51 protein-coding genes and 1 pseudogene (2 of these 52 cut by a window edge) are annotated in these 57,671 nt (G+C 40.8%); 30 read left to right on the forward strand and 22 right to left on the reverse strand.

Annotated features, from left to right (window positions below; genetic code table 11):
- Both U2718_RS00245 and U2718_RS00250 read left to right on the forward strand, forming a co-directional pair.
- Window positions 1-540 carry the 3' portion of a ParA family protein gene (locus tag U2718_RS00245; RefSeq protein ID WP_341999161.1) on the forward strand. The gene continues 51 nt to the left of window position 1, outside the view, so only the last 540 of its 591 coding nucleotides appear in the window; its start codon lies off the left edge, out of view; it ends in the stop codon at window positions 538-540.
- Window positions 537-812, forward strand: coding sequence for a CopG family transcriptional regulator (locus U2718_RS00250; RefSeq protein ID WP_341999163.1), 276 nt, complete (start codon window positions 537-539; stop codon window positions 810-812). Before U2718_RS00245 ends, U2718_RS00250 begins: the two co-directional genes overlap by 4 nt.
- A 254-nt stretch (window positions 813-1,066) precedes the next feature.
- Here the strand turns inward: U2718_RS00250 and U2718_RS00255 are convergent, their stop codons facing one another.
- Window positions 1,067-1,735, reverse strand: a complete 669-nt coding sequence (locus U2718_RS00255; protein WP_341999165.1) for a sporulation/spore germination protein — start codon at window positions 1,733-1,735, stop codon at window positions 1,067-1,069.
- Window positions 1,736-1,925: 190 nt separating this feature from the next.
- Between U2718_RS00255 and U2718_RS00260 the strand changes: the two genes are divergently transcribed.
- A complete protein-coding gene (locus U2718_RS00260; RefSeq protein WP_341999167.1) occupies window positions 1,926-3,395 on the forward strand; it encodes an integrase in 1,470 nt (489 codons plus the stop codon).
- A 337-nt stretch (window positions 3,396-3,732) separates the two neighbouring features.
- On the opposite strand, the gene U2718_RS00265 is transcribed toward U2718_RS00260, so the two are convergent.
- Window positions 3,733-3,915, reverse strand: coding sequence for a hypothetical protein (locus U2718_RS00265; protein ID WP_341999170.1), 183 nt, complete (start codon window positions 3,913-3,915; stop codon window positions 3,733-3,735).
- Window positions 3,916-4,689: 774 nt separating this feature from the next.
- On the opposite strand from U2718_RS00265, the gene rsmA reads away from it, so the two are divergent.
- The 4 genes from rsmA (at window position 4,690) to U2718_RS00285 (ending at window position 7,226) form a co-directional block, all read left to right on the forward strand.
- Entirely contained in the window at window positions 4,690-5,508 is an 819-nt protein-coding gene (gene rsmA / locus U2718_RS00270; protein WP_341999172.1) for a 16S rRNA (adenine(1518)-N(6)/adenine(1519)-N(6))-dimethyltransferase RsmA, read from the forward strand.
- 36 nt (window positions 5,509-5,544) lie between these two features.
- On the forward strand, window positions 5,545-6,498 hold the full coding sequence (gene ispE / locus U2718_RS00275) for a 4-(cytidine 5'-diphospho)-2-C-methyl-D-erythritol kinase (RefSeq protein ID WP_341999174.1): 954 nt from the start codon (window positions 5,545-5,547) through the stop codon (window positions 6,496-6,498).
- Between the two features lie 26 nt (window positions 6,499-6,524).
- Window positions 6,525-6,845: a DUF3082 domain-containing protein gene (locus tag U2718_RS00280; RefSeq protein ID WP_341999175.1), complete on the forward strand. Its 321-nt coding sequence runs from the start codon at window positions 6,525-6,527 to the stop codon at window positions 6,843-6,845.
- A gap of 198 nt (window positions 6,846-7,043) precedes the next feature.
- Window positions 7,044-7,226 (forward strand): DUF4278 domain-containing protein, encoded by a 183-nt coding sequence (locus U2718_RS00285; RefSeq protein ID WP_341999178.1) that lies wholly within the window; start codon window positions 7,044-7,046, stop codon window positions 7,224-7,226.
- Window positions 7,227-7,483: 257 nt separating this feature from the next.
- Here the strand turns inward: U2718_RS00285 and U2718_RS00290 are convergent, their stop codons facing one another.
- Entirely contained in the window at window positions 7,484-9,562 is a 2,079-nt protein-coding gene (locus U2718_RS00290) for a potassium channel family protein (RefSeq protein ID WP_341999179.1), read from the reverse strand.
- A 206-nt stretch (window positions 9,563-9,768) separates the two neighbouring features.
- On the opposite strand from U2718_RS00290, the gene U2718_RS00295 reads away from it, so the two are divergent.
- The 3 genes from U2718_RS00295 to U2718_RS00305 all read left to right on the forward strand — a co-directional run bounded on the left by U2718_RS00295 (window position 9,769) and on the right by U2718_RS00305 (window position 12,160).
- Window positions 9,769-10,167 (forward strand): nuclear transport factor 2 family protein, encoded by a 399-nt coding sequence (locus U2718_RS00295; protein ID WP_341999180.1) that lies wholly within the window; start codon window positions 9,769-9,771, stop codon window positions 10,165-10,167.
- Window positions 10,168-10,284: 117 nt separating this feature from the next.
- Window positions 10,285-10,833 (forward strand): TRAP transporter small permease subunit, encoded by a 549-nt coding sequence (locus U2718_RS00300; RefSeq protein WP_341999183.1) that lies wholly within the window; start codon window positions 10,285-10,287, stop codon window positions 10,831-10,833.
- A complete protein-coding gene (locus U2718_RS00305) occupies window positions 10,823-12,160 on the forward strand; it encodes a TRAP transporter large permease subunit (RefSeq protein WP_341999186.1) in 1,338 nt (445 codons plus the stop codon). The genes U2718_RS00300 and U2718_RS00305 overlap by 11 nt, the downstream gene beginning before the upstream one ends.
- Here the strand turns inward: U2718_RS00305 and U2718_RS00310 are convergent.
- Window positions 12,157-12,864 carry a DJ-1/PfpI family protein gene (locus U2718_RS00310; RefSeq protein ID WP_341999187.1) on the reverse strand — a complete coding sequence of 236 codons (708 nt, stop codon included), beginning with the start codon at window positions 12,862-12,864 and terminating at the stop codon, window positions 12,157-12,159. The genes U2718_RS00305 and U2718_RS00310 overlap by 4 nt on opposite strands.
- 88 nt (window positions 12,865-12,952) lie before the next feature.
- Between U2718_RS00310 and U2718_RS00315 the strand changes: the two genes are divergently transcribed.
- The 4 genes from U2718_RS00315 to U2718_RS00330 all read left to right on the forward strand — a co-directional run bounded on the left by U2718_RS00315 (window position 12,953) and on the right by U2718_RS00330 (window position 16,888).
- Window positions 12,953-13,666 (forward strand): LuxR C-terminal-related transcriptional regulator, encoded by a 714-nt coding sequence (locus U2718_RS00315; protein ID WP_341999188.1) that lies wholly within the window; start codon window positions 12,953-12,955, stop codon window positions 13,664-13,666.
- 429 nt (window positions 13,667-14,095) lie between these two features.
- A complete protein-coding gene (locus U2718_RS00320; RefSeq protein ID WP_341999189.1) occupies window positions 14,096-14,722 on the forward strand; it encodes a hypothetical protein in 627 nt (208 codons plus the stop codon).
- A gap of 139 nt (window positions 14,723-14,861) precedes the next feature.
- Complete coding sequence (locus U2718_RS00325) at window positions 14,862-16,550, forward strand: NAD(P)H-quinone oxidoreductase subunit 4 (RefSeq protein WP_341999190.1); 1,689 nt, start codon at window positions 14,862-14,864, stop codon at window positions 16,548-16,550.
- A gap of 128 nt (window positions 16,551-16,678) precedes the next feature.
- Window positions 16,679-16,888 (forward strand): hypothetical protein, encoded by a 210-nt coding sequence (locus U2718_RS00330; RefSeq protein ID WP_341999191.1) that lies wholly within the window; start codon window positions 16,679-16,681, stop codon window positions 16,886-16,888.
- A gap of 32 nt (window positions 16,889-16,920) precedes the next feature.
- Here the strand turns inward: U2718_RS00330 and U2718_RS00335 are convergent, their stop codons facing one another.
- Complete coding sequence (locus tag U2718_RS00335; RefSeq protein ID WP_341999192.1) at window positions 16,921-18,024, reverse strand: TRAP transporter substrate-binding protein; 1,104 nt, start codon at window positions 18,022-18,024, stop codon at window positions 16,921-16,923.
- 132 nt (window positions 18,025-18,156) lie between these two features.
- Here U2718_RS00335 and U2718_RS00340 point away from each other — a divergent pair, with 132 nt between their 5' ends.
- The 4 genes from U2718_RS00340 to U2718_RS00355 all read left to right on the forward strand — a co-directional run bounded on the left by U2718_RS00340 (window position 18,157) and on the right by U2718_RS00355 (window position 24,822).
- Window positions 18,157-18,798, forward strand: coding sequence for a hypothetical protein (locus tag U2718_RS00340; protein ID WP_341999193.1), 642 nt, complete (start codon window positions 18,157-18,159; stop codon window positions 18,796-18,798).
- A gap of 10 nt (window positions 18,799-18,808) precedes the next feature.
- On the forward strand, window positions 18,809-19,600 hold the full coding sequence (locus U2718_RS00345) for a pentapeptide repeat-containing protein (protein WP_341999194.1): 792 nt from the start codon (window positions 18,809-18,811) through the stop codon (window positions 19,598-19,600).
- A 505-nt stretch (window positions 19,601-20,105) separates the two neighbouring features.
- Entirely contained in the window at window positions 20,106-23,777 is a 3,672-nt protein-coding gene (smc, locus tag U2718_RS00350; RefSeq protein ID WP_341999196.1) for a chromosome segregation protein SMC, read from the forward strand.
- 58 nt (window positions 23,778-23,835) lie between these two features.
- Window positions 23,836-24,822 carry a PRC-barrel domain-containing protein gene (locus U2718_RS00355; RefSeq protein ID WP_341999198.1) on the forward strand — a complete coding sequence of 329 codons (987 nt, stop codon included), beginning with the start codon at window positions 23,836-23,838 and terminating at the stop codon, window positions 24,820-24,822.
- Between the two features lie 158 nt (window positions 24,823-24,980).
- On the opposite strand, the gene U2718_RS00360 is transcribed toward U2718_RS00355, so the two are convergent.
- From U2718_RS00360 to U2718_RS00400, 9 genes are all read right to left on the reverse strand, one after another.
- Window positions 24,981-29,609, reverse strand: coding sequence for an ATP-binding protein (locus tag U2718_RS00360; RefSeq protein ID WP_341999200.1), 4,629 nt, complete (start codon window positions 29,607-29,609; stop codon window positions 24,981-24,983).
- Window positions 29,599-29,844, reverse strand: a complete 246-nt coding sequence (locus tag U2718_RS00365; protein ID WP_341999201.1) for a transcriptional regulator — start codon at window positions 29,842-29,844, stop codon at window positions 29,599-29,601. Before U2718_RS00365 ends, U2718_RS00360 begins: the two co-directional genes overlap by 11 nt.
- Window positions 29,845-30,346: 502 nt before the next feature.
- Entirely contained in the window at window positions 30,347-31,495 is a 1,149-nt protein-coding gene (locus U2718_RS00370) for a glycosyltransferase family 4 protein (RefSeq protein ID WP_341999203.1), read from the reverse strand.
- Between the two features lie 375 nt (window positions 31,496-31,870).
- Window positions 31,871-33,499 (reverse strand): MFS transporter, encoded by a 1,629-nt coding sequence (locus U2718_RS00375; RefSeq protein ID WP_341999821.1) that lies wholly within the window; start codon window positions 33,497-33,499, stop codon window positions 31,871-31,873.
- Window positions 33,486-34,490, reverse strand: coding sequence for a DNA repair protein RecO (gene recO / locus U2718_RS00380; RefSeq protein ID WP_341999204.1), 1,005 nt, complete (start codon window positions 34,488-34,490; stop codon window positions 33,486-33,488). The genes U2718_RS00375 and recO overlap by 14 nt, the downstream gene beginning before the upstream one ends.
- A gap of 70 nt (window positions 34,491-34,560) precedes the next feature.
- Window positions 34,561-35,241 (reverse strand): deoxyribose-phosphate aldolase, encoded by a 681-nt coding sequence (deoC, locus tag U2718_RS00385; protein ID WP_341999205.1) that lies wholly within the window; start codon window positions 35,239-35,241, stop codon window positions 34,561-34,563.
- Between the two features lie 187 nt (window positions 35,242-35,428).
- Window positions 35,429-36,583, reverse strand: coding sequence for a DNA cytosine methyltransferase (locus tag U2718_RS00390; RefSeq protein ID WP_341999207.1), 1,155 nt, complete (start codon window positions 36,581-36,583; stop codon window positions 35,429-35,431).
- A 198-nt stretch (window positions 36,584-36,781) separates the two neighbouring features.
- Window positions 36,782-37,441, reverse strand: a complete 660-nt coding sequence (locus U2718_RS00395) for an alpha-ketoglutarate-dependent dioxygenase AlkB (RefSeq protein ID WP_341999209.1) — start codon at window positions 37,439-37,441, stop codon at window positions 36,782-36,784.
- A gap of 117 nt (window positions 37,442-37,558) precedes the next feature.
- Window positions 37,559-39,019: a YcjF family protein gene (locus U2718_RS00400; RefSeq protein WP_341999210.1), complete on the reverse strand. Its 1,461-nt coding sequence runs from the start codon at window positions 39,017-39,019 to the stop codon at window positions 37,559-37,561.
- Window positions 39,020-39,504: 485 nt separating this feature from the next.
- Here U2718_RS00400 and U2718_RS00405 point away from each other — a divergent pair, with 485 nt between their 5' ends.
- The gene (locus tag U2718_RS00405) at window positions 39,505-39,828 is read left to right on the forward strand and encodes a phasin family protein (RefSeq protein WP_289787619.1); all 324 of its coding nucleotides are present in this window, start codon (window positions 39,505-39,507) and stop codon (window positions 39,826-39,828) included.
- Between the two features lie 238 nt (window positions 39,829-40,066).
- The gene (locus U2718_RS00410) at window positions 40,067-40,597 is read left to right on the forward strand and encodes an FKBP-type peptidyl-prolyl cis-trans isomerase (RefSeq protein ID WP_341999213.1); all 531 of its coding nucleotides are present in this window, start codon (window positions 40,067-40,069) and stop codon (window positions 40,595-40,597) included.
- Window positions 40,598-40,826: 229 nt separating this feature from the next.
- Here the strand turns inward: U2718_RS00410 and dnaB are convergent, their stop codons facing one another.
- From dnaB to U2718_RS00430, 4 genes are all read right to left on the reverse strand, one after another.
- A complete protein-coding gene (dnaB, locus tag U2718_RS00415; RefSeq protein WP_341999215.1) occupies window positions 40,827-42,182 on the reverse strand; it encodes a replicative DNA helicase in 1,356 nt (451 codons plus the stop codon).
- Between the two features lie 184 nt (window positions 42,183-42,366).
- Complete coding sequence (gene rplI / locus U2718_RS00420) at window positions 42,367-42,825, reverse strand: 50S ribosomal protein L9 (RefSeq protein ID WP_341999217.1); 459 nt, start codon at window positions 42,823-42,825, stop codon at window positions 42,367-42,369.
- Between the two features lie 390 nt (window positions 42,826-43,215).
- Entirely contained in the window at window positions 43,216-43,989 is a 774-nt protein-coding gene (gloB, locus tag U2718_RS00425) for a hydroxyacylglutathione hydrolase (protein ID WP_341999219.1), read from the reverse strand.
- A gap of 130 nt (window positions 43,990-44,119) precedes the next feature.
- Window positions 44,120-44,284, reverse strand: a complete 165-nt coding sequence (locus U2718_RS00430) for a hypothetical protein (protein ID WP_411813201.1) — start codon at window positions 44,282-44,284, stop codon at window positions 44,120-44,122.
- 329 nt (window positions 44,285-44,613) lie between these two features.
- Here U2718_RS00430 and U2718_RS00435 point away from each other — a divergent pair, with 329 nt between their 5' ends.
- The 10 genes from U2718_RS00435 (at window position 44,614) to U2718_RS00480 (ending at window position 55,507) form a co-directional block, all read left to right on the forward strand.
- A complete protein-coding gene (locus U2718_RS00435; protein ID WP_341999221.1) occupies window positions 44,614-44,841 on the forward strand; it encodes a hypothetical protein in 228 nt (75 codons plus the stop codon).
- The gene (locus U2718_RS00440; protein WP_341999223.1) at window positions 44,835-45,842 is read left to right on the forward strand and encodes an alpha-1,2-fucosyltransferase; all 1,008 of its coding nucleotides are present in this window, start codon (window positions 44,835-44,837) and stop codon (window positions 45,840-45,842) included. The genes U2718_RS00435 and U2718_RS00440 overlap by 7 nt, the downstream gene beginning before the upstream one ends.
- Window positions 45,843-45,863: 21 nt before the next feature.
- On the forward strand, window positions 45,864-46,712 hold the full coding sequence (locus U2718_RS00445) for a glycosyltransferase (RefSeq protein WP_341999225.1): 849 nt from the start codon (window positions 45,864-45,866) through the stop codon (window positions 46,710-46,712).
- Window positions 46,713-46,722: 10 nt separating this feature from the next.
- Entirely contained in the window at window positions 46,723-47,898 is a 1,176-nt protein-coding gene (locus U2718_RS00450; protein WP_341999227.1) for a glycosyltransferase family 4 protein, read from the forward strand.
- Between the two features lie 182 nt (window positions 47,899-48,080).
- Window positions 48,081-50,336 carry an ATP-binding cassette domain-containing protein gene (locus U2718_RS00455; RefSeq protein ID WP_341999229.1) on the forward strand — a complete coding sequence of 752 codons (2,256 nt, stop codon included), beginning with the start codon at window positions 48,081-48,083 and terminating at the stop codon, window positions 50,334-50,336.
- Window positions 50,333-51,544: a glycosyltransferase family 4 protein gene (locus tag U2718_RS00460; RefSeq protein WP_341999230.1), complete on the forward strand. Its 1,212-nt coding sequence runs from the start codon at window positions 50,333-50,335 to the stop codon at window positions 51,542-51,544. The genes U2718_RS00455 and U2718_RS00460 overlap by 4 nt, the downstream gene beginning before the upstream one ends.
- A gap of 89 nt (window positions 51,545-51,633) precedes the next feature.
- Window positions 51,634-52,596: a glycosyltransferase family 10 domain-containing protein gene (locus U2718_RS00465; protein ID WP_341999232.1), complete on the forward strand. Its 963-nt coding sequence runs from the start codon at window positions 51,634-51,636 to the stop codon at window positions 52,594-52,596.
- 3 nt (window positions 52,597-52,599) lie between these two features.
- Window positions 52,600-53,574: an Npun_R2821/Npun_R2822 family protein gene (locus U2718_RS00470; protein WP_341999234.1), complete on the forward strand. Its 975-nt coding sequence runs from the start codon at window positions 52,600-52,602 to the stop codon at window positions 53,572-53,574.
- A gap of 3 nt (window positions 53,575-53,577) precedes the next feature.
- Window positions 53,578-54,450, forward strand: a complete 873-nt coding sequence (locus tag U2718_RS00475) for an Npun_R2821/Npun_R2822 family protein (RefSeq protein ID WP_341999235.1) — start codon at window positions 53,578-53,580, stop codon at window positions 54,448-54,450.
- Between the two features lie 22 nt (window positions 54,451-54,472).
- Window positions 54,473-55,507 (forward strand): Npun_R2821/Npun_R2822 family protein, encoded by a 1,035-nt coding sequence (locus U2718_RS00480; protein ID WP_341999236.1) that lies wholly within the window; start codon window positions 54,473-54,475, stop codon window positions 55,505-55,507.
- A gap of 243 nt (window positions 55,508-55,750) precedes the next feature.
- Here the strand turns inward: U2718_RS00480 and U2718_RS00485 are convergent.
- The 4 genes and pseudogenes from U2718_RS00485 to U2718_RS00500 all read right to left on the reverse strand — a co-directional run.
- A pseudogene (locus tag U2718_RS00485) lies at window positions 55,751-56,170 on the reverse strand (hypothetical protein).
- Window positions 56,163-56,423 (reverse strand): hypothetical protein, encoded by a 261-nt coding sequence (locus U2718_RS00490; RefSeq protein ID WP_341999238.1) that lies wholly within the window; start codon window positions 56,421-56,423, stop codon window positions 56,163-56,165. The pseudogene U2718_RS00485 and the gene U2718_RS00490 overlap by 8 nt, the downstream one beginning before the upstream one ends.
- A 180-nt stretch (window positions 56,424-56,603) precedes the next feature.
- Window positions 56,604-56,978, reverse strand: coding sequence for a hypothetical protein (locus tag U2718_RS00495; protein WP_341999240.1), 375 nt, complete (start codon window positions 56,976-56,978; stop codon window positions 56,604-56,606).
- A 71-nt stretch (window positions 56,979-57,049) separates the two neighbouring features.
- Window positions 57,050-57,671, reverse strand: the 3' portion of a protein-coding gene (locus U2718_RS00500; RefSeq protein WP_411813203.1) for an ABC1 kinase family protein. 1,115 nt of this gene lie beyond the right edge of the window; 622 of the gene's 1,737 nt are visible here — the last part of the coding sequence; its start codon lies off the right edge, out of view — the gene reads right to left on this strand; it ends in the stop codon at window positions 57,050-57,052.

Below are 57,671 nucleotides of genomic sequence, written 5' to 3' on the forward strand. Positions count from 1 at the left end.
GCGCTACACCTAGCCACATATCTCCAAACTAAAGCTGACACCCTATTAGTAGACGGAGATTTGAACCGCAGTGCTTTAGACTGGTCAAATCGAGGTAGATTACCGTTTAAGGTGACAGATGAAAAGCAGGGGGTGAATTTAGCGAGATTTTACGAGCATATAGTAATTGATACCCCAGCTAGACCTGATGCAGATGAGTTAAAAACTATTTCTAAGGGGTGTGACTTACTTGTTATACCCACAACTCCTGATGCGATCGCTTTAGCTGCAACACTGCAAATGGTTGATGTGCTCCAGAAACTGAAGACAAATTATCGAATTTTGCTGACTATTATTCCTCCCAATCCCAACAAAGCAGGGGAAGATGCTAAAACAGCCTTAGAAGGGGCGCAACTGCCTGTATTCAAGTCTAAAATTCGACGACTGGCTGTATTTCAACGGGCAGCTTTAGAAGGGGTGCCAGTCAATGCAGTGAAAGATCCTTATGCGCGTATTGCGTGGCGATGTTATGCCGAGGTTGGAGAGGAGATATTACCATGACTAGCAAGAAAAAAGGTAGCCGTTTCGACGAGTTAATTGATGCTGCCCGCAGTCGTCAACAAAGGGATCAGCCTCAGCCAAGTGCTGAAAACAGTTCTCGCACGACTAAAAGTACTGATCCAGATTATACCCGTACAACTGTTTATCTGCCCAAGCAATTGCACCGTCAGCTTAAGGCAGCAGCGGCTTCTCAAGAGCGACAAATGAGCGACATCTTGATAGAGTTGCTTGAGCAGTGGCTCAATTCTCAGAGCGGCAAGCAGGAAAGTTAGTAGGTTAGGCAAAATTAAAGTTACGGGTGGAGGCAAGGGAACAGGGTTGGGGGAACAGGAACATAGAAAATGTTTAACCCTTCTGCCCCTCCGAAGTTTGGATTGCCATGCAGGTGCGGCGGGGGCAGAAAAATCTCCGATTTTTCTGCTGTCGGCAGAGCCGACGCTGTGGTTGCACAGCAACCACAGCTATCCCCGCTCGCACCATCGGAGGAAGCCTCCGCTCCAACTTCTCTCTGCCTTCTGCCTTTTTCTTAAAGCACTATTTCCTCGCCTTTTTCAGTAAAGCGAACTTCTTTAATCCCCCACTGAGAATTACTGGTGAGGGTTTTGCGGAGGCTGCCAAATAGAGCAAACTGCTCACAACTAGACAGAGAAGCTATTTGCCGTTGGGACTTAGGGGATACTCGTAAATCTACTGTGGCAACACCATTTTTAATGTTAACATCATATCCAGAAAAGCTAAAGTCTGCACTATCCCGTTGTTCTAAGATTTTACCTACTGTACCCGTAACTGGCTCTGTTGCAGAGACTTCAATTTTTTGTGGAATTAGATCTTGGCATTGAGAATCACTTGTATATAAAGTCACATCTACTCTTTTAGCAGCAGCACTCTGAGAAGAAGTTTTGTTTTGAGTGGGGCTTTCTTGAGGTAAGGGTGGCTTATTGCTCGATTGAGTGTTGAGACTAGACGTAGTTGGAGTTTCGGTTGGTGTGGGTGATATGGATGCTGTAGGGATTGGAGATGGTGTAGGTGATGTAGGAGTCTCACTATTTGGGGTTGGTAATGTTGTCGTGTTGGTAGTTTGACTGTCAACATTACTAGAGTTAGGACTAGAATTACAACTACTGAGACTGGCAAATATTGCCACTAGCATGATAGGGAAAATATTTTTTGTGCTGGTGTTGATAATTTTGTTCATAATTTTTCGCCCCCTGGTATTATGAAATTCGCTCTTGTCATTAACAAATCAGCATAAATTTACTAGAAAGCTGGCAGAATCTCTAGTATGAAAGAGCTTTACATATGCTTACAACCAATATAGGACTTACGCTTTAAAATCAGAGTCAGCTGAGGCTACACCATTCAATTAAGAAATAATTAAAATTGCTATGTCTGGCAACCAATCCAGTAGCTACGATCCTCGCAAAGCCGAATGGGATGGTGTTCCAATCGAGAAATGGGAACCATCGAAGTGGAAGCAGTGGAAATCCAAGCATACTGCCACAGATGAGTTTGTAAAGATGGAGCGTGAGTATTTGAGAATCAAGCACACTGTTGAGCAAGCTAACACTGCTTTAAGTTTAGATAGGGTAAAAATAAAACTAAAGCTTACTAGTGCTAAGTCTATTGGTTTGCAAGGTTCTTTCCCCTGTAAAGCTGGTGATGTAGGTAAAAATGGTAGCCCTCATAAACAGTACACTCTGTCATTAGGTTTTGTTGCCAATGATATTGGTGTGAAAGCAGCGATCGCTAAAGCACGAGAATTAGATTTATTGTTAATTACTAAACAATTTCAGTGGACACCAGAACTGTTGGGTAAGCAAGCACAAAAACTAGCATCACTAAATGAGGGGAAAAATGCAAAACTCATTAGTGAATTAATTCAAGAATATGAGCAGGAATTTTGGAAAACTCACGAACAAAACAGACAAGGAATTCGGACTTGGGAAAGCCATTATATTAGGCATTTAAAAAAGCTTCCACAAGATAGTCCTCTTTCCCAAGAAAGCTTAGAAGTAGCACTACAAAAAACTAAGCCAAATACACCATCTCGATTTTATTTAGCTTGGCAACTGAAGAAGTTTTGTGAGTTTTGTGGATTTGATGGTATTAAAATTATTAATTCTTACGCAACTCCCCTACCCACGCCTACAATTCGGAAAATTCCTAACGATGACGAAATTATTCAAGGTTTTGCAAAAATAGGAGTACCATTATCACCTTATGCTAGTAAGGAGAATATTACCTTACCCGAACAATGGCAATGGGCGTATGGAATGTTAGCAACTTATGGTTTAAGACCTCATGAACTATTTGCTATAGATTTAGAAGCTTTTACTAACCCAGCTAATACTTTTCATTTAGTTACTCTTAATCCTAGTTTAACGGCAGGTACTAAGACTGGTGAACGCAATTGCGGTATCCCACCTTTATATCCTCATTGGATAGATTTATTTGATTTGAAAAATATAAAACTTCCTTTTAATGGTGGAAAATTAAGTAATAAAACAGCAAAACTTTATATCAAGTTTAGAACCAGTAGTGTAGGTTTTAGACCTTATGATTTACGTCATGCTTATGCTATTCGCGGTCATCGTTTACAAGTCCCAATTAAGACAATGGCAGATTATATGGGACATACAGTACAAGAGCATACCAAATCTTATCAAAGGTGGATGAATGAAGATACTAATTTAGAAATATATAAAGAAGTTGTTATTCACAGGCAAGGTACGAGTAAAGAAGCACTGAAAGAAAGAATTAGAGAATTAGAAGCAGAGAATCTGGCTTTAAGAGCAGAGAATGAGACTTTAAAAGGGATATTAATTCAGCATCAATTGGGCGAATTGTTGAGTTGAATTTGATTTGACAATTATTTCTCCTTTGACATTACGCTCAAATTTGACATCAGGATTCTCACGACACAGTTGATAAAATTGGTCGTCTGTAAGTTTAATGATGGGGTTTAAGTTTACAGTAATAGTGTCATGATAATTAAACATAAATTCTAGGGTGCGTTAACGCTAGCCTAACGCACCCCACTGAATTTGGTAATTTATGGTACATTTGTATATCTTTGAGCGATCGCTTCTTTGCTAAAAGGCAGGAGGCAGTACTTCAACTACGCTCAGTAACCAGGTAGAAGGGAAGAAAGTTTATGACGGCTACTTAATTACTAAACCACAAGAGGCAGTTTTATTTCATGTCCAGCAACTTTTTCATTATCTCAATACCAATGTCAACAAGCGGATGACTCAATGTTGCTCTTACCGCTTCCATTCCTCCAGCTATTAGGATTGCTAACAATCTGGATTTGAGTGTTGGTACTTGTTGTGTTGTGGATTCAGTTGGGGTTAACTGATAAATAAGTTGCTTCATCTGTCTCAAGTCAGTTCCTTTGAGGTTATAAATTATGCTTGATTTTTGCTTGTACCATGCATTTACACCTCGCCTGAGTTAAGCAAGATGTTCCCTACGCCCTTATTTGTAGAATAAGGCAACGTGCAATTTGTAAGCTGCAACAAAACTATCAAAAACTAAACAATCAGACTGTTATACAAAAACCAAAGGTATTGGGCAAAAGACTAACTACTGGTATTGTTTATTAGCAATATTAGCCTGATATTCACTTAACTTTGAAATGCGAAAAGTTAGAAAAAACACGCTTAAATATAATATCTTGTATGAGTAGGTAAAATTTTTGACTAATTTTATATTGAAATGATTCTAATAAATCTATTGAAAAAGTCTTTTGGCTTTAAGTTTAACCAGGTACAAGATTTTGTAATTAAAATCGTAGTGTTTTTAAACGCAAAGGAACGCAAAGTTAGCGCTGAGGTACGCGGAGTTTTTCGAGAGAGAATTTGCTAGTAATTAATTAAATGCTGTACTAAGTAAATCTTGAAATGCAATGCCTAAATTTTTGATTAATCCCCATTTTCATAGACAATATTAAAAGTCTATTTGAGCCTGCCCTACTCTCTGGATTAGCTCTCCGAGCCAGACAACAAGCCTAATCATTACCATACAAAATTTATCATGTCAATAAGAAAATGGGCAAAATGCGCTAAAAATAGGTAGTAAAAAGTAAGAAAAAAGTAAGAAATAGATTTTTATGAAAAAGCTAAAAACAAGGCTAGAAGGTCAATATAGATGATACGACCGCGCAGGGTACTTGCTCAACATTGGCTCAAAAGTGAAAAGGCTCTGACTGAGATTTTGAGAGCCGCTGAATTGAAAGAGAATGAACGCATTCTGGAAATCGGCCCCGGTACGGGGATTCTGACTCGTCGTTTATTACCGTTGGTGCAATCTTTGGTTGCAGTAGAAATTGACCGCGATTTGTGCAAACATTTAGTCAAAGAATTTAGAAAGGCTGAAAATTTCTTGCTTTTACAAGGAGATTTTCTTGAGTTAGATTTACCATCTCTGTTAGAAGAAAATTCAGCTTTTCAAAATCCTAAGAAAGTTGTTGCTAATATTCCCTACAATATCACCGGGCCGATAATAGAAAAACTCTTGGGTACAATTGCTAAACCTCATCCAGAGCCTTATGAATTAATCGTTTTATTAATACAAAAAGAAGTAGCAGAAAGATTGGTAGCAAAACCAAGTTCAAAAGCGTTTGGTGCTTTGTCGGTGCGGGTGCAATATTTGTCAGAGTGTGAGTTGATTAGCATAGTGCCAGCAGGAGCATTTCACCCACCGCCCAAAGTAGATTCAGCAGTGGTGCGACTCACACCCCGTAAGATAGAACCAGCAGCAGACGAGCCACAAAAATTGGAGACTTTGGTAAGATTGGGGTTTGCAGCCAAGCGGAAAATGCTACGAAATAATTTGCAATCGCTAGTAGAACGCGATCGCTTGACTCAATTACTGGAACAATTAGAAATAAATCCCCAAGCTCGCGCTGAAGATCTCAGCGTCACGCAGTGGGTTGCTTTAAGTAATCAGTTAACAGCGAAAAACTGATAACTGATAACTGATAACTGATAACTGACAACTTTTATGCGTTCCTACAGTCTCATCGCTCCTGCCAAAATCAACTTATATCTAGAAATTATTGGCGATCGCCCTGATGGGTTTCACGAGTTAGCAATGATACTTCAAAGTATCGGGCTTGCCGATCGCATTGATGTGAAAGTAGGGGGAACAGAAGCCATTCGCGTTCGTTGTAACCATCCCCAAGTCCCTACAGACAAAAGTAATTTAGCATACCGCGCCGCAGAACTGATGGCAGCAGAATTTCCTGATGTCTATGCCAAGTATGGTGGTGTAGATATCGCGATCGCCAAACACATTCCTGTAGCTGCTGGGTTGGCGGGGGGTTCAACAAATGCAGCAGCAGTTTTGGTAGGGATAGATTTGCTGTGGAAGTTGGGATTAACTCAGTCGGAATTAGAAGAATTGGCAGCGGCTTTGGGTTCTGATGTTCCATTTTGCATTGCTGGTGGAACTGCTATTGCTACAGGCAGAGGCGAGCAACTTTCTCCCCTACCTAGCTTGGATAACATATATATAGTATTGGCGAAGTATCGCAGTCTAGAAGTTTCCACAGCTTGGGCATACAAAACTTATCGTGCCTGTTTTGGCAGTTCGTATATAAAAGATAAAGAGGATTTAGCAGCGCGCGCTTCGGCAGTGCATTCCGGAGCAATGGTGAAAGCTATTTTGCACAAGGATGGAACAGAAATTGCGTCCAAACTGCACAATGATTTGGAGAAAATAGTATTGCCAGCTTACCCACAAGTTTTGGAACTACGAGAGACATTTGCTAAACAAGAAGGCGTTTTGGGAACAATGATGTCTGGTTCTGGCCCAAGTGTGTTTGCAATATGCGAATCTAAAGAGCAGGCAGAAAAAGTTATGTTGAGTGTCGCAACAGCAATACCTGATCAAGATTTGGAATTGTTCGTGACTCAGTTGGTTACACACGGCATTAAAGTAGCATCATCCGTTTAAACGTTATTTAGTGAATCTCAAATTTTATGAGTGAACCCAATGCAACACAACAAACAGATACTCAAACGCAAGCTCAAGTAACTCCCTTACGCTGTGTCATCGGATCTGTAATGTCGGGAGGATTGGCATTTGCAGCATACTCCCTCATGATTGCGATCGCGACAACGTTTGCTAATAAACCAATTCATTCTGACAATCCAATCGTATTGAATATCGCCTCCGCTGTTCGTACCTTAGTTGTAGGGATGACTGCTTTGGCGTCTGGAGTTTTTGGCATAGTTGCTGTTGGTTTACTCGCTTTAGGTATTCAACTTCTATTTCAGCACCTTACTAAACGTCACTCATAATTCATCTCTCTATGGTTATATAACCATAGAGAAGTAAAACTTATCAACCTAATCTAAAGCTCCTTTAGGGAAGAGAAGTTCGTTATTAGGGATTTGTCACATAAGTGATCAAGACAGATTGTAAAGTTATGTAAAAAGGTTGCGAAAACTTCGGGTAATTAAACAACTTCAAAAATTAACTACCAGGAGTTTGAAATCATGAAACTGAATTATCGCGGTTTATCTTATGAAGCTAATTCTCAAAATATTGAAATAGCCCAAACAGAGATTAACGGCAAGTTTCGCGGGTTGAATTATCACATTTCTCGCCCGGTTAACTCAGCAGGCTCTTCAGTAGGAGTAACTTTGAAATTTCGTGGAGTTAGTTACTCGAAAATCTAAACTATCTGGCTCTTCAAAAAGTAGGAGTGGGTTTGTAAATTCGCCCCACGCAGAAAATAAAAAGCTATTAATATTAATAGAAAGCAATTCATATTGGGTATCGGTGCCATCGTTATCCTTAAGATACTCTGCAAAAGTCAGTTTTTTGGTGGTTGCAGTCATAGCGATCGCAATCCTTATCGATCACTCAATACAGTTATTCTAGGAGATTTGCTGTCCTGTTGATAGTGATAAAACCTGTAGGCGATCGCAATTAATTAACAACTTGGGTGAGTTGAATTTTCTGTCGTGCTATCTACAGGTAACAAGTGCGCGATCGCTCTTAATTTATTGAGCTTAAATACTAAGCGCTGGGCTTGCTGTCTATATAGTGGTTGCGGTAATCGCCCAGGCAAGTTTCTCATCAAATCCCTAGCAGTGCCGATACTACACCCGGAAATAATACTGATTTCATTTGCGCCATCAAAAATAGCATCGCTAGTTAAAGCTTTCTCAACCTGTACGTACCAGTTGCGAGGAGACAATTCACCTCGTTCAATTCGTTGCAGACTATTACTAGTTGCCAGAACAATCATGCGATCGCCAACAGCAAGCCGCGTTTCATAAGCGGGCATTAACTTGGCAGGTGATGGTGATGTCTTTTGGTAAAGAATTGGTACAGCGCCATAACCATAGGCGATATCATATAACATCAATCCATTCAGTGTATCGCCATCCTCAACCATGTACTCTACCACCTGAATCGTTTGATTATTCAAGTGAAATAAGCCAAGAACATTTTCTCCAAAGGCGGCAGCAGCAAAAACTTCTGCCGATAAAGCAGAAGTACACAGCACTTGTGCATAAGAAAATAACTGCGCTACCTTATCACTAAATTGGCGATTGTAGGTGCGGAGCACCAAGCCACTGTTAGCAGCCTGAGAGTGAGCCATCAAACCAATTTCCAGATTCTCCATCTCATCTTCAGTAATGACAACAACGCTTTTAGCATCAGTAATATTTGCAGTAGCCAAAGCGTTGGTAAAGTTATCAACAATTACTGGCAATTGAAGTGAGAAATTTGGTTCAACAGCTGTACTGGTAATTCCAACGATGGGTTGCTTGAGTTCCTGCAACAGCGTCGCAACTTGCCGCCCGACTCGATTTAATCCAATCAGCACAACATGATCTTGTTGAGGTATCAACAGACGTGGGCTAGTAAAGAAAAACTGAAATCTTGAACTAAGAAGTTTATCAGTTAACAGTGCATACAACACTCCAACAAAAGCCGTGCCTGCCAATGTTAGCCCCAGACTAAACAACCGCAACCACCCTGGCATTTGTTGCTCAAATTCAACACCTCCGAAGACATCACCGTATCCTCCCAACAGCAAGACAGCTGTAGCATAAAAAGCCTCTGCGATATTGATGCCGGGATAATGCCAGCGATAGAGAATTGTTCCCCAAAAAGACAGAAAGATGACTGTAATGCCACAGATGATTGCAACTCGTACAGTGCGATCGCGATCGCCTGATTGCCAAACTTGCATCAGCTTTTGTTTGAGATTATTCCATGACATACCCAAGAAAATTTTCTGCCACAACCGTCGTGCTTCTGGCTTGGTTCTAGTTGCCGATCCCTGTGCTAAGGGAAACAGATCTGCAATTTCGATATAAACGATAGTATCACCTGAGCGCAATACTGTCTCTGCCTCCCACTCATAAAAATGACTGGGCAGTTCAGATGAATGACTAGCGTGATTTAATATCCGCCGAAAAGAAGTATTTAGTTGGTGTACCTGCCACTTATTACACCAAAGATCATGAGGTTGAATTTGATACTTTGCGACTCTCAGCTTGCGCCCTGCAAGGTTAAAGTATCCAAGATTCTCGTCACCAAGAGCTGCAAAAGCAAAAGCAGAAGCTGTCAGTTGATTCGGCTCAAAAGCAATAAAATTACCAAGATTTTCACTTAAAAGTTGATTCAAATTTTGTTTTTCAGAGCGTACAACCAGGCGAGCTTGAGGATTTAAAAGTCGTGCTGCAAATGCAGCTTCTATATTGACTCGCTCATCACTTGTCACTAAAAGCACAGTTCGACATTGACGAATATGCGCCTGTTCTAAAATACTTGCCTGACGGCAGTCTCCGATCAATAAATCTTCTAATAAATTCTCTAAGTTTGATACATCCCAATTCTTTGGTTGTACTAGATCTATTGCGCTAACATTAGCACCATACTCTTTCAGGACTACAACACAATGCTGACCTAAACTTCCCAATCCACAAACTAAAAACCTATCTAGCTTTGTTTGAGTACTGTTAATAGATTGATGGATATTTTCTGAGAATGACACATCTTATACCACGCATAATATATATTTTTTGCATACATTACGATTATACTTTTTGGTATAGTTTTTAGAACATAATCAGCTTAGGTAAATCATACTTGTAGATCATCTCAGGGAAATTGTGTAGAGTGCGGTCGCTTTGGGAAAGCAAATTTGAAAATCAAACAGAATAGGTAAAAATATTTAAGTTCGCTTTAGGATGGGTGGCAATGGTACAAAATTCAGAACATACTTTAAAAGTTGCCCAGCAAGCCTTTGAATATTTCAGGCATGGTATGGAAACAGGTGAATGGAAGCAATTTTTAGATATACTCACTGAAGACTTCAGCTTTTGGTTTCCAATGGGAAAATTTCACGGATTAAATGTAGGCAAACAACGAGCACAAGAATTTTTTCAATACGTTACCCAAACTTTTAGTCCAGGTTTACAGTTAACATCCTTAGACCGTATTACTAGTAGTGAGACAACGGTTGTATTTGAATTTCGAGACGAAGGACTTTTATTCGGACAACCTTACAAAAATCGGGTTGCGGTTTCCTTTGATGTGCGTGGAGACAAAATATGTGCATATAGGGAGTATTTTGGCAGCGACGGTAAATCTAATTGATCACATAATCAGAAAATCTTTGTCCCTTCTGCCCACAGCATAGCTGCCTTATTTCCAACAAACTCTACTCTTCTGCCGTACACTACATTTACGACAGTTCAAGAGGTAATAAGTGCATTGGAAAAACTATTAAAACTATCAAGAATTATTGATGCCTGCAATGAACGCATCGGTCGATATACCAGTTGGTTGGTGCTAGTAATGGTAACACTCGGCGTGTGGAATGTGATTGGGCGATGGTTGGGACGTTTTAGCGGCAGCAACCTGACTTCTAATGCTTACATAGAAGCACAATGGTATATTTTTGATTTAGTGTTCTTGTTGGGAGCAGCTTACGCACTCAAACATAACGAACATGTCCGAGTTGATGTTTTTTATAGTAATTGGCAACCCAAGCGTAAAGCATTAGCAGACTTTGTCGGCACAGTATTTTTTCTGATACCTTTTTGCATCATGGTAATTATTTTTTCTTGGGATGCTATCGTTGCCTCATGGCGAATTTGGGAGACATCACCCGATCCTGGTGGTTTGCCACGCTATCCAATTAAAGCAATGATTATTGTCGGTTTTGTATTGCTAATTTTTCAAGGAATTTCTGAGGCTATCAAAAACTTAGCAATTCTCACAGGCGAACTCGAATCCCAGGAGGAACGCCATGACATTTGATTATGAGTGGCTTGGCCCTACAATGTTTGCGGGTGCTTTAGTGTTCCTGTCATTAGGTTATCCAGTTGCCTTTTCGCTGGGTGGAGTGGCGATGTTATTTGCAGCGATCGGTATTGCACTAGATGTATTCGATCCACTATTTCTCACTGCCATGCCCCAACGAATTTTTGGCATCATGGCAAACTACACTCTACTAGCTATCCCTTACTTTATCTTTATGGGCGCAATGCTGGAAAAGTCTGGGATTGCAGAACGGTTATTAGAAACGATGGGGATTTTGTTAGGGCGCTTACGTGGTGGGCTGGCGCTCGCTGTGGTATTGGTGGGAGCGCTTTTGGCAGCGACTACAGGTGTCGTGGCGGCAACAGTGGTAGCGATGGGTTTGATTTCTCTGCCAATTATGTTGCGCTATGGTTACAACAAAGAATTAGCTACTGGTGTCATTGCCGCATCAGGAACGTTAGGACAAATTATTCCACCAAGCGTGGTATTGGTAGTACTGGGGGATCAGTTGGGTGTATCGGTGGGTGATTTGTTCATCGGTTCGGTGATTCCTGGTTTAATGATGGCAAGTGCCTATGCGATTCATGTCTTAGTCGTAGCGTTTTTGAAGCCAGAGGTAGCACCTGCTTTACCTGCTCAAGTGCGAGATATTGGTGGTAAAGCCTTAGGAGGGCGAATCATTCAGGTAATGCTGCCGCCTTTAGTATTGATTTTACTAGTGTTGGGTAGTATCTTTTTTGGTTTCGCTACGCCCACAGAAGCAGGCGCTGTAGGTTGTGCAGGAGCGATCGCACTAGCTGCTGTTTACCGTCAACTAACTTTGGAATCGTTGCGTCAAGTCTGCGATTCTACTGTGCGCATCACCAGCATGGTGGTTTTTATCTTGCTCGGCTCCACAGCCTTCAGTTTAGTCTTTCGGGGATTAAATGGCGATCAATTTATGTTCGATGTGCTTACCAATCTTCCCGGCGGCAAAATCGGCTTTTTGATTGTGAGCATGGCAGTAGTATTTATTCTTGGCTTTTTCATCGACTTTTTTGAGATTGCCTTCATTGTTGTGCCTTTATTTGTACCAGTTGCTCAAAAATTAGGCATCGACTTGGTTTGGTTTGGTGTAGTTTTGGGAGCAAATCTGCAAACTTCTTTCCTCACACCTCCCTTTGGTTTTGCCCTGTTCTATTTGCGGGGTGTCGCACCCAAAGAAGTTACTACAACTGATATTTATCGCGGTGCCGTACCGTTTGTTCTGCTGCAGTTATTGGTGCTAGTGCTAATTATTGCTTTTCCAGGAATTGTTGGTTTGTTGCCTTCTTTGGCACGCTAAGAGTTCACTAAAGATAACCTAGAAGCTACTCGTTTACTAGCTGCATCGGATGCATTTATCAATGAAGCTCCAACTTGTTTTACAGCTTGTATCAATTCAACACCCGCTTTTTCTGGTGAGCCTACCCCGAATGGAGGTGAAGGATTATACTCAAGCATCAATTCGATGAATTTACCAGTCTCCTCACCACAAAGTATTCCTGCGATTGTCAGGGCAAAATCAATTCCTGCCGTTACACCTCCACCAGTAATTCGGTTGCCATCTACAACTACTCTTTGTGTACTGACTTGTACTCCCATTAACTCCAGTTGCTCTCGAAATGCCCAATGAGAAGCTGCTCGATACCCTTGTAACAAACCAGCTGCTGCCAAAATTAAGGAGCCTGTACAAACGGCAGTAACATACTTAGCTGTCTTCCCATGTGCCTGCAAAAATGCCAATACTTCTTCATCTTCCATGATTTGGACGGTACCAAAAACTCCACCCGGTACACATAAAACATCAAGTTGAGGACATTCAGCAAAAGTAGTAGTGGGTAAAATTGTTAAATCGCCATTGCTCACCACAGGTTCAAGGGACTTCCATAATAATAAAACACGAGTATTAGGGATTGAAGAAAAAACTTGGTGCGGCCCTGTAATATCTAATTGGGTCATATCTGGGTAAATAACTAAACCAATAGTGTGTTGGTGCTGATTATTCATACAGGTAATTGCAAATGCTGTGGTTAACACAGTTATCCTAAAGCTAATTAGCTGAACCGCAAATTACCCAGTTGAGTACTTTTTCGCCATGTCTGAAAGCTTTCGTACATTAATTCACAAAATAGCGATCGCTCACGATGAACTGCAACTACGCCTGCATTATATGGATGCAGCAGGAGAGTTGTTTGCTTGCCAGCACTGGAGTATTTATTTGCATGACAGCCAAGGACAACACACTACCATTGATATCAAAGGCTTACCAGATAGCTTTATCGATTACTACCAAAGTGTTGGTGCAGCTATCGATCCAATCATGCAATATGTGAGCGAAAATCATGCACCTGCTCACGAGCAAATTATTTTTACCGAAGTAGATTGGAAGCAGAGCCAACTATATCAAAGTGGTTGTGGTAAAAAATATGACCACGAACATATTATGACAGGGCCGATTGTTGGGCGAGGACAACTAATTGGTACAGTACATTTTGCCCGAACTAGTGGAACACCAGCCTTCAATACAGTGGATTTAATGCATTTGAGTGCGCTTTGTGCTCATATTTCCGCCCAACTAGCATTTTTGAGAACAGAACAAGAATTCAGGCGATCGCAAAAAGCAACTTGCTTAACTCCACGAGAGTTGCAGATTGCCTCCTTAGTGGCAAATGGCTTAACTAATGCAGAAATTGCTGCTGAACTTTGGATTAGTCAAAACACAGTTAAGCAGACATTGAAAAAAATATTTCGGAAGCTCAATGTCACTGCCAGAGCAGAGATGGTGGCAAAATTGCAATTGATTTGCTGATTTCACAAGAATTTCAATGTTCCCGGATCATTTGCCAATGAGGAGCGACTCGATACTCTTGTCGTAACAATTTTGGATTTTGGATTAAAACCATTGATTAATAGGCTAGTCCAGAATGTTGAAACAAGACTCCCGCTCGCCAATTTGGTGTCACAGTTCTTAGGAACCTATACAAACGAACTTTACTTCGTAATAACCCGGTAATAGCTTGATTAACAAGTATATAAATAGACATTCGATATAGTTGTTTTTTACCTAAGTAATTGCTACGATTCTGAATAATAAGCCTCTAATTTGAACTTAGCTAGGAAATAAAAACCTTTTTCCTCAGAAGATTAATATTTATCTGCTTTTATCGCTGTTTTCTGTAGTCTATTTCGACTCCTGATACTGAGAGATAGTAGTAACTTATACGCTGATGCAGGCTGAGTGCAATCCGTTTGGATAGACTGGGCTTTACTGAAAAAGTGGGGTAAAAGTTTTATCCATGATGTGGAGTGGCTGAGTAAGGAACAACACAAAAACAAAGGATATAAAAGAATGCGTCTGAGAAAGCTAGTCAGCTACGGGATTCTTGTAATAGTATTCATCATCGGTTTCAGTTTCACAGCGATTGCCCGTGGCTCTAACAATCCACCCGCAAGTGAAAAGATTGAGTTTGCTCAACAAACGAGCGATTTAATGCTCAACACCTTGTTTGCAGCACTGACGCAGGAGTTCGACGAAACTACGCCGGATAATGTGGAGCAGGGTAAGCAGTCTATCTCGCTGATATTTAACGATAAGAACAGGGATATGCGATTAGTTGGTACCATTAACCCACTCCAGGAAAGCGATCGCCCCCGCGACAGCTTCGAGCGTCAGGCAAACGCACTGGCAATGGCGGGGGAGGCATACACATCCATCCAGCGCGTGGACGATCAATGGTACTATCGACGCTCGATCCCCCTCAGCAATTTTAGAGCGGAGTGTGCGCTCTGCCATACTAATTTCCCAACTGGCCCTACATCAGATTGGGTAGGTGCGCTCATGCTCAGGGTGCCAATCAAGGAGTAAGAAAATTCCAAAAAGTAGCGATCGCCCATCGTAAGTAGAAATTTATCTATACCTAACGAAGTAAATATTTATTCACAACTCTTTACAAACTCTAGTAGAATGATTCTATTAACAAAAGTAAGTATTTTTTCTCATTGACATGATAGCGGAGCGATTTCCCTGGCTTACCGCGATTGTCCTACTTCCACTAGTTGCTTCACTGCTCATCCCTGTGCTGCCTGATAAAAATGGTAAGCGCGTGCGGTGGTATGCCTTGGGTGTAGGTATCGCAGACTTTGTCTTGATGTGCTATGCCTTTTGGAAGCATTACGATACGAGCAGTGCTAGTTTTCAACTCGTGGAAAATTATGCCTGGCTGCCTCAGTTAGGTCTAAACTGGGCATTATCAGTCGATGGGCTGTCAGTTCCGCTTGTGCTACTAGCAGGATTTGTGACGACACTCTCGATGTTTTCAGCATGGCAAGTTGATCGTAGACCTCGCCTATTTTACTTTCTAATGCTCGTGCTTTATGCCGCACAGATCGGAGTATTCGTTGCCAAAGACTTGCTGCTGTTTTTCATCATGTGGGAAGTCGAACTGATTCCTGTCTACCTACTCGTTTGTATTTGGGGTGGGCAGAAGCGTCGCTATGCGGCAACAAAATTTTTACTATACACAGCAGCGGCTTCTATATTTATTTTAGTAGCGGCACTGGCAATGGCGCTCTACGGTGGCGGCACCATGACCTTTGATATAGTAAGTCTTGGCATGAAGGAGTACCCACTTGCTCTAGAACTGCTGCTTTACGCGGGATTACTGATTGCATTTGGCGTCAAGCTTGCTGTGTTCCCCATGCATACCTGGTTGCCTGATGCCCACGGTGAAGCATCGGCTCCCGTATCAATGATTTTGGCAGGCGTACTTCTGAAAATGGGTGGTTACGGACTAATACGCCTAAATCTTGAACTTCTTAGCGATGCACACATTTACTTCGCACCTGTTCTGGCAATTCTGGGTGTTGTTAACATTATCTATGGCGCGTTGAACTCCTTTGCCCAATCAAACATGAAGCGCCGCCTAGCATATTCGTCGATTTCCCACATGGGGTTCGTATTGCTGGGTATAGCGTCCTTTACCGATTTGGGAATCAACGGTGCGATGTTACAAATGATTTCCCATGGCTTAATTGCATCGGTGCTATTCTTCTTAGCAGGGGTGACTTATGACCGCACCCACACGATGGCAATGGAAAATATGGGTGGTATCGGACAAGCCATGCCCAAAGTCTTTGCCCTGTTTACCATTGGTTCAATGGCTTCCTTGGCTCTCCCTGGGATGAGCGGCTTTGCTGGTGAACTCTCGGTTTTCCTTGGTGTGACAACCAGCGATATCTACAGTTCAACCTTCTGCACTGTAACAGTTTTCCTTGCTGCCGTAGGAGTTATCCTCACGCCGATTTACCTGTTGTCCATGCTGCGACAAGTATTTTATGGCACTGGTGCAGAACTGAAATGTAACCTTACAGATGGTGGCTTGCAGAATCAGGAAGCTGAAGAAGCAGTTTGTTTTGGCACAGATTGCGTTTTGCCTAACGAGGCAATATACAGAGATGCTAGCCCACGTGAAGTGTTTATCGCTGCCTGCTTCTTGGTGATAATTATCGGTATTGGACTATATCCTAAGATGGCAATGCAGATGTACGATGTCAAGACAGTTGCGGTGAACGCTCAAGTCCGTCAATCATACACCGTGATTTCGCAAGAAAATCCTGGTGTCTATGCTCATGGAGTGTTGATTCCTGAAATTGCAAAGGCTGAAGTAACGCCTGTTTTGGCAAATTTGAAGTAAGATTTTTGATATCTTGCACCCCGATCGCAAGAGCCAGAGGCATTAGTTCTCGTTACTAGGTTAAACCTGGTAACGAGTATTTAACAAGAGTAAGTCACAAAATGATCAAAGAATAAGGAGTAGAACTTGTGCATAGCGGCAGAATGCAGATGTTGATGGATAGGACAGCGATCGCACTTTCTACCGTTTTCATTGTTATGCTTCCCACACTGACAACAACTTCTGCTCGAAATTACTCACTCTGCGTTCCCCCGCGCTTACCTTTGCGTTCCTCTGCGTTAAAAAAAATATTATTCCGATGCCAGCAGATTTACCGTGAAACCCATTCACAAGATTGAAACCAGAACAAAAAGCAATGACTAGTTTTTCTCTAACTTTGACTAGATGTCACAAAATTAGCAAAGCTCAGTTCATTCACCCGATTCCAGTTGTAAATCTGCTCTCTAAAGCCTTTCCACTGTTCGTAAACTTGTTTAAAATTCGTATCTTTACTAGCATTTTCTGCAAATATCTCAAAGGATATTTTCTCAGCCGCTTGCAGAATATCTTGGCTGTAGGGAACCAACTTTGTACCACTAGCCACTAACTTTGAAAGTACTTGCCCATTCAAAGCATCATACTGAGTGAGCATATTGACATTAGCTTCATAAGTTGCCGCTTTCAATACTTCTTGATATTCTTTGGGCAGACGATTCCAGGCATTCAAATTAACCAATACATCTAAAGTGGGGCCGGGTTCCCACCAACCGGGATAATAGTAGAACTGGGCAGCTTTATTCAAACCCAGCTTTTCATCATCATAAGGGCCAACCCACTCAGCCGCATCAATAGCACCCCGATCCAATGCCAAGAAAATTTCGCCTCCTGGTAAAACTTGCACATTCACTCCCAAGCGAGACATAACTTGTCCCCCCAATCCAGGAATTCGCATTTTTAGTCCCTTGAGATCCCCAACAGACTTGATTTCTCTTTTGAACCATCCCCCCATCTGCGCCCCTGTACTACCCGCAGGAAAGTTAATGACATTAAAACTGGTATAAATTTTCTGTATAGCTTCTAAGCCACTACCATGATAAAGCCATGCATTCTGCTGTTGGGCATTTAAACCGAAGGGTACGGAAGTAGCAAAAGCCAATGCCGGACTTTTACCAATGTAATAATAGCTGGATGTGTGTCCACATTCCACTGTTCCTGCTTGCACAGCATCTAATACTTGCAATCCTGGCACTAACTCGCCGGCAGCAAAGGGCGTAATTCGGAAACGTCCGTTAGTCATTTCCTTAACTCGTTGAGCAACAGTTTCCGCACCAATAAAAGTACCTAAAGATTTCGGCCAACTTGTCGCCATCCTCCAACGAACATTTGGCAACCCGGTTGTTACACCAGGGGATGTACCAGTTCTACCACAAGATGCTAAGGTGACAGTAGTAACTGTAGCGATCGCGGTATTTTGAATAACTTGTCTACGCTTCATAAAGTTTTGTAAATTAAAATATAGTCAATTCTCAGGCTAGTGGAATTGAACAATAGTAATGTCTAGCAGTAAAAAGTTAGACTCATATATTGCAATTGTTAACTTTTAACCTCATGAGTGGAGAGCAAAACCTTGGGAATAGAACTACGTAGTTTCGTATTTCTCGACAGCTTGCAACCTCAACACGCAGCATATATAGGAACAGTAGCTCAAGGTTTCTTGCCATTGCCAGGGGATACATCGCTGTGGATTGAAATCTCTCCTGGTATCGAAATTAACAAAATTACGGATGTAGCACTCAAAGCTGCCTCTGTGCGTCCTGGAGTACAGGTAGTAGAAAGACTATACGGCTTACTAGAAGTCCATTCTAGCTCCCAAGGTGAAACGCGAGCTGCTGGTCAAGCTATTTTGGCAATGCTAGGAGTTAAAAAAGACGAATGTATTAAACCGCGTGTCGTTTCTAGCCAAATTATCCGCAACATTGATGCTTACCAAGCACAATTAATCAATCGCACGCGACGGGGACAGCTACTACTGGCAGGACAAACACTGTATGTGTTAGAAGTTGAGCCAGCTGCTTATGCTGCACTAGCTGCAAACGAAGCAGAAAAAGCAGCGGCGATTAACATCCTTGAGGTGCAAGCTGTGGGCAGTTTTGGAAGACTATACTTAGGTGGGCAAGAACGGGATATTCTTGCAGGTGCAGCGGGAGCACGAACAGCAATTGAAAGTGTAGCAGGTAGAACAAATCCCCAGGCTGGGCGTCAGGAATAAAGGAGAGAAGATGACAAATTTTGAGCATCTGGCTTTACTCAAAGCAGGTGCAGTCACCTGGATTGATTGGAGAAAGCAAAATCCCCTAATTAAACCAGACTTAAGTGCTGCTAACCTCTCTGGAGATAACCTTAGGGGTGCAAACCTCGAAGGGGCAAACTTGAGCAAAGTAGATTTAGATCATGCTTTACTGGTGCGAGCTAACCTCAGTGGTGCCGATCTCAGTAGTGCTAATCTCCACGGAGCAATTTTGATTGAAGCTGACTTGAGTGCAGCTAACTTGAGTGTTGCTAAATTGAGTGGTGCTACACTTACACAAGCAAATCTGACTCATGCCAATCTAATTGGTTCTGATTTGAGTGAGGCGAATCTCAAAGACGCTTGGCTCGCCGATGCTAACTTAATCGGAACTGAGTTGAAAGGCGCTAACTTCAAAGAAGCCGATTTGGGTGCAGCAAAGCTCATCCGGGCTAATCTCTGTTTTGCCAACTTGATTAGGGCTAACTTAATTGCAGCAGATCTGGGCGAGGCAAATCTGTATGAGACGGAATTAATAGAGGCGTACCTTTACAAAACTAACTTATACAAAGCCAATCTCAACAAGGCTCACCTGAGTGGAGCATACCTGGTGCGAGCTAACCTAAGTGAAGCTGATTTGAGCAAAGCTGATTTGAGATGGAGTAACCTCAAAGGAGCAAACTTGGCGGGAGCTAATCTCACAGAAGCTAACCTCACGGGAGCTAACCTCACAGGCGCTAACCTGAGCGGCGTGACTTTTAATGAAACTATTATGCCTGAGTGAGGAGCGATTTAATAGCAGGCGATCGCTCCACAACAAGTGCATGAAAAATCCTCTTTCCCCATCTGCGTTTAATATGAATTAGCCGAACTCACCTTGAGTCACACCAAATCATAGATTGATTGCAAAAACCAATTTTTAGGTGATAACGAACACTGTCTTGGAAAGCTTTGAAGTTCCCTCCGGGACGCTGCGCGTAGCCGCAAAGCGTCTACAAACTTTCCGCAGATAAACACAGATGCACACGGATAAATTATCTGTGTTTATCTGTGTCCATCTGTGGTCGATTTCTAAAACATGATTTTTGCTTGCCGTTTTAATTCACATCAGACATTATTTACAACTCTTAAAATCTTGGCGATTCTCGATTATGTCCATTACGCTGTAGAAGCACAAAGCCTTGTACTTATTGTTTAACCAAATCTAAAACCGCTATAATCTTGATTTTCTTATCGCTTGATATCTTTATTGGTACACTTGAACTCATTAGCCCAGAAAAACAGCGCCTATGGTGCATATAAAGCGCGTTGAACTCACCAATTTCAAATCCTTCGGCGGTACAACCTCTGTTCCACTACTGCCGGGGTTTACTGTCGTCTCTGGGCCAAATGGTTCGGGCAAATCGAATATTCTAGACTCGTTACTATTTTGTTTGGGGCTTGCTAGTTCTAAGGGAATGCGAGCCGATCGCTTACCTGATCTAGTTAACACTACTCAAACCAGCAAATCTCGCGCCACTGTTGAAGCGAGTGTAACGGTGACGTTTGATTTATCAGATCATGAGCCTGATGAACTTCTAGAAAGTGAGCCGATTGTCTCAACTGTAGAGATTGATACTCCTGAAGCAGAAACAAAGTCAGAACAGCAACAGACAGAAGACGAAAAAAATCGCCGCGAGAAAATTCGTGCCACACCTGGCACAGACTGGTGTGTTACTAGAAAGCTGCGAGTAACTCCCCAAGGTACTTACACATCAAATTATTATATTAACGGTGTTTCTTGTACGCTAAGTGAGTTACATGAAGAACTAGAACGCCTGCGTGTTTACCCTGAAGGATACAATGTTGTTCTCCAAGGGGACGTCACTAGCATTATTTCCATGAACCAGCGCGAGAGGCGGGAAATTATTGATGAATTGGCAGGAGTAGCAGCATTTGACCGTAAAATTAACCAAGCCAAAGAAACATTAGAAGAAGTTAAAGAAAAAGAAGATAGCTGTCGGATTATTGAGACAGAATTAACCGCCCAGTGTGATCGCCTCTCTCAAGACAAAACTAAAGCCGAAAAATACCAAAAACTCCGCACTGAATTTCTGGAAAAACAAAAGTGGGAAGCTGTTTTGTCGTGGCGTACCCTGCAAAATCAACAAGAAAATTTAGCAACTCAAATTCAAACAGGCGATCGCACTTCCACAGAACTTACAGAACAACTCACATCCCTAAATACAGAAATTACTCAAAAAACCGCAGAACTAGATCAACTTAATGCCCGTGTCAAAGCATTGGGAGAAGATGAACTTTTAGCGGTACAATCTGCTCTTGCTAACCAAGAAGCAGAACGCAAGCAACTCCAGCGCCAGCAATCGGAATTAGAAACTACTTCCCAACAAACAGTTAAGCGTCTGGCTCAAACTCAGCAAGAAATTCAACAGCACTCCTCAACAATAGAACAACTGGCGCAACAACAACAGCAGCAAACGCAAAATGTGGCGTCTTACCAACAACAACGCGATGAAGCGCAACAAGTCTTAGAAAGTTCTCGCCAAGCGGCGGCGGCAATTGCTTCGGCATCGGAGGCTTGGGTACAGCAACAAACTGCACTTAACCGCCAAATCGAAGCTCTACTACAAACCGTCGAACCCCAACGCACCGAACAAGCCCAACTACGGGAACGCGATCGCCAGCTACAGGAGCAAATTCAAGAACAAACTCAACTCATCCAAACTTTAGAACCGCAGCTAGCCCAAAAACAAGCTGAGTGTACTCGCTTGGAAACGGAATTTAATAGTGCTACCGAACCTATTCAGAATTTAGCGCAAGATTTAGCTGCCACAGAACAAGAATTGCAAATCCAACAGGATACTCAAAAACGCCTGTTGCAAGAACAGCGAGAGAAACAACGCCAGTTGGATAAATTAGAAGCACAAGCCCAAGCACAGCAAGAAGTGCAAGGAACTGGTGCCAGCAAAGTTATCCTGCAAGCGGGAATATCTGGTATTTGCGGGTTAGTTGTTCAATTGGGAAGAGTGGAACCCCGCTATCAATTGGCATTGGAAATTGCTGCTGGTGCGCGGTTGGGGCATATTGTTGTAGAAGATGATTCAATTGCTGCTGCCGGAATTGAATTACTCAAACAAAAACGGGCGGGGAGAGCGACTTTTTTACCGTTAAACAAGATTCATGCCCCGAAAATTACTCAAGATTTTACACTGCGTTATGCGAACGGGTTTGTAGACTACGCTGTTAACTTAGTTGATTGCGATCGCCGCTATAAAGACGTATTCAATTACGTTTTTGGTAACACAGTAGTATTTGCCAATCTGGAGCAAGCACGTAGCAATTTGGGCTTGTATCGGATTGTGACTTTGGATGGGGAATTGTTGGAAACTAGCGGTGCTATGACTGGTGGCAGCATTACCCAGCGTTCAGCGTTGCGGTTTGGTAGTGTGGAAGCAGCGGAATCTGAAGAAGTAGCGGCGCTGAAAAAGCGTTTGGTAGATATTGAGAGAGTTTTAGAGCGTTGCACTGAGGCGATCGCATCTTTGTCTACTAAAGCAAAACAATTATCGCAACAGGTGACAGAAGCACGTCAAACCCGACGGGAACAGCAACTGCTGCTAGAACAGTTGCAAAAAGAAGTTAAAACTTTGACATCTCAATTAGAAACAACGCGATCGCAACTTGCTCAAAACAACGAAAAATTTACCACTGCTCAATCTCGCCTCGAAATCTTAAACCGGGAATTACCGAGCCAAGAGCAGCAATTGCAACAATTACGCCAATCTTTGGCAGAATTAGAAGCCTCCCAAACTCCCCAAGAATGGCAACAAATCCAAGCAACAATTAAAATTCAAGAGCAACAATTGCAACAGCAAGAGCAAACTTTACGAGAGGCAGAGCAACACCTCACAAATCTGGAAAATCAACAACAAAGATTGCAAGAGAAAATCCAAGAAGCCGAACAGCGAATTGCAGAATACCAAACCCAGCAAACAACTTGTCGAGACGCAATCAATCGCGTCTGTGGTGAAATAAATAAAATTGACGAGCAAATGATCCAAACTCGCGCTGCCTTAGCGCAGATGGAACAGAATTTGGGAGAAGAAAAACAAAAACGCGATCACACAGAAGCAGAATTACGCTCCAACTTGCTGCGCCAGCAACAATTAGAGTGGGAACTGCAAAAACTACAAGAAACTCAACTAACAAGACGAGAAGAACTAGCAAACGTACAAGCACAACTGCAAACAGTAGCGGCAGACTTGCCATCTCCCTTGCCAGAAGTACCAGATAAAGTAGATTTAGAAGAATTACAAAAAGAATTGCGATCGCTTTCCAAACGCTTGCAAGCGATGGAACCAGTTAATATGCTAGCTTTGGAACAATACGAACGTACCCAAAAACGATTAGAAGAACTCAGTCAAAAATTACAGACACTAGAAGCAGAAAGAACAGAATTATTGCTGCGAATTGAGAATTTTACTACTTTACGACAACGTGCTTTTCAAGAAGCATTTGACGCTGTCAATGAAAACTTTAAATCAATTTTTGCGACTCTTTCTGAAGGCGACGGCTATTTACAACTTGATCATCCAGAAGATCCTTTTAATAGCGGACTTAACTTAGTTGCCCACCCTAAAGGCAAACCCGTACAGCGTCTTGCTTCCATGTCTGGAGGAGAAAAATCTTTAACAGCTTTAAGCTTTATCTTTGCCCTTCAAAGATATCGTCCATCACCATTTTATGCGTTTGACGAAGTAGATATGTTTCTAGATGGGGCAAATGTGGAACGATTAGCTAAAATGATTAAACAACAGGCGCAACAAGCACAATTTATAGTTGTGAGTTTGCGTCGCCCGATGATAGAATCAGCCGAACGCACAATTGGCGTCACTCAAGCAAGAGGAGCTTTTACTCAAGTTTTGGGTATCAAGTTACAATCCTCAAATACATCTGCTTGAATTTTTGTTAATAATAGTGTATAGATAAACCGGATTCGAGATCAGGACTCCGTATAGAATGACCTCTGAACAAGTAATTAGGCGTTCCGATATTTTAAATACTCAGGTAATCACCCGTGACAATGGCAAGCGGCTGGGAATAGTCAGTCAAGTCTGGGTTGATGTAGATCAGCGAGAGGTTGTGGCTCTTGGCTTGCGAGACAGCCTGATCTCCGTCTCTGGCATACCGCGCTATATGTACCTGAGCAACATCAACCAGATCGGGGATGTAATTCTAGTTGATAACGAGGATGTCATTGAAGATATTGAAATTGAAGCCTACAGCAACCTGATCAACTGGGAAGTTATTACCGAAACAGGTGAAGTATTAGGTAGAGTCCGAGGTTTCAAGTTCAATGGAGAAACAGGAAAGATGTACTCCATTGTCGTTGCCTCTTTGGGACTACCGCAAATTCCCGACTCTTTTTTGAGTACCTACGAATTATCAGTAGATGAAATTGTCAGTACAGGCCCCAATAGATTAATTGTATTTGAAGGAGCCGAAGAGCGCGTTATCCAATTAACAGTTGGTGTACTAGAGCGTCTTGGTATTGGCAGAGCGCCGTGGGATCGAGAAGAAGCCGAAGGATACGACTACGCTCCGCGTGCAATTGCACCACCAAATCAACTGCCAAGTGGAGTGCCAATCGAGCCAATTAAGCCGAAAGTTCGCGCACCCGAACCTGTTGCCCAAGAATGGGACGAAGATTATTACGAAGAAGAACGTCCTCCTCAACGCCGGGTAATGGAAGCGCGAGCGTATGATTCGGTTCGCTACGAAGAGGAAGAAGAAGACAATTGGAGTGAGGCAACGGGTAAAGATAGATATCAAGCACAACCCTATGAACCTCCAGCTTACAATAATAAGTCATATACCGAAGATTACGAAGACTACGACGATGATCTCAACCGTGATGCTTGGGATGATGAACCGCCAAAACCGATAAACATCCCCAAAAAAGTTAAAGAGAGACAACCAGAATACGAAGAAGAAGGCGGTTATTAAAGTTCCCCTGTAGCTTAATCTCTGCTTTTAAAATGCCCACGAGCTATAAGCCTGAGGCTATAAATACGAAGCCTGCCTACCCTTTGAGTAAGGCAGGCTTTATTCATGGATATTGATTAAAAATGCCATATCCCTCCAAGCAATGGCGCTGGCAGATTTCATATCTTGCTACGTTGTTTTTGTTCATCCATCCTTTCAATTAATGCCACGATCGCCTGGGCTAATTCCTCTGGTTCGATGGGTTTTGCTAGATGTTGTTGAAATCCTGCTTGCAGAGCTTGCTTTTGATCGTATTCTGCGGCGTAGGCAGTCAGAGCTATCGCCCCCATTAATCCTCCTTGTTTAGGCGATCGATTCCTAATTTGTTGCATCAGCATATAGCCGTCGATATCGGGCATTCCAATGTCGCTAATCAATATATCGGGCTGAAAGTGATCTAGCAGTGCCAATGCTTCAGTTGCTGATGCTGCAACACTCACTTGCGCTCCATACTGTTCCAAAATGGTGAGTACCAAGTCTCGCATATCAGCTTCATCATCAACTATGAGAATTTGCAGTTGACTAAAATCAAAGGTGCTAATAGAGGATAGATTGTCCTGATTTTTCTCTTCAACAACCTTCATTAACGGTAATTTCACCCTAAATATCGCACCCATTCCCTCACCACGACTCTCTACATTAACCGTTCCTCCATGCAATTCTGTCAGGTGGCGGACGATCGCTAATCCTAGCCCCAAACCACCAAATTTTCGAGTAGTTTTACCGTCTTCCTGGCGAAAATATTCAAAGACGTAAGGCAAAAATTCTGAACTAATGCCCTTGCCCGTATCCTTAATCGTAATTTGAGCAAATGAATCAATGTACTCTAGCCCAATCTCCACTCTTCCCCCCGAAGGAGTAAATTTAATGGCATTTGAGAGTAAATTCCAGACAACTTGTTGGAGACGAGCAGAGTCTCCAGATACAATTGCTGCATTAGCGTCAATGTTTTTGTGAATGTGAATGCCTTTAGCTTGAGCAGCCAAGCGCACTGTTTCTGAGGCAGCGTCAATGGTAGTTGCTAAATTTATCTGAGATATATTCAATACTATCTTGCCGCGGAGAATGCGGGAAACATCGAGTAAATCTTCAATCAGTTGGGTTTGTAATTTAGCGTTACGTTCGATTGTCTCTAAGGCACGACGGGTTGCCACCTCATCCAGCTTGCCAGCTTGAAGTAGTTTTGCCCAGCCCAAAATCGGATTTAAGGGCGATCGCAACTCATGGGATAATACTGCCAAAAATTCATCCTTGATTCGATTCGCGACTTCGGCTTCCTCCCGTGCGGCTTGTTCTTGTTGCAGGAGGTGGCTGCGCTGCTGTTCCAATTGTTTTTGTTCTTCAATATCAGTTGCTGTGCCGAACCATTTGATAATTTGTCCTTGTTCATCTTTTAGCGGCATAGCTTGGTGTAAATGCCATCGGTATACGCCATCTGCCCGCCGCATCCGTCCTTCAGCTAGATAGCTTGTACCTGTTTGTTGCGCCGCCGCCCAATTCTGGCTGAGAGTTGGTATATCGTCAGGATGGATGATTGTTTGCCAACCTGCGGTTTTTGCTTGAGCAAGCGTTAAGCCAGTAAAATTTAACCAGCGTTGATTGACATCTAGCAACACTCCTTCTGAATTGGCTGTCCACACTAATTGCGGAATTAATTCAGCTAAATACCGATAGCGTTCTTCGCTTTGCTGTAGGGCTGCCTCTGCTTGTTTGCGATCATCTATATCTGTTAATGTGCCATACCACTGCACAACTTGTCCTTGCCGATCGCGAATTGGCACTGCCCGACATAAAAACCAACGATAAGCACTGTCTAATGCGCGTTTTAAGCGAAATTCTGTTTGATAAAGCGCTCCTGTCGTTAAACAAGCATTCCAAACTTTATAGGTTGGCTCAAAATCGTCTGGATGAACCACCCGTTTAATAAAGTCTCGCTTGCGTGTTTGCTCTAGCGTTAACCCTGTATACTCGACCCAGCGTTGACTAACATATTCTGCTTCGCCATTTGCTCTGGTAATCCAGACAATTTGTGGCATGGCATCAGCCAACTGACGAAATTGGGCTTCGCTTTCTCGCAATACCTCCTCTATTTGCTTGCGCTCAGAAATATCACGAAAATAGACTGCAACTCCATCCACAGACGGGTAAGCGTTGACTTCCAACCAGCGCCCGATCGGTTCACCAAACTCCTCCCACCAAACAGGAGTTTGTTCTGCCACAGCGCGGTGGAGTTCCCGGTATGCCAGCCCCCCAACTTCTGTCGGAAATACCTCCTGCCAAACTTGTTTGCCAATCAATTCTTGTGGCGATCGCCCTAACAGTTGAGCAGCAGCCTGATTCACATAGGTATAACGCCACTGGTAATCAAATGCTACAAACGCATCAGTAATACTTTCTAAAATATTGTGAACTTGATCGCGAGCCGTCTCAGCTTCAGTGCGTAACACCTGCTCTCGCTGTGCCGTTTCCTGACGTAGTTGAGCCATTTCTAGATGAGCACGAACACGAGCCAACAATTCTTTAGCACTAAAAGGCTTAATCAAATAATCGTCCGCACCTGCTTCTAATCCTTCAATTTGTGCTTCTTCCCCAGCTCGCGCTGAAAGTAGGATGATAGGTAACTCGCGAGTGCGATCATCACTTCGCAGTGCCTTCAGTAAGCCAAAGCCATCCAAGCGGGGCATCATCACATCGCTAAGGACTAAATCTGGCAGGTGATCGCTTATTGCCTGCAAGGCTGCCATGCCATCACCTACTGCCTCAACCTGATAACTACTACTCAATAACCGCTTGACATAATCCCGCATATCAGCATTATCGTCAACGAGGAGAATACGGGCAGAACTGGGCAGAGGGGAAACCTCTGTGTGAGTTATCTCCCCTGCTCCCCCTTTCCCGTGCTCCCCTTCCTCTTCTTCTGGCAACCATCTTAAGGCTTCCTCTACGTAGGGAGCCGCACCAAGTGTAGATGAGACAGGAGTTAAGTTAGTTTGGACACGATTGGATGTAGAATCGGGCGGTAAATGAGCATTACCAGTGGGAATTATGACCGTGAAAGTAGATCCTTCACCTGCAATGCTTTCAACCTGTACACTACCACCGTGTAAGCGGACTAGCTCTTGCACTAAGGCTAGTCCAATTCCTGAACCTTCGTGTGTCCTCGCTCTTGCTCCTTGGACGCGATGAAAACGCTCGAATAGATGCGGCAACTCGGCAGCAGGAATTCCCGTACCCGTATCTCGCACAACTAATTCAACACTGTTTTCTACACTACGTAGACTCACCGTAATTTCACCCTCAAAGGTGAACTTGAAGGCGTTCGAGAGCAAGTTGAGTACAATTTTCTCCCACATATCGCGATCGACATAAACAGGCTCATGGAGGGGTTCACACTCCACAGTTAGACGCAAACCTGCCCGCTCGATCGCAGAACGAAACACACTCGATAGCTCCGTAGTCAATGTAGCCAAATCAGTAGGTTCATAGCTCGCTTGAATTCTACCTGCTTCAATCCGCGAAAAATCTAACAGGGTATTAACAAGCTTGAGCAAGCGGAGGCTATTACGATGTACCAGTTCTAGCTGTTGCTGGTGTTCGTTCGACAATTCCCCAGGCGCAGCTAAAATGTCCTCTAAAGGGCCTAGCATTAAAGTTAACGGGGTACGAAATTCATGAGAAACATTGCTAAAAAAGACAGTTTTCGCCTGGTCAATTTCTGCTAGTGCTTCTGCCCGCTTACGTTCTTCCTCATAGGCTTGAGCATTAGCTATGCTAACCGCGATTTGAGCCGAAATCAGATCGATGAATCTTTGATAATTATCGTCAAAGAGCCTGAATGGGTTTAGCCCGACAACTAATATTCCCATGCGTCCTGTTTGACCTGATGGTGCTATTGGTACAGCTATTGCTTGATGAGGCGGCCGCTTCCAAGCACCTGTCGGCAGATTGGTAAAAGACGATCCTAAATCAAAAACTAAACATGATTTATTCTTCTTGAGAACTTTTGCAAAGGGCCAAACTGCATCAGCATCGAGAGTAACAGTTTCAGAAACTGCTGGATGTTCCCGTCCGATCCCGCAGGTAGCAGCTAGATTGACGCGCTGCTGATCTGGATCTGCTAAATAAATCATCGCGAAGGGGAGATCATAGGGGTTAGTTTCCAGACAACTCGCACTCAGGGTACAAGCTTGCTCAAATGTACGCGCATCTGCCGCCCTAGCTGCCAATTCCCGCAGCAGAACCAACTGGCGCTCGCCAATGATACGTTGTGTGTCATCTGTATTGGCGCAAATGATACCACCTGTGCCACCGTCGTCGTTAGGAATCGGACTATAGGAGAATGTGTAATAAGTTTCCTCCGGATAGCCATTACGCTCCATGATCAGTAGCAGCGATTCATCGTAAGTGCCTTCATTAGTGAGCATCGCCGATTCGGCACGAGGAGCAACCTGATCCCAAATTTCACGCCACACATAGGAAGCCGGTTGCCCCAGCACTTGCGGATGTTTGCCGCCAAGAATCGCTTTGTAGGCGTCGTTGTAAAGGTTAATTAGTTCCTCGCCCCACCAAACAAACATGGCTTGGCGAGAGGTTAACATAATGCGTACAGCAGTTTTCAAGCTTTGCGGCCAGTTTTCAACACAACCAAGGGACGTTTGCGACCAATTGTGCGATCGCATCAACGCTCCCATCTCTCCACCACCTACAAATAAATCTTCAGGAACAGTTGCCTTTACATCAGGGTTCACAGTCTTTAACTCCTTGTCCCTGAAAGTATTTTTCTAGCAGATCTTTGCCGCGATCGTCTATTGGATGCACTAGCACTTCAATTTGTTTTACAGCCAGCGCTAAAGGCTTTATCCACCCGTTCTCCCCTGGGTTAAAGCTCTGAAACGAAGATACAAATTCAAATTGCGAGAGATAAACACGCGCTCTTGTCTGTCGAACCAACTCTGCAAACTTTAGCTGTTGAATGGCAGGCATGAGTGCGGATACCTTTTATTTCTACTGGCGGTTGGACTACACCGCATGAGATCCTAATTTTTGGAATATACCATGTGGCATAGTCCTTACCACCTCTACCCCAAGATGCAGAATCTAAAAGTAGGGGCGCTTGAAGAGGAAAGGGAGAGTAGTAGGGTGTATTACGGCTATGTAAAGATGTGAAAGTTTGAGAGAGTGAGAACTTGCCGTAACGCAACAAAATCATAGGGTACGTTAAAGCACGTGTAACGCATTATAGTTTATGTAGTTTTATTCTCTTAGTAAAAAATAGTGGTTTTGAAATATTAATAAATAAAGCCTACAATACTCATCTTGTTAAAGGCTTATTTTTCACAGCCCAGTTTCAGAAAAGTAAAATTTGACTAGCAAAAAATCTAATCACACTAACCAGAATAATTCTAGATAGTGTCATGCGATCACTCGTCTCAAATTTTTTAAAGAGACTGCCATACTAGAAATGACACTACTGATGCCGTCTCATTCACGCGCCCCAAGTGAACTGTACACTTTGCTGCCGGATCACTTCCTTATAAAGTATTTCTAATTCAGTAACATTATTACTGAGGGTATAGCGTTCTAGCACTCGTTTTCTTGCTTTTTGTCCGAGCAGGGTTGTTAACTCTGGATGATCTTGGAAAAGTGGCAGGAGAGTTCTAAGTTGAGGTCGCACTGTTTTAGGATTTAGAATTACGCCTGCTCCCTTTTCTAATACTTCTCCATCTGCACCCACATCTGTAGCTATACACGCTATTCCACAAGCCATTGCTTCTAAAAGGGAGAGGGATAAGCCTTCTACCAATGAAGGTAAAATAAATACATCTGCACCCCTTAAGATATCAATGCGTCGGTTTTCATCGGCAACAAATCCTAACCAAATAATCCCGTATTCGGCGCCATAAAATGGTTCTAAAGAAGATTTTAAGGGGCCGTCGCCCACAATGAGTAACTTGCTTTCTGGAGCCATTTCCGCTTGTTTCCAGGCACGCAGAAGAGCTTCAACGTTTTTTTCTGGAGCTAATCGTCCTTGATAAACAAATAAGCGATCGGCGTCAAAGTCGGCTTTAATTTTAGATGAGCCGGGCGAATATTTAATCACATCTACGCCGTTGGGTATAACGGCAATATTGTCTGACGGCACACCCATTCGCGCTAATAATTCGCGTTGAATTTGGGAAAATACAATTACGCGATCATAATTACCCAAAAAAGGCGCATAGAGCTGATAAGCCAAAAGTTGAGTTCCCGATACCAGTTTTGCTCCTTTACCTGCAAAAGGTGTGTGAAAAGTTGCGATTAGGGGCAAATTCAATTCTTCGCAAATTTCTGGTAAAACAAAGTCCAAAGGAGATAAGGTGAGGGAAGCATGGACTATGTCTGGTTTAATGCTCTTTAAAGACTGGGTTAAGACTTTAGTGGCTTTAAAAGTGGGAATGGTATAAACCTGGGACTTGTAAATGAAAGGCAGAGACACTTCTTGAAATTTCGGCCAGTTGTCTGGTTCAGATTCTTCTTGAGCAAAATGCAAAAAGCTAACTTGGTGTCCCAGTTCTAGTAAGGCATTTGTTATTTCTCGACTGTAGGTTACATTACCGCAAAAGGGTGATTTTTTTCCAATCCAAGCTATGTGCATTCTTTAGATTAACTATTTACAAAAGCGGGTTTAGTGTATCAGTTTCTATTCTCTGTACTGTTTTGCTTTTTGTACTTCGTGGCTTATTACTAATCATAAAATACAGCCAGTACCCACTTCAAACAAATTTTTTATGTTGTGTTCACCAAGGGGATTATTAGGTTTATTTGTTTTATTTATTAAGTTGTGATTGAACTATGTCAATATTAAAAAACAATAACTGAGCCAGAAGATATTTCTAGCTAAACTTAGGATTGATCCCTAACATAAATAAAATGGGATTTTGTTATTTTTTTAAGTTTACCATGAAAGCAAATACTTGTGATAATGATTAGTTGTGCAAAGGGAATGCGTAAAATCCCTTTGAACAGATGTTTACTCTTGAGAAGTATACAAAGTCAAGAGTCCACCCAAAAAGACGATCGCTCCTAATCCCAAAAAGACTACCTGCAATCCCATAAAGGTTTCTGCTACACCTGCTAATGCTAAAGGTAAGGTGAGGGCAATATTAATCACATTGTTTTGCAAACCAAAAACTTTACCACGCATTTCCGGGGGTGTTTCTGTTTGGATTGCTGTCTGCATGGGTATACCAATTAATGCACCAAAGATACCTAACAGCATCACCAACAACAGGATAATAAATAGCTGATGTGTGAATATAGATAAACCAATCAGAGATGCAACCATGCCCGCACAGCCACATAAACTTAACTGTGTATAAGAAAAACGTTGTCCAAACTGTCCTAATATTGTTGCTCCAACAGCGATGCCGACACCACCAGCTGCTAGTAAAAATCCGAACTGCTCGGCTTTTAAGTTAGGAATTACTTCTGCCATGCGAACGGCAAGAACAGTTAATGCTGCAAACACAGAAAACAAGACGATGAGTTGGATCAGGGCATTACGAAGCCGAGGGTTATCTTTGAGATAACGCAACCCATCCTGTACGTCAGCAAAAATATGTGGCGATTCTGTTTGAGGTGGGTAATATTTTTCGTTAGTTCCCAGTAGCAATAAAATTATTCCGGCGATCGCATAACTGCCACCAACAATAATTTCTTTACCTAACCCCTCACTACCACCAACTAACAGCCAAAGGCGATCAGCTGCTGCTAAAAGTGGTTCACCAATGGCAAACCCAATAATTACCGATGCCATCATCGTTGTAGTGTAAAGAGAGTTAGCTGAGAGCAAATGCTGTTCTTTCACCACTAAAGGAATTGCTGCCTGTTCTGCTGGTGCAAAAAACTGTGTCAAGGTGGAAACTAAAAAAGTTACACCCAAAATGATGGCAAAACCTACAGGTAAGACTCCTATTGGTTGCCAATCATGGGTGAGCCACAACAACAGGGGAATTACCAAAACCAAGATACCTCGCCAAATGTTTGTTCCTACCAATACCATCTTTTTTGACCAGCGATCTACAAATACACCAGCCAGGGAACCGAATAAGACGGCGGGAATGGTAAAAGCCATCATTAATGCTGACACCCAAGCGCTAATGGTGCGATCGCCTATTTGAAAATGAGTATTAATCAGGGCTATCATCAACACCAAATACACTTTATCTGCCAACTGACAGAAAACTTGTCCTCCCCAAAGTGCTAAAAAATTGGAATTTCTCAGAACTGGCAAAAATCCATGTTCTTTAGCATGATCCGCTCCAGCTTTTCCATCAGAGTCGGACTTGTCTTGGTTTGATTTTCCAGATACAGCATCATTGACTAATGGCACAATTTGACCGTTAGTTTCATGTTTAGTATTTACTTCTGTGTTAATTGATTGATTGTTAGAGTTTTTTTCAGGTAGTGATTTTGATGTCCATTGCTCATTTTGAGAAACGTTTTTTGCAGGTTTTTCTTGAGCATGGGCTGAATCGGGTGTAGTTTTTGGAACCGCACTGAGGTGGTTAGGTACTTTAGCCACTGATGCCCTATTCTGCTTTTTTATATGACTTGGTGACAGTGGCAGGATTTTGTGATCCAGATCAGAGTGATGCATCATGGTTTGCAGCAAAATAAGAATCAATCAAGGCAGCGGAGCGAATAGGGCGACCGAAGTGATACTGGGCATACTGACGCAAAACTTGCTCCACAGATAACCAGCTACAATCTTGGGTCGTATCTTGCATTATCTCTGATTGCGACAGATGTTGGAGTATAGTCAATTCCCTTGCGTTTAAACGTTTGGAAAGGGCTGGCATTTCTTGCCTGTGGAAGATAGTTTCGTAATCGAGGCTATGAGTAGATGTTGAGGAAGACGCGGTTTGAGAAGACGCAAAGACGTGGGAAGTAGGAGACGCGGAGAATCTATCAAAAATATTTCCCACCTCCCCGCGTCTGGTTGTCCCCATGTCCTCTTTACTCCCCACATCTGGTTGTCCCCACCTCCCCGTGTTCTCTTTCCTCAGGCGTTCCCACGCTGTTAAGCAAACCGTGCCACCAGCGTTAATACTAAATCCTACTTGCCAATTAGGGTCTGTAAAATCTGGTATGAGAGGACGCTGAGTCAAACAACACATATGTACTTCTGGCGTAAATCCTGCCAAAGCTAATAGTTGAAACAATCCATGAGCTAAAAGAGCCATAACATTGGGTGTTTCTTGGCTGGATAATTCTTCTATTCGCTTGAGATGTTCGTTAATTAACTCATATAGTTCTTCTTGGGGTTGTTCACTTAAACCTTGGCACAACACTACCTCTGCTAAATACTGACTAGCTGCTAGCCTTCCCAAATCTTTCGCAAGGCCTGAGTAGGATTTTACAGTTTGAGCTTGCGTAATTTTATCTAGCGATCGCCCTTTAGCAATTAATAAATCATTGACCACAAACATTGCACTTCTGCCGCCCAAGCTGGAGTTATGCTTGCGTGCTCCTGGGGCAATAACTCGAATTAGTCCATATTCTTTTGTCAAAATCGTAACTATTTTATCTGACTCACCAAAAACTTGGGTTCTGAGATTAATTCCAGTTGCTTTATAAGTTTTACTCATTTAGTTATTAGTCATTGGTCATTAGTTATTGGTCGTATAGGACAAAGAACAAGTGACAGATGACAAATGACTACTCTGTTTTCTCTAGCGTATCGCGCTGTCGCAACAACTCGACACCACGAGACGTGCCTAATCTTGTAGCACCCGCCATAATTAAGTCTAAAGCTTGATCGATGCTCCGAATACCGCCTGATGCTTTAATTCCCACTACATCTTTAGCAACTTCCTTCAAAAGTCGCACGTCTGCCACTGTCGCACCCCCATTCCAACCGGTACTGGTTTTAAGAAAAGCTGCCCCCGCATCCATACATATTTCCGCAGCCAGGCGTTTTTCGGCATCCGTCAGTAGGTTGGTTTCTAAAATCACCTTTACTGTTTGCCCAGTTTCTTCACAAATTTCGGCGATTTCTCGATGCACCTGATCGGTTTTTCCTGCTTTTAACCAACCCAAATTAATTACCACGTCCAACTCAGTGGCACCATTTTCCACTGCTTGTTGAGCTTCATACAACTTCACTGCTGAAGTTGTTGCTCCAGTGGGAAAGCCAATCACCGTACAGACTTTAGGCTTCTGATTGTGGAGGTATTCTGCTGCAAAGCGCACATGAGCAGGATACACGCAAACTGCTGCAAAGTGAAATCTATCTGCTTGTTCACACCATTGTTCCACCTGCTCGATTGTAGCTGTTGGAATCAGTAAGGAGTGATCTATGTATGGCGCAATATCAATATCTGGATACTCTGCTGCCATTGCTATAGTAATTGATTATGTATCTTTTATATAAACTTAAGACTATTTTAATAAATAACTCCACCATATATTTAGAATTTTTCCTAGAAGTTGGTTGATTTGCTTAAATTTAGTCGTGATTTCAATCTATACCAATTTATTGCTGTTAAGTATTTTGCCTAGAAAATTTATGAATTCTAAGTATTAATTATGACATTTTTATCTTACTAACTGCAAGAAAATCCAAGATAGTGTGAGCTAATCCATTAGATGCTAAATAAGGCACACCATTACCGATGGTTTTAAACATATTAGTTAGTGACATATTATCTGGCAAAACGAATTTTGTAGGTAAAGATTGGATTGCCAGAGCTTCAGCTACAGAAATTCGCCGTACTTTGTAAGGATGTAAATGTACTTCGTTATTGCCATAGCAAGCTGTAGGAGAGTAGCGCCATCTGTGCAGACGCTTGTAAGATTTCCTGGAATCGTCTCCTTCATCAATGCTAGCGAATTTTTGAATACCTGCCCTTGGTTGAAAATAGTGTTTGGCATTAGGGTGATGTAGCACATCATTTTTTCTAAACCAATATTCAACTGTTAGCTCCACAGGAATATTTTGAGGACAAGGTAGGATAGAATTTTCTTGAAAAGGTGAACTTTTACTCCAAGGATAAGCAAATACTTTATCTTTGTTGAAGAATATATGTTTCTCCCAAGGGAAAATTTTTCTAGTTAATTGATGATGGTTCAAGATTGTTATACCCATGTCTTTAATTAAAGACATTCGGAATCCTAATAAGATGATTCTATCTCTATCTTGAGGTACACCATACTCAATCGCATTAATTAAACGTTCTGTTAATAAGTAACCAGCTTGAATTAATTGCCGTTTTTTTGCTTCAAAAAATAATCGGTGTTTTTTGGTCTTCCACAAACCTTTAACATTCTCAAATAAAAAGAAATCGGGTTGTTGTTGACAAATTATTTCCACATAAGCATTTGATAGTTTACCATTATCTCCTAAATATCCTCTATTTTTACCGCCTGTGGAAAAGTCAGGACAAGGAGGGCCACCAATAAATCCAATAATATTATTAGATTTACGGCAGTCTTGTACTAATTCTTGTAAATAGACTGCCTGGAAGCCTTCAGTGAGTTTATTAACATCTGCTTCCTCTCCAAAATGGTATCCGTATGCTGGTAACGGTAGATTTAAATTAGCTCGACAATAGCGGTATGCTTCCATAAATGAGGAAGAAATTTCATTCACATAAACAATATTAAAACCACTGGTTTCAAAGCCTAAATCTAGAAATCCCGAACCAGCAAAAAAGGAGAAAATATTGGGGCGATCGCTCATTGTTAATCTTGATAAGCAGAAAATAAAAACACCAGAAGAATCGTAAAATATTATTTAGTAAGCTTTTTGTACTCATTCTATTTTTAAATAAATCGACCACAGATGAACACAGATGAACACAGATTTTATCGGTGTCCATCTGTGGTCGTAATTAACCTAAATCCTGATTTTTGCAAGAAGTATAGTATTTAAATATTATTAAAGGGAATGAGCAATAACCCTGAAAGTTAAATTAATTCTTGGTTGAACTTTCTTTGATGTTTTTGGAATCTGATGCTGCCAAAAATACTGGGTAGTACCCGCCATAAGCAGAAAGCTACCATGTGTTAACTCAATTTCTGCTTTCAAGTCTTTATTGTCTTTACGCCTAAACATAAATCTTCTTGTTCCACCAAAGCGAACAGAACCAATTACAGGATTTTTACCTAACTCTGGTTCAGCATCAGTGTGCCAGGAAATTCCATCATTTCCATCTCGATAAAGATTTAGCAAGACGCTATTAAACTGAACTTTTGCTATTTCCTCTACTTTCTCTTTTACTTGTAGTAATGTAGGTGTCCAAAGCTCTGGTTGAAGATGAATACCTGAGAATTTATATGACTTGTCTTTATCTCCATACCAAGCAGTTTTTCTCGGTAAGTTTACTTCCTTACCGTAAATCTTCATTTTGTCTTGTCGCCATTTAATTTCTTTCAATAAGGTTTGAAAAAGTTCATCGCTCTCTTGCTGATTGAAAAAATTGCGATAGAAAATCACATCAGCGTCTGGCATAGATAGAACTTCTTTCTTATAACTCCTCAGTGACTCATCTATCATAGAGTCAAACCCAGAGAATAAGTTTCCCTGAATCGCATTCATAGCCTAGCTATTTTCATACAATTACACTCAGTTAAAAGATGTAGCAAATAAGTTATTTATGGAAAAATATCACCCATCTGCTACATCCATTACCAAATATCATTAACCAATTTTGCGTTATCCCGCCGCCTTCTCAACACCAATAAGTTCACCCTCAGAGGCTTCCGGCAACAAACGCTTCACGCCTTGCTTAACAAACCCTTGCAGGAAAGCCACCTGCTGGTTCTGTTGAAATACTTTTTGCAAGGTTTGCCCCAATTTCTCCACATTAAATCCAATGGTAGAATTTACGGTTACTTCCTGTTGTTGGAAATATTCTACTAAGCTAAGTCCAGCCAAGCGCGTCAGATAAGCTGCACTTACACCCTGCACTGCACCACCAGCAACAAAGGTGATAGCGTGACTCTTGAGAACAGTACCGATCGCCTTACTAGAAAGTTCGACTAAACCCAGCTTCAGCATTAAACCTCCCATTTCGCCAGCTACGGTTTTTGCCTGTTCGATGGAAAATTTTTGCTGGTAAATATTACCCAAATCCATTACCATCTGGGCGTTTATTGCCGCAGTTGCCAAAATATCTAGTGCTGGTACTGGGTTGGCGAAGGCAGCAGCAGCAGCAATCCACTGATATTGTTCAATCACTGGGTTTGCGCGATCGCGTCTGATTCCATTCAAGTAGTTTTTCGCCTCGGCTTTGAGCAGGTGTGTTTTTCTCATCACAGTTGCCCACACCAGTTGCTGCCCTTGCTGTGCTAGAGTCTCACCTAAGTGCTGTGTTAACTGCTGGATGTCTGGTGCTGGTTGTTCCATCCACTCTTGCACCGAACCATCCTCACCATGCTTGCGAACTTTGACGGGCAGGGGAGAAACAGCAGTCGCCACCACATTTCCTAGCATCCGCTGTTTTAATGACAGCAAGACATTAGCGCGTTCATCTGGTAAATATTGGTCTTGTTTATTGAAAACCAGCATTAATTGCTGATATTCTGCCCTTAGCTGCTGTATGGCTTGAAATTCTGTATCTGTCAAATCGCCGTTTGTGAGGAACAAGACAAAATCAGTTGTCTTTGCTGGTGCTAATGCAGCCGTATCTGATTTTTCCTTGGCTTGTGCAAACAAAGGCGGTGTCTCTTGCAAGCTGACTGTTTGCCGGATCTCTGGATGCCAGTTAGACTCTAAAACCTGAATCAAAGTGGTTTTACCTACTGACTTGCCGCCAGTAACAGCCACAAGAATATCTTCTCTGTCTAACTCCAAGTACAGCTGGGGTATTCTTTCTCGCAATGTTACTAAAGCTTGGTGATTTTCTGCTTCGCTTGCTAGTTGATTGATCACAACTTCGGCTTTAGCGATCGCATTTTCAACCGTTGCGCGATCTACAGGCATTTCTAGCATTTGCAAACCGTTTTTAGGACGATTTTGCTTCAATAACCATAAACCGCCACCAACTAGCAACAAACTCATCACACTAAATTCACCTAGCTGCACCATAGAATGATGCAAACTTTGTAACATCCAGAGAGTAAATGTTAGTCCCAGTCCTCCCACTAAGATCGGTCGTTGCAACTTCACAACCATGACTCACCGCGCTTTTTGGATTATTTCTACTTTAGAATAGATCAAAAGCTTGCTTTTGGTGGCTTATACAAGCGATACAGCATAACTTTCTTTATATAAATTTGCTTTGTCTTACCAGAAGTCTGAATTATGGACGGTTATTACTACAAAGTTAGTAAAAAACAGAAGACATAAAACTGAAAGTAAGATAGGTAAACATAATTAAACTTAAACTACTAACCTTAGAAATCCATTTAGGAAGAGGTTTTTCCTTCTGCCCCACCGAACTTCTGATGGCGGAAGCCGCCGCTCAGAGTTCTCTCTGCCTCCTGCCTCCTGCCTTCTACCTCCATCCTCAAGTTCGATAATCACACCTTATTATTTCCTGTATACGTCTGTCAGAATAGAGCTGTAATCTAGAGTAATTAACCTTTCAGCATTGGTGTATTGCTTTAGATTTCAAAATCAGGTTCGTCTGGTTATAGATTAAGTGACAGGAATGCAGTATGGACAGTAACAACTGGATGCAGCAGTTATTGATGCTCGGTATTGGTACAACTTCTATGGTGGCAGACAAAATACGGGAAGCAAGCGAGCAGATGGTGAAGGATGGCAAGCTTGATCCTGAGCAAGCCAAGGCAGTGATGGATGATATGGTTAAGCAGTTAAAATCAGAACAGGGCAACTGGGAAGGTAATATGCAACGGCAGATGCGAAATATGCTGCAAGATTTAGGGGTTGCACGTCAGTCAGAAGTTGATGAACTGCGGGGTAGAATTGACAGGTTGGAGCGTCAAGTGCGTGATTTAGAAAATAAGCTTTGGCGCTAACAATTTAGAATTAGTCGAAGGCAGATGGCAGAGGGCAGGCAAAGGCAGAAGGCAGAAGGGAAGAAAGTTTTTTCATGCATTCTGGTGTACGTAGTATATTAAGGCTACTTTAAAGTCTAGAATCTAAAATCTAAAATTCAAATTTTCCATCAGGGTACGCTTTCTGATTTAAACTAAGTTTTGTCCTACAGGTCATCGTATATATACATCCAGACAACCTTAGTAGGGAGGACTGATTTTGAAAGCGATTTTACTCAGCGTGGGTTTTATGCTGGTTTGTGTTGTAGTTTTGGTATTAGCGCAAGTTGGCGGTGGTAAACAAGAATCTGCGATCGCTGCCCAGATTACCAAAACGACACAAGCTCCCACTGCTACAACTGAAAATAAAACTCTCATTACAAACATTGCCATGTTCGCATCAGATGAAAATGTCGTCACTACCCCCTCTGGGTTGAAGTATATCGATCTAGTTGAGGGAGATGGGGCGACTCCTAAACCAGGACAAAAGGTTACGGTTCACTACACTGGTACTTTAGAAGATGGTACTAAGTTTGATAGTTCACGCGATCGCAATCGTCCCTTCGACTTCAAAGTTGGCGTTGGGCAAGTGATTAAAGGTTGGGATGAGGGACTCAGTACTATGAAAGTAGGTGGACGCCGTCAGTTAATCATCCCTCCAGAGTTAGGTTATGGCGCTCGTGGTGCTGGTGGTGTGATTCCCCCCAACGCGACGCTAATTTTTGATGTGGAGTTGTTGAAAGCTGGTTAGGGGTTAGTGGATAGTGGATGGTGGTTAGTAGGGGCGGGTTTATTTGTAGATATATCTTTTTTTGAGAGATTACTATTAAAACCCATCCCTACTAAAAATTAACTTCTAAATTAGCAACTACCAATTACTACCTACTACCTACTAAATACTGTACGGGCGGGTTTAAAGAGAAATTATTGGTTCTAACCCAAAGATAATCAATGGAACCCGTCCCTACTAACTACTTTTGTTAATAATTACTTGGTTTAGCTAAATTTTTAAACTTCGTAAATTGTGGATCGAATAAAAGTTTAACAGTTCCAGTTGGGCCATTACGATGTTTAGCAATGACAATTTCTGCAATACCTCTTTCAGGAGTATCAGGATTATAATATTCATCCCTGTAGAGCATAATTACTAAATCCGCATCTTGCTCAATCGAACCCGACTCTCTCAAATCAGATAACATTGGACGCTTGTTAGTACGTGCTTCTACACCTCTACTCAACTGAGATAGAGCAATCACCGGCACAGATAATTCACGCGCTAAACCTTTAATTTTGCGGGTAATTCTAGATAATTCTTGCACGCGATTGTCACCTGCTCCCTCCATTAATTGCAAGTAATCAATCACAATTAGCCCCAAGTTCGTTCCAACTTCTGCTTGCAAGCGTCGTGCTTGACTCCGCATTTCTGTAACTGTAATATTCGGTGTATCGTCAATAAAAATTGGCATTTCCGAGAGCATACCAATCGCACGGCTTAAAGGTTCCCACTGAGATTGACTGATACGTCCACTGCGCAAATAACCAGATTCAATTTCTGCTTCGCTTGCTAATAAACGCTGTACCAATTGTTCTTTGGACATTTCCAAACTAAAAATTGCAACTGGTAATTTATATAAAGCGGCAACATTATAAGCTAGATTCAGGCAGAAGGCAGTTTTCCCCATTGACGGTCTGCCAGCAACAATGATTAAATCAGAAGGCTGGAAGCCACTTGTCATCGCATCTAAATCGTAAAATCCACAAGGGATACCCGGTAAAGCTACACCTTGATGGCGTGTCTCTATTTCCTGGAAAGTATTTACCAAGGTGTCAGCAATGTGGATTAAGCCTGACTGCGGACGTTCTTGGGCGATCGCAAAAACTTTTTGTTCTGCTTGATCAAGGATTTGTGGTAACTCGTCTTCTGTTTGATAACCCAACTGAACAATTTCATTACCAGTTTTGATTAACTGACGCCGCAGGTATTTTTCCATCACCAGCGTTGCCAAAGCGTCGATGTTAACTGCTGAAACTGTTCTGTCTACAAGGGAAGCTAATTTATTTCTACCACCGACACGAGCCAGCAGATCATGGTCATTTAACCAACTTGTAATCGCAAGCAAGTCTGTAGGTTTACTTTGACTGTGAAGGCGCAGTGCTGCTTGATAGATATCTTTATGAGCGCTAATGTAAAAAGCTTCTGGTACTAAGCGATCGCTAACTCTACTGATCGCTTCTGGATCGAGCAAGATACCTCCCAGTATTGCTTCTTCTGCTTCGATATTTTGGGGAGGTAAGCGATCGCTGCCTAGCCCTTGAAAATTTAGTTCTTCAGACATATAAAAATTTTAGATTAGGGTAGTAGACTATTACCCCTATAGTGCATAACTTTCACTTCCAATATATAAAGACGTTGCACTGCAACGTCTCTACACACCAAAGATATTTTTTGCAAAAAATTAAAAACCGAAAAAACACAGACGTAAAATTTATCTGTGTTCTCAATTCCAAAAAAGTAGATTTTTAGCTAGCTACAACTTGAATGTTGACTTTAGCCGTTACTTCTGAATGCAGCTTAATCTCTGCTTCGTAAGTTCCCAAAATGCCAATATCAGGTATGGTGATGCCGCGTCGATCCACTTCAATACCAGTGATTTGTTGAATCACATCAGCTACGTCTTGGGTGGTGACAGTACCAAAGATAGCTTCTTTTTCACCAGCTTGCTTGGCAATATTGAAGGTTCCAGCTTTCTCTAAAGCTTCTTTTTGTTCTTGCGCTTGTTGTTTAAGTTCTAGTTGCCGCTGGCGTTCTAACTCCCGGCGACGTTCTACTTGCTTGAGAATACCAGGAGTAGCAAAAGTTGCCATACTCTTGGGAATTAAATAATTACGAGCATAACCGGGTGCTACTTCTACTAAGTCGCCGGATCTACCCAATTTTCTGACATCCTGAGTTAAAACTAACTGCACGCGTTTCGCCATTGTTTTTCTTTTTTCTCTGTTGCTTGTAAAATCTCAATATCTTGGGGGTTTCAGCAAGATAGTTCACAAGAGTGTAGCTTTATCCCCAGGAGGTTTGCTTATAGTCAATCAACCTAGAGATCCTAGCGAAATATAGGGTGCGATCGCAAGTCTTGAACCTCCTAATTTCATTTATGGGTTCTGACTGTGCTTGCTGCCTTCTGTCTTGAAAATGGGTGTAGGGGAAGAAATGTTTATACCAATGCCCAATGCTCACTTGCCCTGAGCGACTTGTACTAAGCGAAGTCAAAGAAGCCGAAAAGATACCCCATGCCCAATGCCTTTTTTCATACTTGGTAGTATACGAAGTTCATAGGGACTGCCTTCTGCCTCCTTCCCTCTGCCTTTTCATTAAAATCTATCTTTCATTCCTCGCAAGCGTGCAAAGGTTTGTACCGAATCTCGACTGTTCACCGCAGACTGTAATGCTGGCTGCTCCCAACGTAAAAAGGGATTTGTAAGTTTTTCAACACCTAACAATGAGGGAACAGTAGCTTCTCCTCGGCTGCGATATGCTTTTACTTCATCATATCTTTGCTGTAAGTGGGGATTACTAGCATCTACTGTGAGAGCAAACTGTAAATTTCTCAATGTATATTCGTGAGCGCACCAAACTCGTGTATTCTCAGGCAGAGAACGAAGTTTGCTTAAAGATTCTACCATTTGCGTTGGTGTGCCTTCAAATAAACGACCACAACCACCAGCAAAAAGTGTATCACCACAGAATAACTCTCCTGTCTCCCCTGGTTTTTGGGGAGGGAAGTAGTAGGCGATATGAGCGCGGGTATGCCCTGGTACAAAGATTACTTCTGCAACTCTATCTGCAAACTCGACGCGATCGCCTTCTTGTAAAAATACTTTTTGTCCGGGTATTCTCCCTCGATCCTCTGCTCCACCGTATACTTTCACATCTGGAAATAATTGTATTAATTCTTTATTCGCACCCACGTGATCTGCATGATGATGTGTGTTAAATATTGCTACTAAATTTAACTTTAATTCATGAAGTTTTTTTAAGACTGGCTGTGCTTGTGCTGGATCGACAACGGCAGCAATATTTTTTTGGCGATCGCACAACAGAAAAATGTAATTGTCTGAAAGTGCTTCTAGACGAAGAACTTGCATTTTCCATGCCTCCCATCTAAATAATTCTATAAATATTCAGTATTTCAATAGTTACTGCTGAAGTAACCACAGAAAGTGGCATGGAAGGAGCTGGAGTGTGAGCCACTTATCTATCTGTTTATTATTCCATCTACCTTCTGCCGTCTGTCTTGAAAATGGGTGTAGGGGTGTAAGGGGAGCCACTGCGGTGGACGGGTTTCCCGGCATAAAGCATGTGGCGTTGTAGGAGAAAGACATTTTCATACCTGGCTGTGAAACTTGTTTCATACGGACTGCCTTCTTGTACTGGCTGCATCAAAATACGAAAGGTTTATATTTTTGAGATTACAGCTTGCATAATTGTTAAAAAAAATTAACCATTAACTGTAATTTTACTGAAACTCTGTCCGCTTCAGTAAAAGTATCTCAATTTATCCGTAAAAATTCTGTGGGTGTAAAAGTAGATACAAAGATAAATTTAGTATTGTGAGTACCTAAAAGCTGCTCATACATTTTAGTTAAATAGCTTCAATAATTTGCTGTGGGATGTTAATGTTCATAATTTTTATTATGACAATAACTTTATCTTGCAAACAAAAGTTGGGCAAATATTAGGATGAGATTTTTACATACATTATCAAACATATGAGTAATCAAAATTTAATGTATAAAACTATTGGAAACCAAGCAGATTTAGCTGTTGAAAAAATTGTTAATCGAATTATTGCGTCCGGAAAAATGAGCCGCAAAGACCATATTTTACTAACTTCAAGCGTACTTACTAATGGTGAACTTAGTGATGAAAGTCGTCGTCAAATTAATCGTATATTTGACTATATTCAAACAAGTCGTTTAAAATTAGTTGATTGGTAAATCAGATAAAATACAATTACATAATTGCTCAGTTATTTTATCAAGTCATTACAGCCTTTTTGGAAGTTATAAGTATGTTGGTAATATCTGCGAAATCTGGGCAGTTAGGAAATAGACTCTTACTATTTGCTAATTTTATAGCATTTGCTCTAGAAAATAATTTAACAGTTCTGAATCCAGCTTTTGAGGATTACGCTGAATTCTTTCAGACTACAGCTAGAGATTTATTGTGTTGCTATCCTGCTTCGCGATTTTCTATTTTTGGCAATAAACTTCTACGTAATTTATACTATAAATTTAATCGCTATTTAGTTGATAGCAGATATTTTGAAGTTATCGATATTAAACGAAATAAACCATTTAACTGGAATAATTTTGATTTGGTAGAAAAATTGCAACCAGGAAAGCTTACTTTTTTTCAAGGATGGTTATTTCGTGATGGATGGTTTGTAGCTGAAGTAGAGAAACTCCGCAAGTATAAAGAAGCAATTCGTACGTATTTCCAGCCTTTAAGAAACTATCAAGATAATGTATCAAAACTAATATCTAGTATTCGTCAGAAAACAGATATTGTGATTGGCATTCATATCCGACATGGAGATTATCGCCAGCATCAAGATAGCAGATATTTTTTTGAAGTGGAACAGTATGTAAAAGTGATGGAATCGGCGCAAGCCCTATTTCCTAATCAAAAAGTTACATTTTTGATTTGTTCTAATGAACAACAACCACACTACCACTTTCAAAATTTATCTTACGTGTTTGGCAATAATCACATCATAGAGGATTTATATTCATTAGCTGAATGTGATTATATCATTGGCCCTCCTAGTAGTTATACTATGTGGGCATCTTTTTATGGGGAACGTCCTTTATACATGATTAGGGATGTTAACAGAAATAATATAGATATTAAAGATTTTGTTCAATTTTTTGAATGGCAGGGTATTTTTCACTATAACGAAGACTGGAGTAAGAGTTACTGGGAATGGACGCATTAACAATAAAAAAATAAAAAATATATGACATTAAAAAGTAGAGTATTTATTACTATATTGACAGGTCTTTACTCTTTTCAAGATTGTATTCATTTTTTGGCATCAGTTAGAAAATTTCATCAAGAACCAATAATTATTTTAATTGACCGTGTACCCAAGATTTTATACCCTCTTCTCACTGTTTTCAAAAATGTAACTCTCAAACCTGCTCCTGCAAATGAAAATACAGTTTTAGCATCCCGCTTGGCAAAGCTGGCTTTATATGAAGCATCTAGTGAATTTGAGAAGACTATCTACTTGGATGCCGATATTTGCTTACTTTCTAATATTAACGATGTATTTGAGGCGTTAGATGAATATGATTTTTTATTAACCGAAGATGTACAACCTGCTATTACTAAAGCTACAAATTTAGTGCGAGGTAAACAAGAAGATAACTTACCTAATGTTTTATCAATTCTACAATCAGTGGAGCTACCGCTACAAGAAGATAGCATTCAGTATAATGGCGGTTTTATGGCTTTTAAAAAAACAGAATTAACTAAAGTATTTTTTGAAAAGTTTAAGTACTACTTTGAAATTGTCAGAAGTAATCAAGATAAATTGCTGTTGAAGGATCAAGGGGCTTTTGCTTCTGCGATCGCTACCGTGAAGCCAAGCATAAAAATATTATCGCCTGCCTATAATTATCTTAGTAAATGGAAAGATTGCTATCAAAAAAATGACGAGCCTATTAAAATACTGCATTGTACTTACCCTTATCGACCTCAATATGCCAAAGATATTACTAGCTCAATTTATACTAAAGTAATTGATAAACTAGCTAAAGTGATTTTACCAAATCAGATTAAAAATCCTTGGCGTAAAAAATGATTAACTATATATGATAAAAGACAAAGAAAAATTAAAAATATCATTACTTGTCTGGAATTTATCAACCAATGATGGCTTTATTCGTGCATCTCTGTTACAAACCGCCTTACAAAAGCTGGGATATGAAACAGAAATTCTAGGATTTTTATTTGGTAAAAGATTGTATGAAGCTATTCCTCAAAATGCTGATATCTACGCTATAGAAGGTGCCAATTATCCTAAATTTTTTAAATCAATCGGAAAATTATTCAAACATATTCAAGGAGATATTATTTATGCAATTAAGCCTCAACCAGCTAGTTTTGGCGTTGCGCTTTTAAATAAATTCTATACTCAAAGACCAGTAATTGTAGACATAGATGACTGGGAAATGAGTTGGTATGGTGGTGATAATTGGTATTATCGTCCTACACTTAAACAGTTGGCTAGAGATTTAATCAAACAAGATGGTGCTTTGAGAAATCCTAATCATCCTTTGTACTTGAAATGGATGGATAATTTGGTAAAAAAAGCTGATGCAGTAACGGTAAATACAAAATTTTTACAGCAGCGTTTTGGAGGTACTTTTATCCCTAATGGTAAGGATACCTCATTATTTCATCCTGCTCAATATGACAGTGATGCTAGTAAAAACCGCTATGGTTTAACTGGATATCGAATTTTAATGTTTCCTGGTGCGCCAAGACCGTATAAAGGTTTAGAAGATGTTCTTATAGCGCTAGATAAAATTAATCAGCCTGATTTAAAACTGGTAATTGTAGGTGGCAGCCCTTATGATGACTATGATCAAGAGCTGCAACAGCGATGGAAGCGTTGGATTATCAAACTACCAAAATATCCTGTTGATGTCATGCCTGAGGTGGTAGCTGCTGCTGATGTTATTGTTGTTCCACAGCGAGACACTCCAGAAACTCGTGCTCAATTTCCTTTAAAGTTAACTGATGGAATGGCAATGGCTAAACCTATATTATCGACAAAAGTAGGAGACATTCCAGAGATTTTAGGTGAAACTGGATATTTAATTGATCCCAGTTCTCCCGAACAAATCGCCGAACAAATTCAATCAATATTTCAAAATTTAGATGCAGCAAATGAGCTTGGCAAAAAAGCTAGAGAAAGATGTGTTGAAAAATATAGCTTAGAAGCAATGGCATCTAACCTAAAGTCGGTAATTTCTCGGTTGTGAACATACATATATAGTATTGAAAATTAAAGATTAGTTAGATGTAATTCACTTAATTTTTGAAATCAAGTGAAAGCCAAAATTTAGGGAAATCGTATTAAACATAAATACAACTAGTGGAACCCTCTCAAGAAGAGGCTTTACCATTCTGCCTCCTGCCTCTTGCCTTCTAATTAATAGCTCCCATGTTGAACAAAAAGCTACTATTCAGATTTGCCAAACCCTATCCAGGCTTGATTTTTATCACAATAATTTTAGGATTTTCAGGAGCTTTATTTAACGGGGTTGGTACAGCTTTAATTGTGCCAGTGATTTTAAAAATTGTTGGACAAGAGGTTGATTTAAGCAGTGCTCCTCCTATTCTCAAAGCGATCATGTCTCCGTTTGAGCAGTTGCCAGAAAATAATCGATTATGGGTAATGGCTGGGGCAATTATACTGACGATTTTTTTTAAAAATTTAGCGATTTACTCTAGTTCATTATCATCCAGTTATTTAACACGCCGATTAACTTCTGATATGCGCGAAGCTGGTATACAGCTATTACTCAGAATTGACTTAGATTATTACACCAAAATGAAAGTTGGTGATTTAATTAATCGTCTAGGAGGAGAAATAGGGCGTGCTGCCAGTACTATTGGCAATAGTGTGAAATTAATTATTTTAGGAATTACTATTTTAGTTTTTATAGGCTTACTATTATCTATTTCCTGGCAGTTGACGATCGCCACTACAGTTTTACTGTTTTTTGTGACTTTAATTAATCAATATGCGATTGGGCGTTCTCGCAGATTTGGCAAACAACTCAGCGAAATGTCAAAAGCATATTCAATCGCTGTATTAGAGATTCTCAGTGGAATTAGGCTGGTAAAGGCAACAGCTAACGAAGACAAAGAATTCCAAAAGATTAAGCAGTTGATTCGCGATCGCGAAAAAGCAGATTTTCAATCGCATATGAATTCAGAGGCGATCGCACCAATCAGTGAGGTAATGGGAATTACTGCTTTAATGCTGATTGTCTTTTTAAGTCGCACGTTCTTTAAAGAGCAAATCGCTTCACTATCAACTGTACTTTTAACGTATTTATTACTACTACTACGCTTACTACCCTTAATTTCTCAGTTAAATACTCTTCGCAATAGCTTTGCCAACACATCTACCAGCATGGAGTTAGTTGTTGATTTTTTATCCTGGGATAATAAACCTTGGATGAATGACGGTAATATTGCTTATACTCAATTAAATCAAGGTATCCATTTCAACAACATATCTTTTGCCTATCCAACTCACGAAAAGTTAGTACTCAAGGATGTAGATTTATATTTGCCACGGGGAACTACTTTAGCTTTAGTAGGTAGTTCAGGTGCAGGTAAATCGACAATTGCAGATCTCTTACCTAGATTTTACGATCCGATTTCCGGTTCTATTACCATTGATGGCATCGATCTGCGCGAGTTTACTTTGACATCTGTACGCAAAGCAATGGGAATCGTCAGCCAAGATACTTTTCTTTTCAACGACTCTGTGCGGAATAACATTGCCTACGGAAAACTAGATGCTAGCGAAGATGAAATAATTACCGCAGCCACAAGAGCCAACGCCTACGAATTTATCAGCAAATTACCACAAGGATTTGATACCCTGATCGGCGATCGCGGCGTCATGTTATCTGGGGGGCAAAGGCAGCGTCTGGCAATAGCACGGGCGCTACTACAAGATCCAGAAATACTTATTCTCGATGAAGCTACCAGCGCACTGGATACCGTTTCCGAACGTTTAGTACAAGCAGCGATTGACGATTTAAGTCGCGATCGCACTACCTTAGTTATTGCTCACCGTCTCTCCACAGTACAAAAAGCCGATCAAATAGCCGTATTAGATCAAGGATGCGTGGTAGAGGTAGGAACCCATGAGGAACTTTTACAAAAAGGTGGTTATTACTCGCGTTTGTACTCAATCCAATTTGGTGAACAAGAAGACACAGCTAGCAAACGTCAGCAAAGTTTAATCCGAATTTCTCACGAAATTCGCACGCGACTAAACTCGATGATTGGCTTCCTACTCTTATTAATTGATAACTTTAAAGATAATCCCCAAGAACGGCAGGAATTAATTACAGATGCTTATAAATCTGCCTTAGGTATTATCAATATTCTTGATATTTTTGAAGACATCGTTAACTTGCAAACTAAATGGCAGCCCTCTCTTACGAGAGAGCTAGATTCCGATGCCACTGTTAATTATCCAAGTTATAGCAGTATATCGAGTGAATTTCGTATAGATACCAATGAAATAGTAAATTTAATGCGTTTAATTTCTGGCAATTATGCAGAAAGCCTTGAGCAAGAAAATCAATTTATTCAAAGTGCTTTTAAATCTGCCATACATTTACTCAATAGTCTAGAAAGTTTTGAAGATAAAATTAAATATTTAAAATTATGAAAGATACTAAATTTAAAAAGCACTATATTTTTTTCATCCAAGAAGATTTACCAAAGCCAGAAGCCCATTTAGTACAATCTACAAATGCAGCCAATGCAGCCGCAAACTTAGGTTATTCTACAGTTTTGGTATATCCTTATAAAGGATTGAAAGCACTTAACCCAATTAATTTAGCTTGTCCTTTTTATCCTCATAAACTACCAGAAAAAATCATTAAATATTATAACCTCCATGACAAGCTAAAAGTTGCTCCCTTACCAATGCCTTGGCCTATTAATTATTTTTCTAGTAAATTTACCGACTCAAATACTATCGCCACAAAATATTATTTTCCATTTTACATACTTCCTACTACTAAACTTGTTCACAGTCGCAACTGGAATTTCATCAAAGCCGCAATTAAAAATGGCATACCAGCAATTTATGAACACCATCACCACGAAGATAAGGCATTTGAACCAGAAATAGTTAAACATTCGCTGTTTCAAATTGCTGTCACAGTTGCTGATACTATTCGCGACACCATGATTCAACATGGAATGCCGCCAGAAAAAGTAATTAAACTCCATAATGGCTACAATCGTTTATTTATGGAAAGACAACTAGAAAAAGCAGTGGTATGGCGTCAAAAACTGCTCAAAAATGAGAGAGAAAAACTAGTCGTCTACGCAGGAGCACTACGAAAGTTTAAAGGTATTGATGTTCTAATTGATGTGGCTTTAGAAATGCCAAATATTCAATTTGTTTGTGCAGGTGGTAATGAAATAGAGGTAACAAACTATCAGCAATTAGTTCAAGAGAAGCAAGTAAGCAACATTACATTTCTCGGCTATATCTTACATGAAGATTTACCATCTCTGCTCCAAGCAGCCGATGTTTTAGCTCATCCTCATTGTTTGGGAGAAGCAGCAACTTTTACGTCTCCTTTGAAATTATTTGATTACTTTGCTTCTGGTACTCCAATTGTGGCAACAGAAATTCCCTCTTTAATGGAGTTTAAAAATACTCAGGCGATCGCTGCTTGGTGTGAGCCTGATAATCCCAGTAAATTTGCCGCATCTGTGAGGCAAGTTTTAGAGACTCATCCCCGCAAAATCGAAGGCTATGCTAACAGTATTGAATTTGTCAAACAGTTTTCTTGGGAAAATCGAGCAGCAAAAATTCTCAGCTATGTTGATGAGTCTTTTCATCCTCAACTTGTTGCTTAACAAGAAAGAAAAGAACTCTTACAGATAATTAGTCAACTTTTCCTTCCTTCTGCCCTCTGCCTTCTGCCTTCATACAGAGTGATAAAAAAATGACTATTAAAACTATTGGCATGATTAGCAGCTATCGCAGTTTAGAAAACAGAACCGATTGGCTGTGGCAACAAACCCCTCATGCATTTGGGATTTGGAACAATATACAATTACAAGCTTTAGCAGAAAAACCAGATTACTTAGTAATGTATCAATTTGATTTTCCCAAATCTCAAAAACAGCAACAATCCTGGTTAAAAAGATTTAGTAAACGACAAAAACAATCAGAATTAAACATTACTTCTCTCTTACGTAGTGTTCCCAAAAAAAGAGTTATTTATCTTTTACGAGAACCACCTTTAGAAGAAATTATTGAGATAAATAAATACAATTATCAGCAAGCGCAGCAGTATTGTGGCTACATTTCCGGAGCAGATGATTTTGCTCCCAATCCTGACTATATGCCTGCCATTTGGTATCACTCTAATTCATTTCAAGAATTAAATGAAATGCCTCCACCTAAAAAAGTCGCTCCTTGCAGCTGGATTACTTCTGGAATTAATCGTACTGCCAATCATCGCCAGCGCTTAGAGTTTTTGTATTCGCTACAAGCTAGTGAAATTCAATTTGATTTGTATGGACGTGGCTTACCTGCACGGGCAAAAACATTGGGTGAATTAGGTAATAAATGGTATGGCATGGCACCCTACTATTACAACCTGGCAATTGAAAACTACAGCAGTAATAATTGGTATGTCAGTGAAAAATTATGGGACGCACTATTAGCTTGGTGTCTGCCAATTTATTATGGCGGATCGGCTGCTGATAAATTGTTGCCTGCTGGTAGTTTTTTACGATTGCCTAGCTTGGATGAAAAAGGTATTGCCTACATCAAAGAAGTCACAGCTTCTCCTGATGCTTGGTATGCAGCAAAGGAAGCAATTCAAGAAGCCCGTCAAATTATCTTACACGAACTCAATCTTATTAACTGGCTGTCAAAATTTGTTGCTAATAACTTATAAATTATGAATGGTATTTGTACTCTTGGAAATGACTATGTTTACGACCAACTAATTGCTTTACTCAACAGTATTGATGTCATCTTAGGTCAAAATACTCCTGTTTGTATCTATCCTTTTGATGAACAAATAGAGCGTATTACTGAAGAAGTAACTAAGCGTCCTAATGTAGTGATTTATGATAATCAAGAATCAATTGCTCGTTGGGATAAATTTATGCTAGAGGCTAGCCCTGCTAGCATGAACAGAGATAAGTATAGAATTTATGGCGGACATCGGCGATTTTGCGCTTTTGATGCCCCTTTTGATAAATTTGTTTATATGGATGCCGATACTATAGTGATGAATTCACTAGATTTTGTCTTTGAGAAATTAAATCAATATGACTGTGTTGTTTATGATTTTCAATTTTTATATCCTGAAAAAGTATATAACACAAATTCAAATAAATTACTAGAAACTTTTGACGAAAAACGACTTAAAAATGAAATCTTCTGTTCTGGATTCTATGCTTCAAAACAAGGCTTATTTAATCCAGAAAAAATAGCAGAATTATTATCTTATCTGAGGGCAGGTGAGAGAGAAATTCTCTATTCTACAGGCGATCAACCAGTTCTCAACTATATGTTTATGAAGTCTGGCTTATCTATTTATAACTTTTCTCATCACCTATCCGATAGTCAGAAAACAGGTTGCTGTGTAACTTCCAGTCATTTTGAAGAAAAAAACCGAATTCTTTATGATAAAGGTAATCAACTCACCTACCTGCATTATATTGGCATTCCTCCTCGAATTATGACAGCAGTATGTGCTGGAGAAAATATCGAATTTCCCTATAGGGATTTATTTCTTTATTATCGTTATCTCCACGAACCAGAGAAATACCCAGTATTTACAAACCCTGCCAAAAAATATAATGCTCCTGCACCAAGTTTATTACAAAGAGCATTGAAAAAGTTAAAATTAGTTAGTCAAGGATAACTTATGCAAAGGGGCATTTATATTGTTGCTAATGACCGCGTTATCGATAATGCGATCGCTTTACTTAATAGTATTCGTTTTTATGACGAAAAAGTTCTTGTTTATCTTATTCCATTTAATGAAAATTACCAACATGTAGCTGATACTCTTACTCGTTTTCATAAAATAAAAATTTTTCCTCATCTAGAATTTTTAGAGCAATTTACCCAAAGCATAGGAGAAATTTTCCCTAAAGATTTTTTAGCTCTACCCAACAAAATGCGAAAATTGGCAGTTTGGTTTGGGCCTTTAGATGAATTTATTTATATTGATACTGATATTATTGTTTTTGAAAAAATAGCTGATAGCTTAAATCAACTTGCAGAAGTAGATTTCTTTTGTTGCGATTACCATCATCGTAGTGAGGGTTTGCGGAATATATTTTCATCAGTTGTGAAAGAACAGCAAATCTTTACTGAAGAACAGCTCAAAGATGTTTTCAATAGTGGCTTTTGGGCTTCTAGAAAAGGAATCATTACACAACAGATGATGGAAGAGACATTGCGCGAATGTGCAATGCATAAAGAATATTTTGATTTTTCTTGTGGAGTTACAGATCAGCCTATTCTTAACTATTTAGTTCTCAAACACATTACCAAACGCCGCAATCTCGTCAAAACTCCTGGGGGTGAACCCGGTAGTTGGGCAGGCTCCCGTCATTTTCAAGAGAAAGACTACGTTCTTTATGATGGCGATCGCAAGCTGAAGTATCTGCATTGGGCTGGCACGCCAATTAAACCTGGTGGCTCCTATTGGAAATTGTGGGAACACTATCGCTATCTCCACGAAGCGAGGGAAGATAAAGTTCCCTTACTACAAAGACTGTTTCGCCGTTAATTTCCTCGAATGGAGGGGCAATATGACAGATGGCATTTACACGCTAGCCAATGATGTAGTCTACGATCAGCTAGTTGCTTTGCTCAATAGCATAGAAGTTAATGCTGGCAGAGAAATTCCTGTTTGCGTTATTCCCTATGACAATCGCCTAGACAAAATCCGTGCGGAAGTTGCGACTAGAAGGAATGTCACTATGCTAGAAGATATGGCAGCTATACATTACTGGGAAAACTTTGCCACTCAAGCGTGGAAAGCTCATCATCGAGCGCAAAGAGTTTGGCAAGAACGAGGTTTGCCGGAAGTCTATCGTCTAGCTATGCACCGAAAACTTTGTGCGCTGCATGGTATCTTTGACAAGTTTATTTACTTTGATGCCGATACCTTATTAATGGGGCCTCTAGATTATATATATCAAAAGTTAGATGATTATGATTGGGTCACCAATGATTTTCAATATAAGTCTAACTTGAAATATATTTTTGATGGTAATTACAAGCTTCAAAAACAAGTTTTTAATGATGAGAATTTGCAGCTTAAAGTATTTTGTGCTGGTTGGTTTGCAGCTAAAAGGAATATTTTTTCTGAACCTATATTAGCAGATTTACTAGATAAACTAAAAGCTGGTGAAGCTGATATTATGGCATTAGGAGGCCCAGATCAATCTTTATTCAATTATATGGTTTGCCGTAGTAAAATTGCTTATTGTAACTTTGCAGAACGTGAAGTAGAACAATTTACTGGCAATCACTGGAGTTCTAAATTTGATGTCATAGACAGCGTTTTATACGATAAAGGGCGTCGGTTGACTTATCTGCATTATATGAGTATACCAGCATCGCAATTTACACGTTTATGTGCTGGTGAAGATGTTGATATACCCTATAAAGATACATTTTTACATTATCGATATCTGAAGTCTCCAGAATCTAAACCTAAGAGCTTTACTCGTCCTAGTTTACCAGTACGCTTGCAAAGATATACTAATAGTTTTTTCAGGCAAAAAGTTAGGAATATTACACTTAAGTATCGCAATTTCAAGGATAAAATTTTTCACTAATAGCACTTCTTAATTGGTGAGAGAAAAGAGGGGATTGGGTAGGGTGGTGTGGGGTTTTGTTTAGTTGTGAAGAGTGCGATCGCCAATAACTATTTCAAACCAAGACCATCTTCAAGCAGCAACATAAGGCAGCAACTCGGCTTCTGATTTGATTGGGCGAGGTGGAAACTTTTGCAGAAGCTCAATATAACTACTAGATTCAGTTATAAACATATGTCTTTTCGCCCGTTGAGGGCGGCGATTTCATTTTTCTCTTGGGCAAACCTCGAAAGCTAACTCGTGCCGATAAAAACAGACGTTGAATTCAGCAAAAAAGTTCATGTGTCCAAGAATAACAGGTACATCTTGCGCTTGAGTCCAAGCAAATGCAAGCAAAACAGGCGAAAATGAAGCCATTGTACCAGACAAAACCAAGCCTCTTGCCTCACTATTAGCTAAGTTCCCGCTTCATGGAATAGAGACTGTTTGATTTTCCCAAACTGCCCCTAGCTGGACACCAATTTCGTAAGGCAGAACATTGACACTTGCACCTGTATCCAATAACGCCATCACTTCTACAGAAAAACTTCCGTTGGTAAGGGTTAAGGGCAAATATGGCATGAGGCTCGATCGCTCAAGACTATCAGTTCGCTCCGTGAATGGAAAACGTTGACCATCAAGCATTATTTGCCTCTTGTGCTGCTGCCAGAATATCTGACAAGGCTTGAACTGCCTCACGATCTGCTTGAGGAGACCATACAACAGCTTCAGTTGATGATAGTTGATTTAGAAGTGCGCTCTCTGATTTAATATCTGCAACAGGTTCTAAGCTACATCCTTCTTCTTTCGCAACTGCTAAAAGAAGAAAATGTATCAACCGAAGTTTATCTTGATGAGAAAGCTGACTGACGGTTGGTAAAATGTCGCTCAGAGGCATATAGAAAAACAATAGGGACTGAAAGCTTCTCTAATTTTAGCTTAGTAATGTGACAGCTTTGAAGAATATCCCTGGATTCTTCTTTAATCTGTTTTTCTTAATATTAGTAAAAAATTATGAAAGCAGAATCCAGAATAATTTATGTATTCTGAATTCTGAATTCTTTGATTGTCTGCAACTCTATCTCCAAGAATCTAAATCTAAAGATTCGATTCCTCTTTCTTCCGCATAAACCAGCATACTTCTCAACTGCAACCACACAAACAAGCAAGTTACAATTGCTAAAGGCACGCCAACTCCGTAGGAAAGCAAGGGTGGAAAACCAAATATTTCAAATCCTGAACATAGGAAAAAACCTACACCACCAGTTATACCTAAAAAAGGCAAAGTCAATTGACTTTTTAACAACTGATAATCGGAGTTTTCTGTACCCTTATTTTGCCATTTTGCTGCGATTAATTTTAGTGTTCCAGCTAGTGCTAAACCAGATGTTAAGGCAGCAAACAAACCGAAAACTAGTAGTAAATACGGTGGTTGTAGCTGATAGTAGTACATGAATCTCCTGATTAAAATTGCTAATTGCTAACTGCTCATTGTCTTTTTATTTAACCATTAGCTGTTAACTATTAGCTAGTTTTGCTGTGGAAAGAAGTCAAAGCATTAACTGATGGTAAAATTGCCGCCACTCCTTCTCTAGACAATTCTGCCAAAACTCCGATCGCTACATCAAACAATCTATTTGGTGTTAAGTCGTCTTTTACCAAATTCCATAAACGCTGTACTTCTTCAGTATGCAAGCGATCATCTTCAGTCAGAGCTAATATTAACTGGCGGCGCAAAAACTTACCCTCATCAGACAGGAGAAATTGCAATCCCAACTTAGCTGTCGGCAATACATCAAAGTCCTCATCAGTGCGAGCGATCGCAATCATATTCTCTAACCGCTGCCACTGGAATTTACCATCTTTGAACAGCACATTCAGCAAGCGTCGGCGCAATTGAGGAGATTCGCCTGTCAGCAATCGCCGCGCTACATAGGGATAGGCTACTTCAACAATTTTGAATTGTGGGTTGAGGCTAAGGGCAATACCTTCTTGCGTCACTAAAGAACGAATGATTAGAGCAAATTTGGCGGGAACTCGGAAAGGGTAATCGTACATTAATTCCGAGAATTTATCTGTAATTGTTTTGAAGTTAAAATCCCCCACATTTTTGCCAATGGCATCTCCCCATACTGCTTCTAGGGCT

The organism is Chlorogloeopsis sp. ULAP02 (assembly GCF_038404745.2).
Classification (GTDB): Bacteria; Cyanobacteriota; Cyanobacteriia; order Cyanobacteriales; family Nostocaceae; genus Chlorogloeopsis.

Excerpts from the sequence above, each read along its gene's own strand:
- U2718_RS00480 (WP_341999236.1), top strand. The coding sequence starts at position 54,473 with ATGACAGATGGCATTTACACGCTAGCCAATGATGTAGTCTACGATCAG.
- U2718_RS00265 (WP_341999170.1), bottom strand. The coding sequence starts at position 3,915 with ATGAAGCAACTTATTTATCAGTTAACCCCAACTGAATCCACAACACAA.
- U2718_RS00260 (WP_341999167.1), top strand. The coding sequence starts at position 1,926 with ATGTCTGGCAACCAATCCAGTAGCTACGATCCTCGCAAAGCCGAATGG.
- U2718_RS00395 (WP_341999209.1), bottom strand. The coding sequence starts at position 37,441 with ATGAATGCGATTCAGGGAAACTTATTCTCTGGGTTTGACTCTATGATA.
- deoC (WP_341999205.1), bottom strand. The coding sequence starts at position 35,241 with ATGGCAGCAGAGTATCCAGATATTGATATTGCGCCATACATAGATCAC.
- U2718_RS00335 (WP_341999192.1), bottom strand. The coding sequence starts at position 18,024 with ATGAAGCGTAGACAAGTTATTCAAAATACCGCGATCGCTACAGTTACT.
- U2718_RS00295 (WP_341999180.1), top strand. The coding sequence starts at position 9,769 with ATGGTACAAAATTCAGAACATACTTTAAAAGTTGCCCAGCAAGCCTTT.
- U2718_RS00310 (WP_341999187.1), bottom strand. The coding sequence starts at position 12,864 with ATGAATAATCAGCACCAACACACTATTGGTTTAGTTATTTACCCAGAT.
- U2718_RS00325 (WP_341999190.1), top strand. The coding sequence starts at position 14,862 with ATGATAGCGGAGCGATTTCCCTGGCTTACCGCGATTGTCCTACTTCCA.
- U2718_RS00495 (WP_341999240.1), bottom strand. The coding sequence starts at position 56,978 with ATGTACTACTATCAGCTACAACCACCGTATTTACTACTAGTTTTCGGT.
- U2718_RS00345 (WP_341999194.1), top strand. The coding sequence starts at position 18,809 with ATGACAAATTTTGAGCATCTGGCTTTACTCAAAGCAGGTGCAGTCACC.
- U2718_RS00465 (WP_341999232.1), top strand. The coding sequence starts at position 51,634 with ATGACTATTAAAACTATTGGCATGATTAGCAGCTATCGCAGTTTAGAA.
- U2718_RS00450 (WP_341999227.1), top strand. The coding sequence starts at position 46,723 with ATGATAAAAGACAAAGAAAAATTAAAAATATCATTACTTGTCTGGAAT.
- U2718_RS00315 (WP_341999188.1), top strand. The coding sequence starts at position 12,953 with ATGTCTGAAAGCTTTCGTACATTAATTCACAAAATAGCGATCGCTCAC.
- recO (WP_341999204.1), bottom strand. The coding sequence starts at position 34,490 with ATGAGTAAAACTTATAAAGCAACTGGAATTAATCTCAGAACCCAAGTT.
- U2718_RS00400 (WP_341999210.1), bottom strand. The coding sequence starts at position 39,019 with ATGGTTGTGAAGTTGCAACGACCGATCTTAGTGGGAGGACTGGGACTA.
- U2718_RS00280 (WP_341999175.1), top strand. The coding sequence starts at position 6,525 with ATGAGTGAACCCAATGCAACACAACAAACAGATACTCAAACGCAAGCT.
- U2718_RS00375 (WP_341999821.1), bottom strand. The coding sequence starts at position 33,499 with ATGCATCACTCTGATCTGGATCACAAAATCCTGCCACTGTCACCAAGT.
- U2718_RS00490 (WP_341999238.1), bottom strand. The coding sequence starts at position 56,423 with ATGCCTCTGAGCGACATTTTACCAACCGTCAGTCAGCTTTCTCATCAA.
- U2718_RS00305 (WP_341999186.1), top strand. The coding sequence starts at position 10,823 with ATGACATTTGATTATGAGTGGCTTGGCCCTACAATGTTTGCGGGTGCT.
- U2718_RS00435 (WP_341999221.1), top strand. The coding sequence starts at position 44,614 with ATGAGTAATCAAAATTTAATGTATAAAACTATTGGAAACCAAGCAGAT.
- U2718_RS00470 (WP_341999234.1), top strand. The coding sequence starts at position 52,600 with ATGAATGGTATTTGTACTCTTGGAAATGACTATGTTTACGACCAACTA.
- rsmA (WP_341999172.1), top strand. The coding sequence starts at position 4,690 with ATGATACGACCGCGCAGGGTACTTGCTCAACATTGGCTCAAAAGTGAA.
- U2718_RS00405 (WP_289787619.1), top strand. The coding sequence starts at position 39,505 with ATGGACAGTAACAACTGGATGCAGCAGTTATTGATGCTCGGTATTGGT.
- U2718_RS00255 (WP_341999165.1), bottom strand. The coding sequence starts at position 1,735 with ATGAACAAAATTATCAACACCAGCACAAAAAATATTTTCCCTATCATG.
- U2718_RS00460 (WP_341999230.1), top strand. The coding sequence starts at position 50,333 with ATGAAAGATACTAAATTTAAAAAGCACTATATTTTTTTCATCCAAGAA.
- rplI (WP_341999217.1), bottom strand. The coding sequence starts at position 42,825 with ATGGCGAAACGCGTGCAGTTAGTTTTAACTCAGGATGTCAGAAAATTG.
- U2718_RS00455 (WP_341999229.1), top strand. The coding sequence starts at position 48,081 with ATGTTGAACAAAAAGCTACTATTCAGATTTGCCAAACCCTATCCAGGC.
- U2718_RS00475 (WP_341999235.1), top strand. The coding sequence starts at position 53,578 with ATGCAAAGGGGCATTTATATTGTTGCTAATGACCGCGTTATCGATAAT.
- U2718_RS00370 (WP_341999203.1), bottom strand. The coding sequence starts at position 31,495 with ATGCACATAGCTTGGATTGGAAAAAAATCACCCTTTTGCGGTAATGTA.
- U2718_RS00390 (WP_341999207.1), bottom strand. The coding sequence starts at position 36,583 with ATGAGCGATCGCCCCAATATTTTCTCCTTTTTTGCTGGTTCGGGATTT.
- U2718_RS00430 (WP_411813201.1), bottom strand. The coding sequence starts at position 44,284 with ATGCAGCCAGTACAAGAAGGCAGTCCGTATGAAACAAGTTTCACAGCC.
- smc (WP_341999196.1), top strand. The coding sequence starts at position 20,106 with ATGGTGCATATAAAGCGCGTTGAACTCACCAATTTCAAATCCTTCGGC.
- gloB (WP_341999219.1), bottom strand. The coding sequence starts at position 43,989 with ATGCAAGTTCTTCGTCTAGAAGCACTTTCAGACAATTACATTTTTCTG.
- U2718_RS00285 (WP_341999178.1), top strand. The coding sequence starts at position 7,044 with ATGAAACTGAATTATCGCGGTTTATCTTATGAAGCTAATTCTCAAAAT.
- ispE (WP_341999174.1), top strand. The coding sequence starts at position 5,545 with ATGCGTTCCTACAGTCTCATCGCTCCTGCCAAAATCAACTTATATCTA.
- dnaB (WP_341999215.1), bottom strand. The coding sequence starts at position 42,182 with ATGTCTGAAGAACTAAATTTTCAAGGGCTAGGCAGCGATCGCTTACCT.
- U2718_RS00355 (WP_341999198.1), top strand. The coding sequence starts at position 23,836 with ATGACCTCTGAACAAGTAATTAGGCGTTCCGATATTTTAAATACTCAG.
- U2718_RS00445 (WP_341999225.1), top strand. The coding sequence starts at position 45,864 with ATGACATTAAAAAGTAGAGTATTTATTACTATATTGACAGGTCTTTAC.
- U2718_RS00365 (WP_341999201.1), bottom strand. The coding sequence starts at position 29,844 with ATGCCTGCCATTCAACAGCTAAAGTTTGCAGAGTTGGTTCGACAGACA.
- U2718_RS00250 (WP_341999163.1), top strand. The coding sequence starts at position 537 with ATGACTAGCAAGAAAAAAGGTAGCCGTTTCGACGAGTTAATTGATGCT.